Origin of the sequence: Acinetobacter sp. DSM 11652 (genome assembly GCF_900109815.1) — a bacterium.
Classification (GTDB): domain Bacteria; phylum Pseudomonadota; class Gammaproteobacteria; order Pseudomonadales; family Moraxellaceae; genus Acinetobacter.
On record NZ_FOBK01000001.1, the window covers coordinates 403,701 to 461,371 of the forward strand.

At 39.3% G+C, this 57,671-nt stretch carries 62 protein-coding genes (2 of these 62 cut by a window edge); 41 read left to right on the plus strand and 21 right to left on the minus strand.

What is annotated here, in order from left to right; all coding sequences use genetic code 11:
- From BMW42_RS01955 to gltS, 7 genes are all read left to right on the plus strand, one after another.
- Nucleotides 1–115, plus strand: partial view of a hypothetical protein gene (locus BMW42_RS01955; protein ID WP_035267099.1) — the 3' end only. 263 nt of this gene lie to the left of the window's left edge; the window shows 115 of its 378 coding nt (coding positions 264–378); its start codon lies beyond the left edge, outside the window; its stop codon occupies nt 113–115.
- 144 nt (nt 116–259) lie between these two features.
- Nucleotides 260–529, plus strand: a complete 270-nt coding sequence (locus BMW42_RS01960; protein ID WP_092766198.1) for a hypothetical protein — start codon at nt 260–262, stop codon at nt 527–529.
- Nucleotides 530–819: 290 nt separating this feature from the next.
- Nucleotides 820–3,459, plus strand: coding sequence for a bifunctional aconitate hydratase 2/2-methylisocitrate dehydratase (locus tag BMW42_RS01965; protein WP_092766199.1), 2,640 nt, complete (start codon nt 820–822; stop codon nt 3,457–3,459).
- Nucleotides 3,460–3,542: 83 nt separating this feature from the next.
- The gene (locus tag BMW42_RS01970; protein WP_143047388.1) at nt 3,543–4,463 is read left to right on the plus strand and encodes a hypothetical protein; all 921 of its coding nucleotides are present in this window, start codon (nt 3,543–3,545) and stop codon (nt 4,461–4,463) included.
- A 70-nt stretch (nt 4,464–4,533) separates the two neighbouring features.
- Complete coding sequence (locus tag BMW42_RS01975) at nt 4,534–4,800, plus strand: hypothetical protein (RefSeq protein ID WP_092766201.1); 267 nt, start codon at nt 4,534–4,536, stop codon at nt 4,798–4,800.
- A gap of 218 nt (nt 4,801–5,018) precedes the next feature.
- A complete protein-coding gene (locus BMW42_RS01980) occupies nt 5,019–5,264 on the plus strand; it encodes a hypothetical protein (protein ID WP_143047389.1) in 246 nt (81 codons plus the stop codon).
- Between the two features lie 122 nt (nt 5,265–5,386).
- Nucleotides 5,387–6,610, plus strand: coding sequence for a sodium/glutamate symporter (gene gltS, locus BMW42_RS01985; RefSeq protein WP_035264641.1), 1,224 nt, complete (start codon nt 5,387–5,389; stop codon nt 6,608–6,610).
- Nucleotides 6,611–6,658: 48 nt separating this feature from the next.
- Here the strand turns inward: gltS and BMW42_RS01990 are convergent, their stop codons facing one another.
- Nucleotides 6,659–7,510 carry an alpha/beta hydrolase family protein gene (locus BMW42_RS01990; RefSeq protein ID WP_092766203.1) on the minus strand — a complete coding sequence of 284 codons (852 nt, stop codon included), beginning with the start codon at nt 7,508–7,510 and terminating at the stop codon, nt 6,659–6,661.
- A 120-nt stretch (nt 7,511–7,630) separates the two neighbouring features.
- Entirely contained in the window at nt 7,631–8,083 is a 453-nt protein-coding gene (locus BMW42_RS01995) for a DUF441 domain-containing protein (protein WP_092766204.1), read from the minus strand.
- A 123-nt stretch (nt 8,084–8,206) separates the two neighbouring features.
- Here BMW42_RS01995 and BMW42_RS02000 point away from each other — a divergent pair, with 123 nt between their 5' ends.
- Complete coding sequence (locus BMW42_RS02000) at nt 8,207–8,935, plus strand: pseudouridine synthase (RefSeq protein WP_092766205.1); 729 nt, start codon at nt 8,207–8,209, stop codon at nt 8,933–8,935.
- Nucleotides 8,936–8,985: 50 nt separating this feature from the next.
- Here BMW42_RS02000 and BMW42_RS02005 read toward each other — a convergent pair whose 3' ends face one another.
- The 3 genes from BMW42_RS02005 to BMW42_RS02015 form a co-directional block, all read right to left on the minus strand.
- The gene (locus BMW42_RS02005) at nt 8,986–9,429 is read right to left on the minus strand and encodes a GNAT family N-acetyltransferase (protein WP_035264628.1); all 444 of its coding nucleotides are present in this window, start codon (nt 9,427–9,429) and stop codon (nt 8,986–8,988) included.
- 121 nt (nt 9,430–9,550) lie between these two features.
- Nucleotides 9,551–9,853 carry a type II toxin-antitoxin system RelB/DinJ family antitoxin gene (locus BMW42_RS02010; protein ID WP_092766206.1) on the minus strand — a complete coding sequence of 101 codons (303 nt, stop codon included), beginning with the start codon at nt 9,851–9,853 and terminating at the stop codon, nt 9,551–9,553.
- Between the two features lie 106 nt (nt 9,854–9,959).
- Entirely contained in the window at nt 9,960–10,883 is a 924-nt protein-coding gene (locus tag BMW42_RS02015; RefSeq protein ID WP_213032599.1) for an RluA family pseudouridine synthase, read from the minus strand.
- 116 nt (nt 10,884–10,999) lie between these two features.
- Here BMW42_RS02015 and tsaE point away from each other — a divergent pair, with 116 nt between their 5' ends.
- From tsaE to hfq, 4 genes are all read left to right on the plus strand, one after another.
- Nucleotides 11,000–11,467 (plus strand): tRNA (adenosine(37)-N6)-threonylcarbamoyltransferase complex ATPase subunit type 1 TsaE, encoded by a 468-nt coding sequence (gene tsaE / locus BMW42_RS02020; protein ID WP_092766269.1) that lies wholly within the window; start codon nt 11,000–11,002, stop codon nt 11,465–11,467.
- A gap of 8 nt (nt 11,468–11,475) precedes the next feature.
- A complete protein-coding gene (gene mutL / locus BMW42_RS02025) occupies nt 11,476–13,428 on the plus strand; it encodes a DNA mismatch repair endonuclease MutL (RefSeq protein WP_092766207.1) in 1,953 nt (650 codons plus the stop codon).
- Between the two features lie 6 nt (nt 13,429–13,434).
- Nucleotides 13,435–14,379, plus strand: a complete 945-nt coding sequence (miaA, locus tag BMW42_RS02030; RefSeq protein WP_092766208.1) for a tRNA (adenosine(37)-N6)-dimethylallyltransferase MiaA — start codon at nt 13,435–13,437, stop codon at nt 14,377–14,379.
- Nucleotides 14,380–14,468: 89 nt separating this feature from the next.
- Entirely contained in the window at nt 14,469–14,963 is a 495-nt protein-coding gene (hfq, locus tag BMW42_RS02035) for an RNA chaperone Hfq (protein WP_092766209.1), read from the plus strand.
- Between the two features lie 99 nt (nt 14,964–15,062).
- Here the strand turns inward: hfq and BMW42_RS02040 are convergent, their stop codons facing one another.
- The gene (locus BMW42_RS02040; RefSeq protein WP_092766210.1) at nt 15,063–16,361 is read right to left on the minus strand and encodes a peptidylprolyl isomerase; all 1,299 of its coding nucleotides are present in this window, start codon (nt 16,359–16,361) and stop codon (nt 15,063–15,065) included.
- On the minus strand, nt 16,361–18,835 hold the full coding sequence (locus BMW42_RS02045) for an LPS-assembly protein LptD (protein ID WP_092766270.1): 2,475 nt from the start codon (nt 18,833–18,835) through the stop codon (nt 16,361–16,363). Before BMW42_RS02045 ends, BMW42_RS02040 begins: the two co-directional genes overlap by 1 nt.
- Nucleotides 18,836–18,963: 128 nt before the next feature.
- On the opposite strand from BMW42_RS02045, the gene BMW42_RS02050 reads away from it, so the two are divergent.
- The 27 genes from BMW42_RS02050 to BMW42_RS02180 all read left to right on the plus strand — a co-directional run bounded on the left by BMW42_RS02050 (nt 18,964) and on the right by BMW42_RS02180 (nt 40,855).
- Nucleotides 18,964–19,980, plus strand: a complete 1,017-nt coding sequence (locus BMW42_RS02050) for an aminoglycoside phosphotransferase family protein (protein ID WP_092766211.1) — start codon at nt 18,964–18,966, stop codon at nt 19,978–19,980.
- Nucleotides 19,977–20,666, plus strand: coding sequence for an N-acetylmuramate alpha-1-phosphate uridylyltransferase MurU (murU, locus tag BMW42_RS02055; protein ID WP_092766212.1), 690 nt, complete (start codon nt 19,977–19,979; stop codon nt 20,664–20,666). Before BMW42_RS02050 ends, murU begins: the two co-directional genes overlap by 4 nt.
- A gap of 85 nt (nt 20,667–20,751) precedes the next feature.
- Nucleotides 20,752–21,384, plus strand: a complete 633-nt coding sequence (gene rsmG / locus BMW42_RS02060) for a 16S rRNA (guanine(527)-N(7))-methyltransferase RsmG (RefSeq protein WP_092766213.1) — start codon at nt 20,752–20,754, stop codon at nt 21,382–21,384.
- A 23-nt stretch (nt 21,385–21,407) separates the two neighbouring features.
- A complete protein-coding gene (locus tag BMW42_RS02065; protein WP_092766214.1) occupies nt 21,408–22,190 on the plus strand; it encodes a ParA family protein in 783 nt (260 codons plus the stop codon).
- Entirely contained in the window at nt 22,187–23,077 is an 891-nt protein-coding gene (locus tag BMW42_RS02070; RefSeq protein WP_092766215.1) for a ParB/RepB/Spo0J family partition protein, read from the plus strand. Before BMW42_RS02065 ends, BMW42_RS02070 begins: the two co-directional genes overlap by 4 nt.
- 233 nt (nt 23,078–23,310) lie before the next feature.
- The gene (gene msbA, locus BMW42_RS02075) at nt 23,311–25,035 is read left to right on the plus strand and encodes a lipid A export permease/ATP-binding protein MsbA (RefSeq protein ID WP_092766216.1); all 1,725 of its coding nucleotides are present in this window, start codon (nt 23,311–23,313) and stop codon (nt 25,033–25,035) included.
- Nucleotides 25,036–25,038: 3 nt separating this feature from the next.
- Nucleotides 25,039–26,049 carry a tetraacyldisaccharide 4'-kinase gene (gene lpxK, locus BMW42_RS02080; RefSeq protein WP_092766217.1) on the plus strand — a complete coding sequence of 337 codons (1,011 nt, stop codon included), beginning with the start codon at nt 25,039–25,041 and terminating at the stop codon, nt 26,047–26,049.
- Between the two features lie 9 nt (nt 26,050–26,058).
- Complete coding sequence (gene kdsB / locus BMW42_RS02085; RefSeq protein WP_092766218.1) at nt 26,059–26,820, plus strand: 3-deoxy-manno-octulosonate cytidylyltransferase; 762 nt, start codon at nt 26,059–26,061, stop codon at nt 26,818–26,820.
- Nucleotides 26,821–26,833: 13 nt separating this feature from the next.
- Nucleotides 26,834–27,811 carry a hypothetical protein gene (locus BMW42_RS02090; protein WP_092766219.1) on the plus strand — a complete coding sequence of 326 codons (978 nt, stop codon included), beginning with the start codon at nt 26,834–26,836 and terminating at the stop codon, nt 27,809–27,811.
- 25 nt (nt 27,812–27,836) lie between these two features.
- The gene (locus BMW42_RS02095; RefSeq protein ID WP_035264581.1) at nt 27,837–28,178 is read left to right on the plus strand and encodes a PilZ domain-containing protein; all 342 of its coding nucleotides are present in this window, start codon (nt 27,837–27,839) and stop codon (nt 28,176–28,178) included.
- Nucleotides 28,179–28,209: 31 nt separating this feature from the next.
- The gene (locus BMW42_RS02100) at nt 28,210–28,983 is read left to right on the plus strand and encodes a TatD family hydrolase (RefSeq protein WP_035264578.1); all 774 of its coding nucleotides are present in this window, start codon (nt 28,210–28,212) and stop codon (nt 28,981–28,983) included.
- Nucleotides 28,984–29,028: 45 nt separating this feature from the next.
- Complete coding sequence (locus BMW42_RS02105) at nt 29,029–29,643, plus strand: TetR/AcrR family transcriptional regulator (protein ID WP_092766220.1); 615 nt, start codon at nt 29,029–29,031, stop codon at nt 29,641–29,643.
- Between the two features lies 1 nt (nt 29,644).
- Nucleotides 29,645–30,205, plus strand: a complete 561-nt coding sequence (locus tag BMW42_RS02110; protein WP_092766221.1) for a pilus assembly FimT family protein — start codon at nt 29,645–29,647, stop codon at nt 30,203–30,205.
- Nucleotides 30,192–30,584: a type II secretion system minor pseudopilin GspI gene (gene gspI, locus BMW42_RS02115; protein ID WP_035264570.1), complete on the plus strand. Its 393-nt coding sequence runs from the start codon at nt 30,192–30,194 to the stop codon at nt 30,582–30,584. Before BMW42_RS02110 ends, gspI begins: the two co-directional genes overlap by 14 nt.
- On the plus strand, nt 30,581–31,228 hold the full coding sequence (gspJ, locus tag BMW42_RS02120; protein ID WP_092766222.1) for a type II secretion system minor pseudopilin GspJ: 648 nt from the start codon (nt 30,581–30,583) through the stop codon (nt 31,226–31,228). Before gspI ends, gspJ begins: the two co-directional genes overlap by 4 nt.
- A 16-nt stretch (nt 31,229–31,244) precedes the next feature.
- On the plus strand, nt 31,245–32,201 hold the full coding sequence (gene gspK / locus BMW42_RS02125; RefSeq protein WP_092766223.1) for a type II secretion system minor pseudopilin GspK: 957 nt from the start codon (nt 31,245–31,247) through the stop codon (nt 32,199–32,201).
- A gap of 162 nt (nt 32,202–32,363) precedes the next feature.
- Nucleotides 32,364–32,960 (plus strand): 6-pyruvoyl trahydropterin synthase family protein, encoded by a 597-nt coding sequence (locus BMW42_RS02130; RefSeq protein ID WP_092766224.1) that lies wholly within the window; start codon nt 32,364–32,366, stop codon nt 32,958–32,960.
- Nucleotides 32,961–32,988: 28 nt separating this feature from the next.
- Nucleotides 32,989–33,702, plus strand: coding sequence for a uracil-DNA glycosylase (gene ung / locus BMW42_RS02135; RefSeq protein ID WP_092766225.1), 714 nt, complete (start codon nt 32,989–32,991; stop codon nt 33,700–33,702).
- On the plus strand, nt 33,699–34,820 hold the full coding sequence (locus BMW42_RS02140; RefSeq protein WP_092766271.1) for an enoyl-CoA hydratase/isomerase family protein: 1,122 nt from the start codon (nt 33,699–33,701) through the stop codon (nt 34,818–34,820). Before ung ends, BMW42_RS02140 begins: the two co-directional genes overlap by 4 nt.
- Nucleotides 34,821–34,822: 2 nt before the next feature.
- A complete protein-coding gene (tadA, locus tag BMW42_RS02145; protein WP_092766226.1) occupies nt 34,823–35,347 on the plus strand; it encodes a tRNA adenosine(34) deaminase TadA in 525 nt (174 codons plus the stop codon).
- Nucleotides 35,348–35,423: 76 nt separating this feature from the next.
- On the plus strand, nt 35,424–35,855 hold the full coding sequence (locus BMW42_RS02150) for an SRPBCC family protein (RefSeq protein ID WP_092766227.1): 432 nt from the start codon (nt 35,424–35,426) through the stop codon (nt 35,853–35,855).
- Nucleotides 35,856–35,873: 18 nt separating this feature from the next.
- Nucleotides 35,874–36,554, plus strand: a complete 681-nt coding sequence (cmk, locus tag BMW42_RS02155; protein WP_092766228.1) for a (d)CMP kinase — start codon at nt 35,874–35,876, stop codon at nt 36,552–36,554.
- Nucleotides 36,555–36,670: 116 nt separating this feature from the next.
- Nucleotides 36,671–38,347, plus strand: coding sequence for a 30S ribosomal protein S1 (gene rpsA, locus BMW42_RS02160; protein ID WP_035264556.1), 1,677 nt, complete (start codon nt 36,671–36,673; stop codon nt 38,345–38,347).
- Nucleotides 38,348–38,509: 162 nt separating this feature from the next.
- Entirely contained in the window at nt 38,510–38,815 is a 306-nt protein-coding gene (locus BMW42_RS02165) for an integration host factor subunit beta (protein ID WP_035264555.1), read from the plus strand.
- Nucleotides 38,816–38,835: 20 nt separating this feature from the next.
- Nucleotides 38,836–39,201, plus strand: a complete 366-nt coding sequence (locus tag BMW42_RS02170) for a lipopolysaccharide assembly protein LapA domain-containing protein (protein WP_035264552.1) — start codon at nt 38,836–38,838, stop codon at nt 39,199–39,201.
- A gap of 139 nt (nt 39,202–39,340) precedes the next feature.
- Entirely contained in the window at nt 39,341–40,039 is a 699-nt protein-coding gene (gene pyrF, locus BMW42_RS02175) for an orotidine-5'-phosphate decarboxylase (RefSeq protein ID WP_171260665.1), read from the plus strand.
- Between the two features lie 309 nt (nt 40,040–40,348).
- Nucleotides 40,349–40,855, plus strand: coding sequence for a hypothetical protein (locus tag BMW42_RS02180; protein WP_092766229.1), 507 nt, complete (start codon nt 40,349–40,351; stop codon nt 40,853–40,855).
- Between the two features lie 216 nt (nt 40,856–41,071).
- Here BMW42_RS02180 and dapC read toward each other — a convergent pair whose 3' ends face one another.
- The 5 genes from dapC to BMW42_RS02205 form a co-directional block, all read right to left on the minus strand.
- Complete coding sequence (gene dapC, locus BMW42_RS02185) at nt 41,072–42,241, minus strand: succinyldiaminopimelate transaminase (protein WP_092766230.1); 1,170 nt, start codon at nt 42,239–42,241, stop codon at nt 41,072–41,074.
- A gap of 31 nt (nt 42,242–42,272) precedes the next feature.
- The gene (glnD, locus tag BMW42_RS02190; protein WP_092766231.1) at nt 42,273–44,939 is read right to left on the minus strand and encodes a [protein-PII] uridylyltransferase; all 2,667 of its coding nucleotides are present in this window, start codon (nt 44,937–44,939) and stop codon (nt 42,273–42,275) included.
- A 23-nt stretch (nt 44,940–44,962) separates the two neighbouring features.
- Complete coding sequence (gene purT / locus BMW42_RS02195) at nt 44,963–46,180, minus strand: formate-dependent phosphoribosylglycinamide formyltransferase (protein WP_171260666.1); 1,218 nt, start codon at nt 46,178–46,180, stop codon at nt 44,963–44,965.
- A gap of 184 nt (nt 46,181–46,364) precedes the next feature.
- Complete coding sequence (gene ygaH / locus BMW42_RS02200; RefSeq protein ID WP_035264532.1) at nt 46,365–46,706, minus strand: L-valine transporter subunit YgaH; 342 nt, start codon at nt 46,704–46,706, stop codon at nt 46,365–46,367.
- Nucleotides 46,703–47,431 (minus strand): AzlC family ABC transporter permease, encoded by a 729-nt coding sequence (locus tag BMW42_RS02205; RefSeq protein WP_092766232.1) that lies wholly within the window; start codon nt 47,429–47,431, stop codon nt 46,703–46,705. Before BMW42_RS02205 ends, ygaH begins: the two co-directional genes overlap by 4 nt.
- Before the next feature lie 125 nt (nt 47,432–47,556).
- On the opposite strand from BMW42_RS02205, the gene BMW42_RS02210 reads away from it, so the two are divergent.
- Complete coding sequence (locus tag BMW42_RS02210; RefSeq protein WP_213032600.1) at nt 47,557–48,039, plus strand: hypothetical protein; 483 nt, start codon at nt 47,557–47,559, stop codon at nt 48,037–48,039.
- Between the two features lie 66 nt (nt 48,040–48,105).
- On the opposite strand, the gene BMW42_RS02215 is transcribed toward BMW42_RS02210, so the two are convergent.
- A complete protein-coding gene (locus BMW42_RS02215; protein ID WP_228143070.1) occupies nt 48,106–48,798 on the minus strand; it encodes a Crp/Fnr family transcriptional regulator in 693 nt (230 codons plus the stop codon).
- 99 nt (nt 48,799–48,897) lie between these two features.
- On the opposite strand from BMW42_RS02215, the gene BMW42_RS02220 reads away from it, so the two are divergent.
- Nucleotides 48,898–49,452: an Mpo1 family 2-hydroxy fatty acid dioxygenase gene (locus BMW42_RS02220; RefSeq protein WP_092766233.1), complete on the plus strand. Its 555-nt coding sequence runs from the start codon at nt 48,898–48,900 to the stop codon at nt 49,450–49,452.
- 60 nt (nt 49,453–49,512) lie between these two features.
- Here BMW42_RS02220 and ychF read toward each other — a convergent pair whose 3' ends face one another.
- From ychF to BMW42_RS02260, 8 genes are all read right to left on the minus strand, one after another.
- Nucleotides 49,513–50,604 carry a redox-regulated ATPase YchF gene (ychF, locus tag BMW42_RS02225; protein WP_092766234.1) on the minus strand — a complete coding sequence of 364 codons (1,092 nt, stop codon included), beginning with the start codon at nt 50,602–50,604 and terminating at the stop codon, nt 49,513–49,515.
- A gap of 123 nt (nt 50,605–50,727) precedes the next feature.
- Entirely contained in the window at nt 50,728–51,387 is a 660-nt protein-coding gene (locus tag BMW42_RS02230; RefSeq protein ID WP_092766235.1) for a methionine ABC transporter permease, read from the minus strand.
- Nucleotides 51,368–52,438 (minus strand): methionine ABC transporter ATP-binding protein, encoded by a 1,071-nt coding sequence (locus BMW42_RS02235; RefSeq protein ID WP_092766236.1) that lies wholly within the window; start codon nt 52,436–52,438, stop codon nt 51,368–51,370. The genes BMW42_RS02230 and BMW42_RS02235 overlap by 20 nt, the downstream gene beginning before the upstream one ends.
- An 11-nt stretch (nt 52,439–52,449) precedes the next feature.
- A complete protein-coding gene (locus BMW42_RS02240) occupies nt 52,450–53,283 on the minus strand; it encodes a MetQ/NlpA family ABC transporter substrate-binding protein (RefSeq protein ID WP_092766237.1) in 834 nt (277 codons plus the stop codon).
- 9 nt (nt 53,284–53,292) lie between these two features.
- Entirely contained in the window at nt 53,293–54,135 is an 843-nt protein-coding gene (locus BMW42_RS02245) for a MetQ/NlpA family ABC transporter substrate-binding protein (protein WP_092766238.1), read from the minus strand.
- A 26-nt stretch (nt 54,136–54,161) separates the two neighbouring features.
- Complete coding sequence (locus tag BMW42_RS02250) at nt 54,162–55,592, minus strand: LLM class flavin-dependent oxidoreductase (protein ID WP_092766239.1); 1,431 nt, start codon at nt 55,590–55,592, stop codon at nt 54,162–54,164.
- Nucleotides 55,592–56,815 carry an SfnB family sulfur acquisition oxidoreductase gene (locus tag BMW42_RS02255; protein ID WP_092766240.1) on the minus strand — a complete coding sequence of 408 codons (1,224 nt, stop codon included), beginning with the start codon at nt 56,813–56,815 and terminating at the stop codon, nt 55,592–55,594. The genes BMW42_RS02250 and BMW42_RS02255 overlap by 1 nt, the downstream gene beginning before the upstream one ends.
- Nucleotides 56,816–56,824: 9 nt before the next feature.
- A protein-coding gene (locus tag BMW42_RS02260) for an SfnB family sulfur acquisition oxidoreductase (RefSeq protein ID WP_092766241.1) crosses the window boundary here: on the minus strand, nt 56,825–57,671 show its 3' portion. Its footprint extends 356 nt past the window's final position; 847 of the gene's 1,203 nt are visible here — the last part of the coding sequence; the start codon falls outside the window, past its right edge — the gene reads right to left on this strand; its stop codon occupies nt 56,825–56,827.

Here is a 57,671-nt window from a genome sequence, read left to right on the forward strand (position 1 = left end):
TCAATTAGAAGTGGATCGTGATGCATTAATGGCTAAATTCAAAAAAGAAGCAACGGATGAGTGTTTAGCCACTCCTTACGATAAAGATAATCTGCCTGACTACAAACAGTTTTAAGGTGCTTCGATAAGATTGATCATAAATAAGAGGGAAGCGTAAGTTTCCCTTTTTTTTTGTCGAAATTAATTACAAATTTTGATTAGCATTAAAATAGAAAAGCTTATATAAAAATAAGATAAATAAAACAAAAGGAGCGGAACAATGGAAGTGGTCGCATACCTGAATAATGCCGATCTTCTGCTTGAAGATGGCAATGGTGTTGCTGTAATTAATGGCAGCCATTACGTCCTAAGTTTAGGGGATCGAGTCTATCTTAAAAATATGATCAATGAACATGCCAAAATTTATCAGGTACACATTAGTTTTGCCTGTGCCGAACACCGCATGCTACATGATGATGAAATTCTGGTCAGATTCGAAGGAACACGAGAAAGTCTGCAACAATATTTAGATCGCACGACTGTCCACTAAGGTTGAATAGTCAAAAAAGGATTTAAAAGGCAACATCTTGTTGCCTTTTATTTATTTCAGATCCGTAAAAGCTTCATGTTAATGTCAGAATTGTTCGATAAAACAACATATTGAACAGTGAGTAATCAGAAGAGAGATCATTTAGTAAGAAAATAATGGTCATCACAAAGAAACACTCTTCTTGCATTAACTTTTAACCGGAATTTTAGTAAAATTTAGCAGTCCATATTATTTGCAGGCTTTATAAGCAGGATATTGCAAGTAATTTTTTAAAGAAGAGGAATAACACCGTGCTAGAAGCTTACCGCCAACACGTTGAAGAACGTGCCGCACTCGGAGTCCCACCGAAGCCACTTGATGACGCTCAAACAGCTGCATTAGTTGAATTATTAAAAAATCCACCAGCTGGCGAAGAAGCATTCTTAGTTGATTTGCTTGAAAACCGTGTTCCAGCAGGTGTTGACCAAGCTGCTTACGTAAAAGCTGCTTTCTTGGCTGCTTTGGCGAAAGGTGAAGCGACTTCTCCATTAGTTTCTAAAGAGCGTGCGGTTTACTTACTAGGTACTATGCTTGGTGGTTACAACGTTGCTCCTTTAGTAGAATTATTAGAAGACGCAGCGCTTGGTGCTTTAGCTGCTGAAGCGCTTAAGAAAACACTTCTTGTTTTCGATGCGTTCCATGACGTTGCTGATAAAGCAAAAGCAGGTAACGAAAACGCGAAAGCTGTTCTTCAATCTTGGGCTGACGCTGAATGGTTCACTAGCCGTAAAGACGTTCCAGAAGAAATCAAACTTACAGTTTTCAAAGTTACTGGCGAAACAAATACAGATGACTTGTCTCCAGCTCAAGACGCTTGGAGCCGTCCAGACATTCCGTTACACGCGAATGCAATGCTTAAAAACGTACGTGATGGTATTAAGCCAGAAGTTTCTGGTGAAGTTGGTCCATTAAGCCAAATCAAAGAATTAATCGCGAAAGGCAACCAAGTTGCTTACGTGGGTGACGTTGTTGGTACAGGTTCTTCTCGTAAATCTGCTACAAACTCTGTGCTTTGGTTCTTCGGTGACGAAATCGCTCACATTCCAAACAAGAAAGAAGGCGGTTACTGCTTAGGTTCTAAGATTGCTCCGATTTTCTTCAACACTATGGAAGACGCTGGTGCGTTACCTGTTGAGATCGACGTTGCTAACATGAACATGGGTGACGAAATCACGTTGAAGATTGACAAAGCGACTGCAAAAGTTACAGCGTTCAAAGATGGCGCTCAAATTGCTGAAGCTGAGTTAAAAACTCCAGTACTTCTAGACGAAGTACGTGCGGGTGGTCGTATTAACTTGATCATTGGTCGTGGCTTGACTACTAAAGCACGTGAAGAATTGGGTCTTCCTGCTTCTGACTTGTTCCGTACTCCAGTTCAACCAGCTGCAACTGGCAAAGGCTTCACGCTTGCTCAGAAGATGGTTGGTCGTGCTTGTGGTCTTCCAGAAGGTCAAGGTGTACTTCCAGGTACTTACTGCGAACCTAAGATGACAACTGTTGGTTCTCAAGATACAACAGGTCCAATGACGCGTGACGAATTGAAAGACTTAGCTTGCTTAGGTTTCTCTGCTGACCTCGTAATGCAATCTTTCTGTCATACTGCTGCGTATCCAAAACCAGTTGACGTTCAAATGCAACACACGCTTCCTGATTTCATCATGAACCGTGGTGGTGTTTCTTTACGTCCAGGTGACGGTATTATCCACTCTTGGTTAAACCGTATGCTTCTTCCAGATACAGTAGGTACTGGTGGTGACTCGCATACTCGTTTCCCAATCGGTATTTCTTTCCCAGCGGGTTCTGGTCTTGTAGCGTTCGCTGCAGCAACTGGTGTTATGCCACTTGATATGCCTGAATCTGTACTCGTGAAGTTCAAAGGTAAAATGCAACCTGGTATCACTTTACGTGACCTAGTACATGCGATTCCTTACTACGCAATTAAAGAAGGTGACTTAACTGTAGAGAAGAAAGGTAAGAAAAACATCTTCTCTGGTCGTATCTTAGAGATCGACTTATCAGAAATGGAAACTGACTTAACTGTTGAACAAGCATTCGAACTTTCTGATGCTTCTGCTGAACGTTCTGCTGCTGGTTGTGCGATCACACTTTCTGAAGAGAAAGTTGCTGAATACCTTCGTTCAAACATCACAATGTTGAAGTGGATGATCTCTGAAGGTTATGGCGATGCTCGTACTATGGCGCGCCGTGTTGAGAACATGGAAAAATGGTTAGCGAACCCATCACTTCTTAAAGCTGATGCTGATGCTGAATACACGAAAGTGTATGAAATCGACCTTGCTGACATCAAAGAACCTATCCTTTGCTGCCCGAACGATCCAGATGATGCAAAACTTCTTTCTGACGTTCAAGGCGACAAAATTGATGAAGTATTCATCGGTTCTTGTATGACGAACATCGGTCACTTCCGGGCAGCTGGTAAACTTTTAGACAAAGTACCTGGTGGTTCTTTATCTACTCGTCTTTGGTTAGCTCCTCCAACTCGTATGGACGAACGCCAATTGATGGAAGAAGGTTTCTACAATACTTATGGTAAAGCTGGCGCGCGTACAGAAATGCCAGGTTGTTCATTATGTATGGGTAACCAAGCACGTGTTGCTCCAAATACAACTGTTGTATCTACTTCTACGCGTAACTTCCCGAACCGTTTAGGTCAAGGTGCAAACGTTTACTTGGCTTCTGCTGAGCTTGCATCTGTTGCTGCGGTGCTTGGTAAGTTGCCAACTCCTGAAGAATACCAACAATATGCTGCTCAAATTGATAGCATGTCTGCGGATATCTACAAGTACTTGAACTTCGATCAAATGAACGACTATACAGACGCTGCTAAAGACGTTGATACGAAGAAAATTGCTGCTGCTCAGTTAACTTAATTTATTGAAAGTTAAAGTAATTTGAGTTAAAAATAAGGGCTGATTTATCAGCCCTTATTTTATATAAATAAAAAGTCAATATTATGAACCCATTAAGTTTATTAATGCTCGAAAATTTTTCTAAGCTCAGTAATTCTTTTATTAATCTGATTAAATTTGGGGCAGGTATAGGTGGTGTAGGATTAGTTTATTATTTATTAAAAATAGGATATCTACCAAGTGAATTTGCACTAGGTGATGGAATACTTTTACTTATGCTATCGACTGTAATAGGTATAATTTTTTGTCTTATTTTCTTATTATTGTGGATGCAAGGTAAGGCTTTTTTTGATCTTATATTTTTAATTTATTCATTTTTACCACATCAAGTAAAAAGTTATATTAAAGAGAAGATAAATATTAAAAATCCTATAATTATTCCTAAAGTTGAAAAAATTAATAATTTTTTTATCTATCCAATCGCCATACTTTTTTTATTAATAGTATATGTTAAAGAGAACTCTTTAGGATTACTGTTTTATGGGTTAGTTAGTATATATTTCTATATATTTTATATATTAATTTACAATGTCTCTTTGGAGTATAACTATCTTGCTAAAATTCTGCATAATGAGTCAAAAATTACAACTGATTATGAATTATTACTAGAAAATCAACGTAGAGAAAAAAAGAATGTATTATCAATTCTTCTGATAGCTTTTTTAATAGTTCCGTTTGTAATGGGTGGTCAATATAATGTAATTGAAAAAATAATCAACTTCTCAATGGAAAAATCAAATGTTAGAGTTATGAAAAGTAGAATTTATGTAAAAAATGAGTTTTCAAATTTGATTTTAAAAAAGAAAAATGTTGATGAAGGATATACAGAAATTGTTAATGTCGATATTTTATTTAGGGGTGGTGGTAAAAATACATTTATTGGTTTTGTGAAAAATGGAAAGTATATAAAAATGGAAATACCTAATGATTCTATTTTAAGCGTTTATCATATCAAAAATAAATAATTTTTTATTCAAGTATGCTTGAAATAAGATCTTTGTTAGATTAGTCGTAATTCTAAAATTGAATCCGTATATGTCCAAACAATCACGCTTCCTCTGTATCGGTGGCTTCCTTAACGGAACTCAAGTCAAAGACCAAGGCGACAGCTTTATTTGTATGACCAATGGAAAGAATGAAACTTATACAAAGATGGTCATTTTCCATCAAGAAGCATGGGATCATGACTACTACGTGTTTGAAGACATCACTGATCAACAAGCAAAAGAGTGGGTGTTTCAAAAATATGGAGAAACCGTCATCTACCGAAAAAGAAAGCCCATGAAAAAGCCCCGTAATTAAAAAATTACGGGGCTAGTCGTACCACTCACGTGATACTCATATAAGGCTCATCTCATACTGCCTGCATTAAAACACATTCACACAGACTCGTCATGCTGAATCGAATATAAATTCAAATCGACTACTGCGAAAATCTTACAAGCACGTAACCATAAATAAAACAGACAGCAACAATCTAGAAAGGTGAAATTAATAGAATAAGCATAAATGAACACAGCATGAATATAATGAAAAGCATACTCACATTAAGTTTAATCAGTCTAACGCTCATTGCATGTTCAAGCGTGGAGATTAAAAATTCTGATTCAGAAGAAGACGCACGTTATCAGAAATATAAAGATGAAACAGTAAACATGTCTGAATACGATAAACAGCGCTATTACAATCAGCATCACTTAGGTGTAGTCGAGCCAAATCGAGTTCGCGAATCAATTCGAGAACAAAGAAGAAAACAGGCGCAATAAACCAACAGGGCAGTACAAATAAATGTACTGCCTATAAATCACTGGAAAATTACATTTCAATAGCTGAATAAAGCATAATTCTTTGTGAAAATTGATTAAAATTAAAACATTAGGGAAATACAATGAATTTTGAAGTTGATGCCTTTGGCACCATCGTGATTGCCGTATTTTTTCTATTTATTGGGCGATACCTTGTCAACCGAGTCCAATTCTTTAAAAACTACAATTTACCTGAACCTGTGATTGGCGGTTTAGTCGCAGCAATTACAGCATTCATCTTATTTAAATTCTTTAATATTAGTGCCACCTTTGATGCGCAAATTCAAAGCATTTTAATGCTGATGTTCTTTACCTCTGTGGGCTTAGGTGCAGATTTTGTTAAATTAAAAGATGGTGGTAAAGCCCTATTTATATTTTTGTTCTGTGTGATCGGATTTGTGATCGTTCAAAATATTGTTGGGGTGAGTTTAGCGACGGTATTAGGTTTAGATCCGCTCATCGGTTTAATTGTAGGTTCAATCACCTTAACGGGTGGTCATGGCACGGCAGGTGCATGGGGCCAAGTGCTTGAAACCCAGCATGGCATTCAAGGTGCTATTGTATTGGGTATGGCAAGTGCGACCTTTGGTCTGATCATTGGTGGTATCGTGGGTGGTCCAGTTGCTAAATTTTTAATTAAACGTCATCAACTGGCTGACAAAATTGACAATGATCAAAACGAATCACAATTGGATGATCAGTTAAAATCTGCACCATTTGAATATCCAAAAAAGACACGATTAATTACTGCAAGTAATGCGGTTTCGACCCTTGGTATGTTTGCACTTTGTATATTCACAGCAAACTTAATGACAGATTTTAGTCAGGGTAAATGGTTTGAGCTTCCAACCTTTGTTTGGGCGTTAGGTTCAGGTGTGATTTTGAGAAATCTGCTTGAGCATGTATTCAAAGTGAATATTTTTGATCGTGCGATTGATGTGTTTGGAAATGCATCGTTATCGCTCTATTTATCTATGGCATTGTTATCATTACAACTGTGGTTATTAGCAGATTTAGCAGGTCCGTTAGTCACGATTCTGATTGTGCAAATGCTGGTATTGATTTTATACACTGCTTTTGTGACATTTAAAGTGATGGGGAGCAACTACGATGCTGCAGTTTTATCAGCAGGTCACTGTGGTTTTGGTATGGGTGCGACGCCAACGGCTATTGCCAATATTCAAGCAGTAACCAATACCTATGGTCCTTCACACAAAGCATTCTTACTCATTCCACTGACAGGTGCTTTTTTCATTGATATTGTAAATGCGATAGTGATCCAGCTTTCGATTGGAATATTGGGATAGAGCAAGTTTAAAAAACCGCCTTTAAGGCGGTTTTTTACTTATGGAGATTTATATATGCAGTTGAGATTCGATCATCGGCCAAATATTTTGATGCGACTGTTTGAACATCATCATGTGTCCGATTGCTTTATGTCCAAGCTCTTTAGGTTTGAGTTCGATCGCTTCAGTAGGTGCATTAGGATATAAACGTAGTAAATCCTGAACATTTGCTTCAGTTGCAATCTCGTCATCACTTGCCCAAATGGCCGTGAAAGGAATTCGTATCTCTTGGTGATAGTCTTGATCTAGAGCAACCGTTTTGCCAATCGCATTAATAACATAGCCTGGTTGACTACAAAATTGAGCCCAGTCACGTGCAACATCTTTTGGTAGATTTTCCCCCATACCAATGGCTTGGGTAGGACCATAACCAAGGGTTATACGTGCGAGAGGAAAAATACCTTTAAACATCACAGGGGCAAGTAGTTTCGTACGACCCTTGAGCCCTTTTACATGCCCAGTCGAACCTGCAATTGCTACGACTTTTGCAACTTTATCATGGTTGGGGGTGATCCCAATGAGTTGTCCACCAGCACTGTGACCGACAAGAATAACTTGCTTGGCATGGGTGAGTTGTAAGAGTTGATCAATTGCAGCGGGAATATCCAACTGCCCCCATTGCACAATACTTGCTTTGGATTGCTTCAATGGGCCATAAAGAGAAGCACCAATACCACTAAAATCAAACACCATTACGGCATAGCCTTGTTGGTTAAGCCATTCGCAAAATCGATGATAAAACTTTTGAGTAATTCCAGTGGCAGGGCACACCAAGACAGGAAGACGCTTTGAATGCTCGGCAGGAAAAAAGGTAGCAGCAAGTTCGTATTGATCCTGACGAATAATTTTAATTTTTTGCATAATTTAAACTGTGCAAGTATCCGTAATCAAAATACTTTACCGCAGTTCTAAAAGATCAAACCAACAAATGATGACTGTTGCGTTTGTGAAATGACTGTTCAGTCGTGAAAGCAACCTGTTTCAAGAAGTGCCAATAATAATGGAAAGTATTCCTGCTGCAATTAAAGGTCCAACAGGGACACCACGTAAAATAGCCACACCTGCTACAGTACCAATCAGAAGTCCAGCGACAATATTTGGCTGATTCGCCATAAGCGTTACGCCACGACCACCTAGCCATGCCACCAATAACCCGATTCCAATCGCTAAAATTGAGTTTAAGCTCAAGAATGACTTGAGGATATCTTTACCCGGAATGGTGCCACTGGCAATTGGCGTAAGTACGCCAATGGTGAGGATAATAATGCCGATATTTAAACCATGCTGTTGAAGCAATGGAAAATACTCGTTTAAAGGGGTGATACGAAAAACAATAAGTACTGCGACTGCAATTGTGACAGCTGTATTTTGACTGAATATTCCACATGCCAATAAAATGATTAGAACGATTAAATTGAGGTCTAATTGAGACATAAAGAATATCCAGTGCTTATCAGGACAGTACTTGAAAGTTATAATAGTTTAACTGATTTAAAGTCTGCATTCAGATGACATACTTTAAATTTCAACGAATATTGTAATTAATGGAAGTGATTCATGGTTCTGGAAAAAATGTTACAGTCTCAAGGCTTTGGATCACGAAAATATTGTCAACAATTGATTAAAAATGGCGCGGTGGTCATTGATGGTACTGTGATCAAGGACCCGAAATATAAATTGAAGCTTCAGGAACTTAGTTTCCACGTGTATAACGAGGAATATACTTATCGTGAAAAAGTTTATATAGCACTCAATAAACCTGTAGGCTATGAATGCTCGCATCAAGCGACGCATCACTTCAGTGTATTTGAATTGATCGATGACATATTGTTGCAAAGGGGAGTGCAAACAGTCGGACGTTTAGATCAAGACACGACTGGTATATTGTTACTTACAGATGATGGACAATTTCTGCAAGCGCTGACTCATCCTAAAAAACATGTTCCTAAAGTTTATCAAATGCATACAGTAGATCCAGTCACTGAGCAGCAAATCATTCAATTGGGTCAAGGTGTAGAGCTTCGCAATGAAACAGGATTGTTTCAAGCAACAGACATTCAACTCATAAGCGAACAACACCTACAATTTACAGTGCATCAAGGCGTTTATCATCAAGTTAAGCGTATGGTTGCTGCTGTGGGAAATCGTGTTGAATCATTGCATCGACTGCAAATTGGACAATTAAAATTAGATCAGCTTGCTGAAGGTGAATATTGCTATCTCACTGAACAGCAAATACTCGCTGCCAAAAATCAAAGTCCTGATGCTCAACTCCTTGAAATTTAAATCATCAATGCTAAAGACTCTATTCTCAAGACGATATGTTATGTAATGCCTTAAGATAGAAAGCAATGATAAGTTTGGAATTCATTGTCTTTGACGAAGCCCATCTTTTCGTAAAGTTGGTGAGATTGAAAGTTACTTCGTTGTGTCTCTAATGAAATTCGACTGGCTTTTTCGGATTGTGCAAACAAAATTGCAGTGTCAATGAGTTGTTTAGCTGAACCTTGTCTTCTATAAATTGGAGTGACATATACATCATCTAAAATGTAGTAGCTTGAACAAGCATGGGACGAAAAACCTAAATAAAGAATCACGAACCCAGTGATTACATCATTTTTGATGTGAATAAAAATAACACTTTGTTGGTTTTCGAATCGCTGTTTTAGAAAATCATAGGATTGTTGAATATTGGATGATGCACCATAAAACTGTCGGTATTCATCAAAAAGTACAGCGAGTTGATTGAGATCTTCTGTTGTGGCTTTCCGTACTATCACTGTTGAGCTCTCCTCAGATCATTATTTTTAATCTTGTTATGATGAAGAGCTAAACATATTTGCGCAGGGCGCTGTAAATTAAATTGTTTAGAAATACGACAAAGTTAACTTATGTCAAAAATTAATCTTTATCGCTTTCACCCAAAAGTGCATTCAATTCTGCAAAAAAATCGTCGTCATCTAAACTCGAAGTTGTAGTATTGGAATCTTGTTGTTCTTGCTTAAGCTTTTTAAGTTTCAACAATTGATCCATGTTGATCGTTTGATTTTCGATTGCAAAAGGAATGGACTTTGTCAGTACAACTTGTTTGAAAAATAAACGCACTGCTTGCGCTGGTGTAATCCCTAATTGCTTAAAAACTGCAAAGGCTTGTTTTTTTTCTTGTGAGTCAAGTCGAACTTGATAAACTTCTGTTTTTCTCATGAATTAAAACCAAACGACTCTAAATTTAAGTGCTTATTTTAATCTAAGTAAATGTAATTTCAATGTCTGAACGTGAAAATTATATAAATTTGTCATTACAATGAATCTACAATGTCAGTGTTTGCGTGCTTTTAAAGTGCATTTCAATATTTAATATCGGATCAATAAATTGAAGCTCATCAGCAAGTAATTGCAACGGAGCACTGAAATCATCCTCAGCTTTATGCACGATTAGCGGATAAAAAGGATCATTTTTGATTGGAATGTTGAGCGCATTGAGGTGAACGCGGAGTTGATGTTGCTTACCGGTCAGTGGTTTCAAAATATATCGTCCCCACTGTGAATTGTGTTCTATCAGGTCAATTTCAGTGACAGAATTGGTGACGCCTTCACATACTTTCATTATATAAAATGGATTTCCCTTTTCCATGCGCAATTCTACTGTTTGTGGAAAGACTAAATCTTTTGAGTAAGGTGCGATGGCTTGATATGTTTTGGATACCTTTCGATCTGCAAAAAGTTGTTGATAGACTCCGCGACTTTCGACTTTTTTTGAAAATAAAACAACACCTGCTGTTTCGCGGTCTAAACGATGAATCGGTGTGAGATGAGGATTATCAGTGAACTGCTTTAATCTCACCAATAAGGTTTCTTGAACATATTGACCTGTCGGACTCATGGTTAAAAAATGAGGTTTATCCACCACGAGCAGATCATCGTTTTCGTATAAAATTTTTTCCTTAAACGGAACATGAATTTCGTTTGCTAAAAAACGATAATAAAAAATATGAGAATTAGGTTGATACGCCGAGTTGATGGAAAGTTTGTTGCCATCTGCATTATAAATAAGACCATCTTGAAAACGTTGTTGCCACTCCAGTGCGTCTATATGAGAAAAGGCTTGAATGAGAAAATCATAAATCGTAATTGGGGAGATTTGTAGATTTGGAAGAAATACTTTGCTGGCTGTTACACCATTGATCATCGGTGGCGTAAAACTTGGGGCACTTTCTGAATTTGATTTTGGCATAACAAGACAACAGAATAAAAAAATGATCAGATGAATGAGTTTTTGAACAAGTCTAGATAGGCACTGTTCAGGAGCATGCTATTATACCTCTTCAACAGATGTCTAATGTGATCCAGATGCAATATTCTTTTCAACTCAACTTAAATGATGAAGCAGATACTCAAAAATTAGCTGCATGTTTAGGGCAGTGTATTGAAAAGGGTGTCATATACCTCATTGGAGATTTGGGTGCGGGTAAAACCACCCTGACGCGTTATTGGCTACAAAATTTAGGTCATCGTGGTGCGGTTAAAAGCCCGACTTATACACTGGTTGAACCCTATAAAATCAATCAGCAGGATGTCTTTCATTTTGATTTGTACCGTTTGAATGATCCTTATGAACTTGAGTTGATGGGTATTCGTGATTATCTGGATATTGCTGATGCGCTATTCTTGTTTGAATGGCCCTCTAAAGGTGGTGACGAAATTCCAAATGCAGATGTTATCTTGAATATTGAGAAAACTGATGATGAATCAGTACGTCATGTCACGATTTCTTCAAATGATGAAGCTTTACTCGCAAAATTAAAGACACAGTTTTAAATAATTCTATGGCGCATGATCTTAGCTTGAATCGAATTCAAACCTTATCTCCTGCATTAGCAAACCAAATTGCTGCGGGAGAGGTAATTGAACGTCCTGCATCAGTGGTGAAGGAACTTCTAGAAAACTCCATTGATGCAGGTGCGACTGAATTAATCATTCGAGTCGAACAAGGCGGTAGTACGCTGATTGAGATTATCGATAATGGCAAAGGAATTCATCCTGAGGATCTGCCGCTTGCGGTCATGCGTCATGCGACCAGTAAAATTCAAACTGCTGAAGATTTACATGCAATTGTGAGCTTAGGTTTTCGCGGAGAAGCCTTGGCTTCCATTGCTGCTGTTTCGCGCTTGACCTTGACCAGTAGTCGTGATGATTCAGGAATTGGTTATCAGGTCGAAGTAAACGGCACGGCCTTTGATCATCAAGAGATTCAAGCTGTTGCTACTCAGCAAGGCACACACATACGTGTACAAGATTTATTTTTTAATGTGCCAGCAAGACGAAAGTTTTTAAAAAAGCCAAATACGGAATTTGGTCACATTGAAGAAATCGTACGGCGCTTAGCCTTAACGCATTTCGATATTCGGATTGTGCTGGAACATAATGGTGCTATTCGTTTAAATTTGCCTGTCGCAGACAGTGGTCAACTCAGATTTCAACGTGTACAGCAGCTTTTAGGTCGACAATTTACGGAAAATGCGTATTGGATCGATGCTGATAGTGTCAATATGCGCTTATCAGGATGGTTAGGTCATCCTTCTGATGCTCGAGCACAAAGTGATTTGCAGTATGTGTACGTGAATGGTCGTATCGTAAAAGATAAAACAATCTCTCATGCTTTGCGAATGGCCTATGATGGCATCTTGCATGGGCATCAACATGCAGCTTATTTGTTGTTCTTAGAAGTTGATCCTGAATTTATTGATGTGAATGTGCATCCGACTAAACATGAAATTCGATTTTTGAATCAACGTGAAGTACACGAATTTGTACGTCATTTTGCCAAAGAAACTTTGTCGCAATTTCAAACTGCGACTGCGGATTTAGCCCAGGCTTTAAAGCTTGATCAAGATGTCATCGCACCATCAGTACAGTTACCACGTTATCAAGAGCAATTTAATCTGCATCAAAATGCTCCAGCATCGCCCCCTATGTCCCAGACGTTGCAGGAATCGAGTCATGAGGGGTATTTAACAGATTTTAGTGTTAAACAGCCTCAGTCAGTTCAATATAGTGCGCCGAGCCAGCCTTATTCAAATTCTAATATCAGTAATGCACTCAAGTCTTATTTGGCACCTTTGAAAGAAACGTCATCTAATTTTGAAGTTCCTCATGATGCTGAGATGGAATCAACATCGTCTAGAGTTGATGAGTTCCCCTTGGGGATTGCAATTGCACAACTTCATGGAATTTATATTCTGGCGCAAAATTCTGAAGGTTTGATCATTGTGGATATGCATGCTGCGCATGAGCGAATCTTGTTGCAGCAAATGAAATCTGCTTGGGATAAACCTAAATTTTGGACATCACAGCAGTTGCTGATTCCAAAAGTGATTTCAATTACACGCATGCAAGCCACGCGTATCGAAGACCTTAAGCCTCAGTTGGCGCGGCTTGGTTTAGAAATTGATCAATATGGCGATGAGCAAGTGATAGTGCGAGGTGTGCCTGCTATTTTGCACAAAGCTGATTTTAATGCATTAATCCCAGAACTTTTGAATGATCTTGATCCCAATGATGAGGCCAGTGCTTTACAACAAAAAAGAGACCATATCTTGGCAGGGATGGCATGTCATGGCGCAGTGCGTGCGCATCGAATGTTAAGTATTTCTGAAATGAATGCACTATTGAGGCAGATGGAACAAACTGAGTTTGCAAGTCAATGTAATCATGGACGACCGACTTGGAGAGCTTTTCCACTTAGTCAATTAGATAAATTATTTGCTCGAGGAGAGTAATTATACATGTCAAATCAAATGCCAGTCATCAACTTAATGGGGCCGACTGCGAGTGGGAAAACTGCTTTGGCATGCGAGCTATATGAGCGCGGTAATTTTGAAATTGTTTCAGTGGATTCTGCGTTAATCTATAAGGACATGGATATCGGTTCGGCAAAGCCATCAAAAGAAGAGCAGGAACGATATCCACATCACTTGATTGATATTATTACACCACTCGAGGTTTATTCGGCAGCTCAATTCGTTGAAGATGCATCGCTGCTGATTGATGAAATACATTCACGCGGCAAGACCCCAATCTTGGTGGGTGGGACGATGTTGTACTACAAAGCACTGTTAGAAGGCTTGGCAACGAATCTCCCTAATGCTGATGAAAAGGTACGTCAACAAATTGAAAATGAAGCCATGGCATTGGGTTGGGAGAACGTCTACGAAGAGTTAAAACGTGTCGATCCTATGGCAGGTGAGAAGTTTAAAGTGAGTGATCGTCAACGCATTATACGCGCGCTAGAGGTCTATCGTCTCACAGGTCGACCTATCACTGAGCTTCAAGCTGAACAGCCTAAAAAACAGCCATATCGTTACAATTTTCATAATTATGCGCTATTACCTGATCGTGTAGAATTACACAAAAGAATTGAACTGCGCCTAAAAATAATGTGGGATATCGGTTTTTTAAATGAGGTGGAGCACCTGATTGAAAAATACGATTTAAACGATAATTTGCCATCGGCGAGATCTGTTGGATATCGCCAAGCTTTAGATTTTCTTAAAAATAGTGATAGAAGTCTCAAATCTAAGCAAGATATGGAAGACAAGTGTTTGTTTGCAACACGACAACTTGCTAAACGTCAATACACTTGGTTACGTTCTTTGCAAGAAGCGCACAGTTTTCAAACTTTTTTGACGATAAAGCAAGCTCAAGAAGACTTGCGAAACTTATATGGATAAAGCAAAATTTACTCACTATCTTTTTTATAAATTTTAATTGAAAAATAAAGATAGTTTTTTTGCGCTGATTTTATTTTTTGGAGTATAACATGTCTAAAGGTCAAACTTTACAAGATCCGTTCTTAAACTCTCTCCGTAAGGAACGTATTCCAGTTTCAATCTTTTTAGTCAACGGTATTAAATTACAAGGTCATATCGAATCATTTGACCAATACGTTGTATTATTAAAAAACACGGTAAGCCAAATGGTTTACAAACACGCTATTTCAACAGTTGTACCTGCACGTAATCCACGTCCTGCTGGTGCTCCTGCAGGCGCTCCTGCTGGTGCTCAAGGCGGCTTCGGTGGTCAACAAGGTGGCTTCGGTGGTCAAGGTGGCTTCGGTGGTCAAGGCGGCTTCGGTGGTCAAGGTGGCTTTGGCGGTCAAGGTGGCTTCGGTGGCGGTCAAGGTTTTGGCAGTCAAGGTGGCTTCGGTGGTCAAGGTGGCTTCGGTGGTCAAGGTGGCTTTGGTGCGACTTCTACACCAAACTTTGATGGCGAAACAAAATTTGATGATGCTCAAGAAGACGAAAACAATCGTTAATTTTTGAGTAATCAAAAAGGCACCTGATGAAGGTGCCTTTTTTATGTGAACAGCCAAAAAATTAAAGCCCCCATAGTGGAGGCTCTTAATTAACAAAAATTAGTTTTGGTTGGGTTGTTTAATTTCAACGTATGTACTTGCGCGAAGCTCTCTTAACCAGCCATCTAACTCTGCATCAAATTGACGGTCACCAAGAATTTGGCGCGCTATGCGTTTTTGCTGTTCCTGAGTCATGTCTTGCTGACGTGCATCAGTAACTTGCAAAATATGCCAACCAAACTGTGTTTCAAAAGGTTCACTGACTTCGCCAATTTTCGCAGTCTGCATTTTTTGATCAAACTCTGGCACCATCATACCTGGTGAAACCCAACCTAAGCTACCACCATCACGTGCAGAACCTGGATCATTAGAATAAGTTGCAGCAAGGACTGCAAAATCATCACCTGCCTTTACACGGCTATAGATACTGTCAATAGTGTGTTTGGCATTTTCAGGGCTTACCACTTCAGAAGTCTTAATCAGAATATGGCGAGTTTGGTATTGTGGCACAATTGTCTTTTTCTCATTTGACTTGCGCTCTAAGAGTTTCAACAAGTGGATGCCATCTCGAGCCTGAATTAAATCAGTAGTATTGCCTGGTGAAACTAAAGCGATACTCGATGCAAGTTCTTCTGGAATATCTGCGATTGAGCGCGAGCCCATATCTGCACCTTCAACTTTAATTGTAGATGTAGAAAATTGTTTCTGTATCGCATCTACATCATTCGAAGCTTGAAGTGCATCTTGAACTTGTTGCGCGACTTGAGTGAGTTGTTGTTGAGAGGCTTCACCAGAAATTCTGAAGTGAATCACGTGAGCTTGAGTACCCACAGCAGCTTGACCTTCCGGTGATTTGAGGAAGTTTTCAACATCTTGGTCGCTGATTTTGATGCGTGACATCACTTGTTGTTGACGTAAGCGCTGAATAGCAAGATCATCAGCGACTTTAGCACGTAGGTTTTCATAAGTGCCCGGAGCCATACGGTCAAGCTTTTGCTGGAAGTCTTCAAGGCTATTACTGTTCGACTGGCGAGCAACATTAAGCACAGCATCATTTAAAGTTTTTTCATCAACTTGAATGCCATAGCGTTTTACTTGTTCAAGTTGTGCATTTTGGATGATGAGTTTATTCAGAGCTTGATTTTCAAGTACCTGAAGTGGTGGTACATCCTGTTTTTGAGCTTTAAGCTGATGTTGTAGCTCAGCGACACCTTGTGCAATGTCACTTTTTAAAATGGCACTTTTGCCAACAATAGCAACGATTTGATCTGATGGGTTTGCATAACTTGACACTGATGCAGAAATAACAAGTGCTACCGCTGAAGCTTTAAAGAGTTGTTTTAAATTTTGCATCTTCATTAATTTGTCCAATTTTGTTTAACTTTATCGAAACCCAAGATTCGATTTTCCAGTAAAGAGCTTAACTTACTGTTTAAGCCACCAAGTCCTTTAAGTGTAAACTCTGCCATTACAGCACGTTTTTGTTTGGTGTCTGGTGCATTAACATCATCTAAGTCATTGTAATAAGAGCGACCATAGACCGAAACACCCCAGCAGCACGACTCATAATTAATACCTAAAAGGTACTCGCGTGCAACACTGTTGTCTAGATCATATTGCATATGACCCATCAAATTCCAATTACCTTTCACAGGTTGTATAAAGGATGCTGTAACTTGGTCATAGTGGTCTTGACGATCTTCAAGTCGCTTACGATTAAAATAACCAAAGTTGTATAGGTTACCTTGATCACCTGTGTAATACACTTGTAGATCACGTTGAGCATTATCTCCGTTAGACATCCACATTGAGTTTGCATTTACAGTAAAGTTCTGTGAAAGCTGGCTGGCAATGCTGATCACAGGACCAGTTTGACGCTCAGTATTAAATGGGTCATTTTGACTATTATTCAAAGTCACCTTACGGTCTTCAAAATAGTAACTTTGTCCGATGCTGGCACGTAAACGTTCTAATCCGATAGTATCAAAGAGGCTGTAACTTACCCCGAGTGATAAGAAGTTATTATCTTCTAGGCGGTCATGACCGTAAAAGCGACGTGGATTAAAGAGTTGATCGTAATTCAGGGACGCTGCGGTTGAGTCAAAGTTTGGTGAACTGTTTTGATTTCTATGTGGTGCATAAGCATAGAATGCACGTGGTGTGATGGTTTGTAAGAATTTTCCATCTTTTTCAAAGATAAGACCAGCATCTAAAGTAAACTCTGGAACTATAACTGCATTGTCTTTGGTATTTTTTCTTTGTTCTTCGGTGATACGATCAATCGTATTTTGATCAAAGAAGGTATTTATAGAGCGAACTGATGCTTGAGGTATAAAGAATGACCATTGATTGCGGAAATTATATCGAGCAGAAAACTCATTATAAAGACGTGTACCACTTGGTTGATAAATGGTGTCCATATTTGAGTTGTCTGAAGCATTTAAGTCATTAATATCTTTTTGGAAATATGCTGTATCGTTATTAAATTCATATTCCAGTCCTTGCGGATTACCAGTGATATAATTGACGAGCAATTGCGGTAGTCGTGCATAGGGGCGATCAACATCATCAACATCAGGGTCTAGCGTCTGGAAGTCTTCAACTTTGAGTTGCGCGCGTAACCCTGGAATTCCATTCGCGTAATTAAGATCCCAAGCGCGGCGTTGGTTTAACTCCGTTCTTGTATTCGGATTGCTGTCTAGATCGGCAAAGAAGTCTTTATCAGAAACATAGTTGTATTCTAAATTGGTCATCCATTGGTCATTGATTTTCCAATTATGCAAGAGGTGTAAATCTTTACGATCTTCATCATCATATTTACGATCTTGTGCTAAATAACCACCCCAAATACGACCTCCACCATATTGTTCAGTCAGATATCTGAACTCACCCTCAGCCATCAATCCACGGCCGCCAATGAAACGTGGAGTTATAGTCGCATCATAATTGGGTGCTAAATTGAGATAAATTGGCGCCTCAAGTTCTAAACCACCATCGTTGGTATAACCAAAACCTGGGTTTAATAAGCCAGTGGTACGACGATCATCAATAGGGAAATTGAAATATGGCACAGCCAGCACTGGTGTGTTTTTAATATATAGTTTAGTGCCTTTGGTCACGCCACGCCCAGTGTCTTGATTTAACTCAATCGAATTGGCTTGAATCTTCCATGTTGGGCTTTGCTCAGGTGGACACGTGCTATAAGTTGCATTCTGAAGGAGTAAAATATTGGGTGAGGTGCGCTCAATATTTTCTGCACGACCATGCCCATGTGTCGCTTCTGAAATATAAAAGCTGTTATTGAGGCGTCCCGTTTGGGTTTTTAAATTGTAGTCAATTTGATCACTTTGAGCCAATAAACCCGCTTGTGCCAACTGTACATTGCCAGAAGCTTTGGCATGGGTTTGAGTGTTGTCAATTTTAATCTTATCTGCACGAACCATACGACCTTGCTGATCGATGATGACATTGCCTTCTAATTCTGAATCACCATTTGGATTGTAATATGCACGATCAGCGGTGATGATCGATGTTGCTTGCTCAGGATCAACTGCTTTAGTATCAGGGCTGATAGGTGTCAACCAAGTTTGAGCACAAAATTTCGAGCTTGGGGAGAACGTGCTACGTTGTTGCGCTTCGGCTGAATTTTTATTGACATAATATTGATCAAAGAAGCGCTGACCAGGGTAGCTTTCTTTAATTGCAGTTTGAAGTGCTTGATTGTCCACCTCAGTTGTACTGTCTTTAGAGTCGGCATAACTTGAGACTGTGCTACCACACAATAAGGTTAAAATAGCAGTCGCCAAAGGGCTGAAAGTAAACTGATGCTTCATTTGCTTCATTTATATCATTAACCAAGTATGCAAATTGCAATTAATTATTGTCGCATCATAGAGAAAAAACGGATTAGTGGCTACACTTAGCACTTTAAATATTCAGCCTGTACTAGAATTTATAGCAAATGAATACACAACGTGAACAATTGATACATACGTGGGTGCAATCTGTACTTCAATCAGAGCAGTTCGAAATAAAATATTTAGCAGGCGATGCCAGTTTCCGTCGCTATGCGCGAATCACCTTGAATAATAAATCATTTATGTTAATGGATGCACCTCCAGAAAAAGAAGATTGTGTACCTTTTGTGACGATTGATGAATTCTTTGATCGTCATGGTGTTCGTGTTCCACATATTGTTGCAAAGGATTTAGAGCAAGGGTTGTTGCTTCTTGAAGATTTTGGGGATGAGCTTTTAGCGAACCATTTAAACAATGACACGGTAGATCAGCATTATTTACAGAGTTTTAAACAACTCATTCAATTACAGTCTATTCATGGTGTGGATCAGTTTCCAGAATATAGTTACGAAAAATTAATCAGTGAAATGGAGTTATTCACAGATTGGTTGCTTCCATCACTAAATATTCGATTAAATGCTGATGAACAAGGTTTGATTAAGCGTACTTTTGCGATATTGGCAAATGCGGCTTTAGCTCAACCACAAGTGATTGTTCATCGAGACTTTCACAGTCGTAATCTCATGTTGTTGAATGATGAACAAGAACAAGGCGTAATTGATTTTCAAGATGCGGTAATCGGTGCGGATACCTACGACTTGATTTCAATTACACGTGATGCATACGTGCAATGGCCTCCAGCACGTGTAAAACAATGGTTTAAAACCTTTTATGAATTATTACCAGATGATTCAAAAATTGATCGTGATTTAGAGCGCTTTATTAAAGATGCTGACTTCATGGCGATTCAACGCCATTTAAAGATTTTAGGTATTTTTGTGCGATTGTTTGAACGTGATGGAAAGTCGGGCTATTTAAAAGACCTGCCTCGTGTCATGTGGTATTTACTCGAAGAGTCGAAGCCTTACGCTGAACTCACTCCATTTATTCAATGGGTTGAAGATAAAGTGCTTCATGCATTTGAAGCCAAGTATGGTCACTATGAGGTAGTAGCTGCATGAAAGCCATGATTTTAGCAGCCGGTCTGGGTAACCGTATGCGTCCCTTGACGCTTTATAAACCAAAGCCACTGTTGGAAGTGGGTGGGAAGCCTTTAATTGTATGGCATATTGAAAAACTAAAGTCGATTGGTGTTAGTGAAATTATTATTAATTCGGCATGGCTAGCAGACAAATTGATCGGTGCTTTAGGCGATGGTTCTCAGTTTGGTGTGAACATTCGCTGGACGCGTGAAGATGAGGGTTTGGAAACAGCTGGTGGAATCATCAATGCTTTGCCCTTGTTGGGTGAAGAACCATTTATCCTCGTCAATGGGGATGTGTGGACTCAGTTTGATTTTGCTCAGTTGCTTGAGCTTGATTTACAAGAAGATCTAGCGCACTTGGTACTTGTACCAAATCCACTACAACATCCTCAAGGTGATTTCACACTATTAGATGGTCGTGCTTATACTTTTGAGCAAGAAAAAGAGGGCGAAAATCTGACTTATAGTGGTATTGCGGTGATTCATCCTCGTTTATTTGAAGGTCTAGAATGGGGCAAGCGTCCTTTAGCACCTTTGCTTAAAGATGCTATGCACAACCACAGAATTTCTGCTGCAAAAATGGCAGAAACGTGGGTGGATGTGGGTACTCCAGAAAGGTTGATGCAGTTGGATCAGCAAATTCGAGAAGGACAATTTAACTAACTGAGTATTCACTAAGCGTTAAATAGTGTTCCACGATGCATAAAACGGTATACTTTGATTAATTTTATTGAGATGTTTACTGTTTATGCATCCTTTTTTTCATGAGTTACAACAAGGTAGTCAAAAACTAGGTTTATCACTCAGTGATGAGGCGTTGAGTTTATTATTAAAATATCAAGATGCGCTTGTATTGTGGAATAAGGCGTACAACTTGACCGCGATTCGTGATCCTAAAGAAATGTTAGTTAAGCATTTATTGGATAGCCTCAGCATCTTGAAAGACTTGCCTCAAGGGCGATTGCTTGATATCGGTACCGGTGGTGGTATGCCGGGGATGATCATCGCGCTATGTCAACCTGAGCGAAGCTGTGTGCTTCTGGATTCGAATGGAAAAAAAATTCGTTTTCTCAAACAGTTTATTGCTGATCTAAAACTAAAAAATGTTGTGGCAGTTCAAACTCGAGTAGAGAATGAAGAGAGTATTAATGAACTGGGTAAATTCGATGTAATTACCAGTCGTGCTTTCGCCTCACTGACAGATTTTATTACTGCTTCTCGTCCTTTTATGCATGAAAACAGTATTATTGCTTCAATGAAAGGTTTAATTCCTGCTGAGGAAATTGAAAACCATAAAGATGAGTTGAGTTGCGAAATTATTGAGCTTCACGTTCCTCGTTTAGATGAACAACGTCATTTATTGCTACTTAAACAAATTTAAAAAATCTAGGGATTGGGGTTACCATGGCTCAAATTATTGCTATTGCGAACCAAAAAGGTGGCGTAGGTAAAACCACGACTGCTGTAAATTTGGCTGCATCATTAGCAGTGCTTAAAAAGCGAGTATTGTTGATTGATATGGACTCTCAAGGCAATGCCACTATGGGTTCAGGTATTCAAAAGAATGATCTCTTATACTCAGTAACTGATGTTTTACTGGGTGAAGTGCCAATTGAAACTGCCATCACTAAAGCTGAAGTTGGATATCGCGTAATTGGCTCCAATCGTGATTTAGCAGGTGTTGAATTAGCCATTGCTGAGCAAGACGGTCGTGAATTTATTCTGCGTGATGCGATCCAACAAATTGAAGATAAGTTTGATTACATCATTGTGGATTGTGCACCAAGCTTAAGTTTGATCACGGTAAATGCATTGGCTGCTGTTAAAAGCGTGATCATTCCAATGCAGTGTGAATATTATGCCTTGGAAGGTTTGGCGGATTTAACACAAACGATTGATCGTATTCAACAAGCGTTAAATCCTGATTTAGAAATCATTGGTGTATTGCGTACCATGTACGATGCTCGAAATGCGCTGACACGTGATGTGTCCGATGAGTTGGAGCAGTATTTTGGTAAAAAATTATACGAAACGGTTATTCCTCGAAATGTGCGTTTAGCGGAAGCGCCAGCACATGGGTTGCCGATTATTTATTTTGAAAAAAGTTCTAAGGGTGCAGTGGCTTATTTGAATCTTGCTGCTGAAATGTTAAAAAAAACCAAAGTGAAAAAAGGAAGTAAAGCATGACCGTGAAGAAAAGAGGCTTAGCAAAGGGTCGTGGCTTAGATGCGTTATTGGGCTCTATTCAAAAAGAAAAATTACAATTAGAAGCACAGTCATTAGATCATGGTCAGCTCAAACAAGTAGATGTCAAACTTCTTAAACGTGGTAATTATCAGCCGCGACGCTTTATTCATGAAGAAGACCTTCAGGAATTAGCATCTTCTATTAAAAAGCATGGCATCATGCAGCCGATTGTCATTCGTCCAATTGAGGATGAAGTACATCAATATGAAATTATTGCAGGGGAGCGCCGTTGGCGAGCAGCTCAAATCGCTGGACTAAATGAAGTTCCTGCAATTGTTCGTGATTTGTCAGATCAAGTTGCAATTGCGTTGGCATTAATTGAAAACATTCAACGCCAAGATTTAAATCCAATTGATCAAGCTATGGCATTGCAGCGTTTTCATGAAGAGTTTGGATTAAGTCACCAAGAAATTGCTGAAACGGTGGGCAAGGCACGTACTACGGTAAGTAATTTATTGCGCTTATTAAGCTTAGCGGATCCGATTAAAGACCATATCCAACAAGGTCAATTAGATATGGGGCATGCGCGTGCAATATTGACTTTGCGTGCAAAAGACCAAATTGAAATTGCAAAAATTGTCATTGAAAAAAACCTTTCTGTTCGTCAAACAGAACAGTTAGTGCGTGATTTTAATGCACCAAAACAGGATAAGCCAAAACCATCAATTTCAGCTGATTTAGAGCAACTGACTCAGCGTCTTTCTGAACGTTTCAGTGCAGATGTTAAAATTGATCACAATAAGCAAGGTAAAGGTAAGCTTGTGATTCATTACCATTCACTTGATGAGTTAGATGGTATTCTAAATATCTGTTTAGATGAAAAATAATTAATTTAAAAGCAGTAAATGTGATTTATTTAGATGAGTTTGAGATTTAAGTCATTTAGGTCTCAATATTCCAATTGAGCTAAGGTTTACTTTGATCATTCCATACAATCAGGTCATTGATTTTAGAGTGGGGCAGACTTTAGCATTCGATGTTCGAATTATGTATGATTAAATTGCATACGTGCTGAATCTGTTTAGGTGTTTAAGGATACCGTACCAATTAGAGGTTGTGAGTGAAGCAAGATTTTAAAGTTTATATGCGTTTGTTGAGTTACTTAAAACAGTACTGGACGATTGCATTGATTGTTGTATTTGGTTTTGTGCTGAATGCCGCGACTGAAGTTTCTGTTGCGAAATTATTAGAGCATATTATCAATGCCATTCAAGAACAGGATCGAAGTTTCACGAACTTATTCCCATTTTTGGTTGTGGTTTTGATGTTTGTACGAGGAGTGGGGCTATTTCTAGGTGGATACTACACTTCGGTGATTTCTCGAAATCTAATTTTTAATATTCGCCAAGAAGTTTTTGCTAAATTAATGCGATTACCGTCGCAATATTATTTAGATAACACTAGTGGTCATATTACTGCCAAAATTATGTACAACGTTGAACAGCTGACTGCTGCCTCAACGGAGTCATTAAGAACCTTATTACAACAAGGTTTGATCACCATTGCGCTGTTAGGATATTTGTTCTATTCCAACTGGCGCTTGACTTTATGTATTTTGATTTTTGCGCCTTTAATCGGTTTTTTGATTAGAAAAGCTGCTAAACGTATGCGTAAGCTGTCTACTCAAGTGCAAGATACGATGGGTGATGTAAACCATGTAGTGCAAGAAACCGTGAATGGTAATTTAGTTGTTAAAGGGTTTGGTGGACAGGCATACGAGCAAACTCGTTTTAAAGAAACCTCACTCGAAAACTTGCGTCGTGGTTTAAAAATGGTTGCAGTACAACAATTAAATAGTCCTGTTGTACAACTTATTATGGCGATCGCTTTAAGTATTGTGATTTGGATTGCTTTAAGACCTGAGATATTACAGGATACTTCAGCGGGTCAGTTTGTTGCGTATATTACTGCAGCCGGTATGTTGAGTAAGCCGATTAAAGCTTTAACCGATATCAATGAAAAATTACAGCGAGGAATGGCTGCAGCACATTCAGTATTTGAATTATTGGATATGCCTGAAGAAAAAAATGAAGGGCAGTTAAAACCACAACTCAGAGGCAATATTGAATTTAATCAGGCAAATTTAACATATAGCGATGGTTTCCATGCCATCCATGATTTCAATTTAAATGTTAAAGCTGGGCAGACTGTAGCGTTGGTGGGGCGTTCGGGGGCTGGTAAGTCTTCTTTAGTTAACTTATTGGTTCGTTTTCAAGAATTAAGTTCAGGGTCAATCAAATTTGACGGCCATGATATTCAAGATATTGAAGTTACAGCGTTACGCTCACAAGTTGCTATGGTCAATCAGCAAGTCGTGCTGTTTAACCGAACTGTTCGTGAGAATATTGCTTATGGACAGTTACAAGATGCTTCGGAAGAGCAGATTATTGCTGCTGCGAAAGCTGCTTATGCCCATGACTTTATTATGGCACTGCCTCAAGGCTATGACACACCATTAGGTGCTCAAGGTTTAAATTTATCTGGTGGACAAAGACAGCGTATTGCAATTGCTCGCGCAATCTTAAAAAATGCTCCGATTTTAATTCTTGATGAAGCGACAAGCGCATTAGACAATGAGTCTGAATACTTCATTCAACGTGCTTTTGATGCAGCGATGCAGGATCGGACAACGATTGTCATTGCACATCGATTATCAACGATTGAGAATGCAGATCTTATTGTGGTAATGGATAAAGGTCGAATATTAGAGCAGGGAACACATCAGGAATTACTCGATTTGCGTGGTGCATACTTCCAACTGCATCAACGTAATTTTGAGGAATAAGTTATGTCTATTGCGCAGGTCATTCAAAACGCTTGGAATAAGCAATCCAAGTGGTTGATTGTATTGCGACCCCTGTCATTGCTTTATCGATTAGGATTTTCCCTGAACAAAGCCTTGTATCAACGTGGTATAAAACCTATTTATACTGCACCAGTTCCTGTCATGGTCATTGGCAATATAACGGTAGGTGGTAGTGGTAAAACACCGTTATTAATTCAATTGGTTAAATATCTTCAACAAAAAAATATTCGAGTTGGAGTAATTAGTCGAGGCTATGGTGGTAAAGGTCCTTTTCCTGCAAGCGTGAATCTGGATTCTGAGCCAAATGAAGTGGGTGATGAGCCCTGTTTAATTGTGCAATCTACTGGCGTGCCGATGGTCGTAGGTGGGCAACGACAGAAAAGCATAGAGTTGCTTCTCTCTAAGCATCAACTTGATTTGATCATTAGTGATGATGGTTTGCAACATTGGGCACTTGATCGTCAATTAGAATGGATTGTGCTGGATAACAATCGTGGTTTGGGTAATCAGAAACTGTTGCCAGAAGGTTTTTTGCGTGAGCCAGTAGCACGGTTATGCAGTGGTACAGTAATTGAGCATGCTGAACAACCAAGTTCAGATCTGTATATGCAATTACAAGTAGCGGCGCCGTACTTGTTAAATCCAGTCGAAGATCAAGTTGAATATTTTGCCACTGATTTGAATTATTATGCGGTCGTTGGTATTGGGTTCCCGCAACGGTTTTATAAAACCCTTGAAAGTATGGGCTTAAAGCATTTTCAGTGTCATGAATTTCCTGATCATTATGATTATCAGATTGATGATTTACAATTTGAAGATTCAAATCCAATCATCACCACTGAAAAAGATGCTGTGAAACTCCTCCCTTTGTTAAAACAACATCCAGAATTTAGTCGTGAAATTTGGGTGGTTCCTGTTGAAGCAGCTTTATCATCAGCTTGTTATGATTTGCTGGATCACCAGCTTGCAAAACTCGGTATCGTAAACACATAAGGAATATCCATGAAACATATTGTAATACCTGCTCGCTTTGCAAGTTCGCGTTTACCTGGAAAACCACTACTTAAAATACACGGGCGTGAAATGATTTTACGTGTGGTAGATCAGGCGCGAAAAGTGACTGGGTTTGATGATTTATGTGTTGCTACTGATGATCAAAGAATTGTTGATCTTTGTAAGGCAGAACAAATTGATGTTGTGTTAACCAGTGCAGAACACCCTTCTGGAACCGACCGATTGAGTGAAGTCGCACGAATCAAAGGTTGGGCGAGTGAAGATATTATTGTAAATGTGCAAGGTGATGAACCATTATTGCCTGCATCTTTAGTCCAACAGGTTGCTTCTTTGTTAGAGCAAAAGCCTGAATGTTCAATGTCTACTTTGTGTGAAGTGATCAAAGAATTAGAAGAATTTAAGCGCGATAGTATTGTGAAAGTTGTCATGAGTAAATTCAATGAAGCGCTTTATTTTAGTCGTGCAACCATTCCATATGATCGTGATGGATCAAAGCAACAACCACATTTACTACATCCTAAAGCCTACCGACATCTTGGTTTATATGCCTATAGAGTGAAGTTGCTGCAAGAGTATGTGACATGGGATCAGGGTGAGCTTGAGGTTTTAGAAAGCCTTGAGCAACTACGTGTTTTAGAAAATGGTCATCGAATTGCAATTGATTTGGCAGAGGTGAGCTTACCACCAGGTGTGGATACGCAACAAGATTTAGACCGTCTTAATGCAATGCCTATTTCTCATTTCCAATAGTATAGATTACTCAATGACTCAGACTCAGCATGTTTATCCTTGGCAACTTAATGTATGGGGCACACTGACTCAGCGGTATCCTCAAGTTGGTCATGGATTGCTTTTTTATGGCAAAAAAGGCTGTGGTAAAGAAGCTTTTACCCAGCAATTTGTTACTTGGCTGCTATGTTTAGATAAGCAGCCAAATCAACCTTGTGGTCAGTGTTCGAGTTGTTTGTGGCTAAAATCAGATACTCATCCAAATTATGTTTACGTCACGACGGATGAGGACAATAAGAAACAAAACGCTAAAATTAAAATTGAGAAAATTCGTGAATTACAGCCATTCGTGCAACAAACCGTCGATGGTTGGCGGGTTATTGTGATTGAACCGGCGGAAGCGCTCAATATCGCATCGTCAAATGCTTTATTGAAAACACTTGAAGAACCAGGTGAGCGTGTTGTGATTATTCTTTTGGCGGATCATTATTTAAAATTACCAGCCACTATACGAAGTCGCCTACAACATTACGCCTTAGATCGGCTGACTGATGATCAAGCCAATGCATATTTGAATGAGCACTTGAATGCGGAGCAGCAGACTTTGGGCACACTGTTGCTTAACCTGTCGAATGGTATGCCTTTAGCTGCTATTGAGTTGGCCTCAAGTGAATGGTTAACTCTGCGAAGTGAGTTTATAAATGATTGGTATCATTTAGTCAGTCAAAAAAATATGCCAATGCAGTACGCTTCTAAATGGAATAAGCAACTCAACTTTTCCGAGTTGATTGTTATGTTTGAGTACTTATTAGCTGATCTTGTTGCCTATAAAATGGAACAAAATGTAAAAAATAGCGATTTAGATTTTAGTTTGTTAGCTGAGCAATATCAATTAGAGCAATTATTTGATATTTATAGCGATGTGCATCAAGCAAAACAAATGGTTGAGCAGAATGTTCAATCAAATTTAATTGTTGATCAGCTTTTTATAAAATTAATGAATGTTCAATAATCATGTTTGAATACAGGGGATAGAGATGCAGCCAAGTCCGGGCGGTTTATTACAAGTCAATATTAATGATCGCGAAACTCTGCAATCTAGTTATATGCCTTTTGTTGAGGGTGGTGGATTATTTATTCCAACCAAACATCTAGTCAAAATGGGTGAAGAGATTTTTATCTTGGCAACACTTCCTAATCAAACCCAAAAAATACCAATTACGGGTAAGGTGATTTGGATTTCGTATAAGCAATCGGGCATTAAACCACAAGGTTTTGGATTGCAGTTAACTGGAGATAAAGGAGCCTATTACAAAATGGAAGCAGAAAAAATACTCGCTGGAAGTATGTCAACAGCACGCGCAAGCTTTACAATGTAGAATCTGACTTAAAAAATTAAAAGGTGTCCTTGTGTTTGTAGATACACACTGTCATTTAAACATGCTCAATCTTGAACCTTACGAGGGAAATATCGATTTAGCAATTCAGCAAGCGATTGATGCTGGTGTCACAAAAATGATGGGGATATCGGTTGATTTGGATGATCATATTATTCTGTCAGAAATTGCAGCTCGACACGAAGGAGTGGGTTACAGTGTTGGGGTGCATCCATGTGAAGATCCAGCAGTCATGCAGCGTGCTACTGTTGAAACTTTGGTTGAATTGGCGAGTATAGATAAGGTCTGGGCAATTGGTGAAACGGGTCTAGATTATTATCACAGTACTGAATTTGTTAAAGAACAAAAAGAATGTTTTGCACGACATATTCAAGCTTCACAGATGGTGAAAAAGCCAGTGGTCGTACACACACGCTCATCTAAAAAGGATACGATAGATATTATAAGAGCTGAAAAGTCGACACACGGAATTTTGCATTGTTTTACTGAGGATTGGGATACGGCAAAAGCGGTTCTAGATTGCGGTTATTACATTTCATTTTCAGGAATAGTATCGTTTAAAAATGCTCAGGATTTACGTGATGTGGCCAAGCAAGTTCCATTAGATCGACTATTAATTGAGACTGATAGCCCTTATTTAGCACCAATGCCATATAGAGGAAAGTCTAATGAACCAAAGTATGTCCCATATGTAGCCAAAGCATTAAGTGATGTATATGATAAGTCAGTCGAGGAGATTGCCTTTATTACAACGCAAAATTTCGAGAATCTTCTACGAATGCAGTAAAAATTTAATACGGAAAATAGAAAGAAGAGAGTTTATAGAGTGAAGATGGATCGTCAGGCTCAGTTTAGAGCGAGAGAAGCATTAATATTTCAGGTCGCAGAACAACTTCTTTTGGAAAACGGCGAAGCGGGCATGACATTGGATGCATTGGCCGCTGAGTTGGATTTGGCAAAAGGAACACTCTATAAGCACTTCCAAAGTAAAGATGAATTGTACATGTTGCTCATTATTCGTAATGAGCGCATGTTATTAGAAATGGTTCGAGATACTGAAAAAGGATTTCCTGAACATTTAGCTTTTTTTATGTTGCACCATTTGCATTATCCAGAACGTACTGTACTCTTTCATCAAATTGAAGAGCGATTGTCTACAACCGGTCAGGGTATTAATCATTTGTTTAATGAAATGTATCAGATTCGCAAAAGTAGACTCAGAATTATCATTCGTATGACAGAAAATCATCTAGCATCCATTCAAAGTAAGATGAGTTCTCGGGATTATTTAGCATCCATTTGGTCGATTACTCATGGTGGTGCTGCGATATTAAACTCGAGTTTCTATCAACGCTATTTAGGCTGTCGAGATACGTTAAGGGTTGCTTTAATTGATCAAGCGTTGATGATGCCTAAACAGATTAATTTGACAGAATCAGTGGCCTAATATGCAATCTCTAGATCACCGTCAAGGCGGATTTACTTTAATCGAATTGATGGTGGTCACTGTGATCATCAGCATCATGGCGGCATTGGTGGTGATGAATATTGGTGGGATTGATCAACGTAAGGCAATGCAAGCTAGAGAAGCTTTAATATTAGATTTAAAACGTATTCAACGAGAGGCTGTTGATCAATCGTTAGTGGTTGCATTGGTGCCACAATGGAATGGTGATCAGTTTCGCTATACATTTCAAAAATATAATGATTTAACTCGTCCTGAGCAGACGCTTGGATCGAACAATAATCGTCAACCTTCCACTTGGGTTGAAATGCCAGAGTTTTCTGCGAGAGAGCTACCTGCTAAGGTTTCATTTCAGATCGAAAGTAGCGACTATAGTTTTGAAAATGCAACTAATGCAGACTTGATGAATAATAATGCACCGAAATTAATTTGGTTGGGCAATGGCGAGGTTAAACCTGTCACAATTCAAATGTATTATGAACAAAAAGCAATTGGTGATCTTATTCAAATAGATTACTTAGGTAAAATCGATGCGGGTGCTTAAAGGATTTACCTTGATTGAGGTTGTGGTGGCTTTGGCTATTTTTGCTGTAGCAGCAATGTCATTGACGAAGGTGGCTATGCAGTACACACAGGCGACTGCGAATGCAATTTTACGAACAAAAGCACAATTCGTCGCACAAAATGAAGTCGCTGCAATGCAAATTAGTGGTGAATGGTTAGAGGGAACTCAATCGAAGCAAATTACCTCTCAAGGGTTAAGTTGGCAAATTGATAAAAAATCAGAAGCGACTATTAGCCCAGATGTTCAGAAAATAGAAGTGCAAGTGAGTCTATATAACAATGATTTAGGTAAAGTTGAATCTGGTGTCACCACCATGGTGTTTTATAACTATCCTATCAGAGAGCAATCCAACTCATGATCAAGAGTAAACAACAAGGTTTTACCTTGGTAGAGCTTTTGGTTGCCATAGCCATCTTTGCAGTATTGTCTGCTTTAGGATGGAAAATTTTTGATTATTTAAATAAAGTCAAAGATCGCAATGCGGTGCATGAACAGCAACTTCTCAGTTTGCAAGATAGTTATTTACAAATGCAAAGAGATGCTTTGCAAATTGTACCGCTGACTGCAAATATTGCAGGACAAATCCAACCTGCATTTTTACTGGATGATCAGTCTGTACAATTTAGTAAGGCAGGGGTCACAGACCCGCTGAAACAGGGTTTGTCTCCATTTGAGAGAATAGAATATCGTTATAATGCGCAAGATCGAAAAGTTTATCGTTTAAAGTATCCCAATCTGAATGTTCTTCAAACAACCCAACCTTTATCCAGTACGATCCTAGAGAATGTGGATGAGTTTCAAATCACAATTTTGAACCCGAATGAATTGAATTCGTGGCCGGATGCATCAACAATAAGTTCTAATGGTAATGATGCTCAAGATGGTGTTGCTCGACTATTGCCTAAAGGTATGCGAATTAGATTTAAGCAAGAAGATGTTGAATACGAATGGATTTTCAGTTTGCTTAATACTGACTATTTAAAACCGGCATCTAGTCAATAATCATTAGGAAAAATGCATGAAGCAGCAAAAAGGAATCGCCCTGATTACGATTTTAATGTTAGTCGCTTTGGCAACTATCATTGCTGCGACGATTGCCCATCGTCAATATAATACCAGTGAAAATACGGCCTATGTGATTCGTCATAACCAAGCACTGTATTATGCAAAAAGTGCTGAAGCTTTTTTCTCAGAATTATTGGTTCAAGATGCTAAATCCAATTCAAAATCAGATAATCTTCTAGAAACTTGGGCTCAACCGATGCCACCATTTCCAATTGATGGTGGTTATGTTGCAGGGCGAATTATTGATGAAACGGGTAAGTTTAATTTAAACAGTTTGGTCAAAGATGATGGCGTGCCGAATGATAATGCGGTGAATTACTTTAAGGGATTATTAACAAAGCTTGGTTTGCCAGAAGAATTAAATGAAGCAGTAATTGATTGGCAAGATCAAGATGATTTGACGATTGGCGCGATGGGGGCAGAGAGTAATTATTATTTAAGTTTAACGCGTCCTTATTTGCCAGCGAATGGTCCTTTTCATAGCGTGGAAGAGTTGAAGCAAGTGCGAGGATTTGAAGGTGATAAGTTTTTATTGATAAAACCTTATGTTACAGCGATACCTTTAAAAGAAATTAAAATTAATATTAATACAGCACCAGCGATGATTATTGCTGCTATAGACCCAAGTTTGGATGTGCAAAATGTACAGCGTGAGTTGGATCAGAAAAAAGCCAATGGTGAATTTTTTGAGTCCGTAGATCAGCTATGGGAACTCAACACTCTAAGTCAGTCAAGTGAAGAAGCAAGAAGCACAGCAAAAAATAATTTTGATGTTAAATCTGCATTCTATCGAGCAGATATTGAAATCATGCTATCTGATCGAAAGCGATATTTTTCGAGTTATCTGATGCGTGATGAAGATAAGGTTTATGTCTTCTCAAGAAGTTTGGCACTTCTTCAAACCAATTGATTAAATTGCTAAACTATTAATTTAAACAAATTGAATGATAGCTTTTATTTTTTTTTGTTTTTAATACGTTTTGCCAATTGCTTAAAACGTTAAAATTAATGATGAGTTGTGTGAATATGCACTATAATCATTTTAATCCATGATTTTTTATTGCTCTGACATATGTTAATTCGAAAATTATTTAAGTTTGAAAACGCGCATATTGTGCGAAATTGCACATCAGACCGCTGTAAGCGTTCAATTCATGGTCATAGCTATAAAGTCGAATTATTATTGAAAGCCTCAAAGCTAGATCATGGTCAAATGGTCTATGATTTTGGTTTGCTGAAAGGTGTGATCAAAGAACTTTATGATAGTTTTGATCATGCGATTTGTTTTTGGCAAGAAGATTCAGCTGAATATATTCAAGCATGTAAAACTTTTAGTGCGCGTTGGGTTTCATTGCCAGTTTCACCTTCTGCTGAACAATTTTCTCGAATTTTCTTTTATTTGGCAGAACAAGTACTGAAATCAACTATCACGCAAAATGGTGAAGGTGATGTCGAAGTCTATTCAGTGATCGTGCATGAAACTGACACAGGCTATGCGCAAAGTTTTGCTGAAGATATCTTAAATGAACAGATGGGCTTATTGGCGCTTGATCAAATCGTATTCTCAGAACAAATTCAAAATGAATGGTCTGATCCTAAAATGTACGAACAATTGAAACAAGGCTTAACTTTTAAGAACCCAAGTGTAGATTTACAAGTAAAACTTTAAAGCTGTGATTGATTTAGGGATGAACACAATGCAACTCACCGAACAAGAATTAAGTCAACTGAATCAAGTTCGGTTAGAGGATGGTTGGAAGTATGCTTTAGCAGAGTTTTTGCTCAGCGATAAAATGGATCAGCTGAAAGCTTTTCTCAAATCTGAATTACAGGCAAATAAGGTGATATACCCACCTAATTCCCTTATTTTTAATGCGTTCAACACCACACCCTTAGATCGTGTAAAGGTCGTGATTCTCGGTCAAGATCCTTATCACGGTCCAAATCAAGCACATGGATTGAGTTTTTCAGTGCAAAAGGGTGTTGCATTACCGCCGTCTTTGCGTAATATCTATCACGAACTCAGCACTGACCTTGGAATAGCACCTGCCAAGCATGGTGATTTAACCCAATGGGCTGAAGAGGGTGTCTTGTTGCTGAACAGTGTATTGACTGTTGAAGCGGGCCAGCCGACTTCACACCAAAAGAAAGGTTGGGAAGATTTCACTGATGCTGCGATAGATGTTCTAAATGAGCAACGTGATAAGATCGTTTTCATTCTTTGGGGTGCGTACGCGCATAAGAAAGGTCAACGAATTGACCAAAATAAGCATTTGGTCTTAAAAGCAGCACATCCATCACCATTGGCAGCAAACCGAGGTGGTTTTTTTGGGTGTAAAGTTTTTTCAAAAACAAATAATTATCTTAAACAAAATGGCATTGAGCCAATTAAATGGCAGCTGGAAGCATGACAATATCTCCTGAGACGAATCAATATCATCCTGACTTAATTGTTGAAGAAGCACAGAATGGATGGAGAGTGGTTCGATTAAATCGTCCAAAATCTTTACATGCACTTGATGAATCTATTGTGACGGCTTTATTGGCTGTTTTTGAAAAGTTTCATCATGATGATGCCGTTAAAGCGATCTGGTTTGATTCAACAACACCTAAAGCTTTTTGTGCCGGTGGGGATGTGCGCAAACTCCGTCAGTTGGTCATCAATAATGAAGTTGATGCGGCAAATAAATTTTTTGAACAAGAATACGCGCTAGATCTTTTGTTGCATAACTACGCTAAGCCGATAGTCGTTTGGGGTGAAGGTTATGTGATGGGTGGTGGGCTTGGTTTATTTATGGCTGCACCATTCAGACTGGTTACACCTTATTCGCGTCTTGCAATGCCAGAAGTGAATATTGGTTTATATCCAGATGTTGGTGCTAGTCGTTTCTTGGCAGATCGTGGTCCAATTGGTCTATTTACAGGTTTAACTGGATCGATCATGACTGCGGCAGGAGCTTATGGTATCGGTTGGGCGACTCATATTTGTGATGCTCAGCGTGATGTTGTTTTACAAAAGTTGATCAATATCGATTGGGATCATTATCCTGCTGGCGATTTTAGGGCATTAGATGACACTTTAAATAGTTTGCATCGACCAGTTTCTCCAGGGCCACTGCAAATCTCGTTAGATGTGATTCACAGTGTCTGTCGCGGTGCAAACTTTGAAAATGACTACGAAGCAATCATCGGGTTAAGTGATGCACGAAGTGATTGGCTAAGACAAGCCAGTGAAAATCTGGCAAAAGGCTCACCGAGTACGGCTGCGATTACTTGGTTGTTATGGCAATGGGGGCGTCAAGTTCATCCTTGGCAAGAAGTATTTGAACTTGAAACTCAAATTTCTGATTGGAAAATTAGACATCCTGATTTTGTTGAGGGCGTGCGTGCGCGTTTAGTGGATAAAGATTTATCTCCTGAATGGACACCTGCAGAGTCTATGTCCTTAAAAGGAATTTTAGGTGCGCACCCACCAGTTACAAATATCGAGAGCTGGAATATCTTGTTAAAACAGTACGGTATTATCTAATTTTGACTGAAATCCAATTTGATACTGAAGATCTAAAATGGATGCAGCGTGCCTATGAGCAGGCTGCATTCGCAGCTCAATTGGGAGAAATCCCTGTTGGAGCTGTCATTGTGAGTCAGGGAAAAGTGATTGGTGAAGGATATAATCAACCCATCCTGAGTCATGATCCAACTGCTCATGCAGAAGTGGTCGCACTTCGCCAAGCATGTAATCAAATTCAGAACTATCGTCTACCAGAAGATGCAACCCTTTATGTAACCCTTGAGCCATGCACGATGTGTGTGGGGGCTTTAATTCATGCTCGAGTTCACCGTGTTGTATTTGGTACTTTAGAGCCGAAAGCGGGTTCTCTGGTCAGTACGCGACAGTTATTAAATAATCAAGGTTATTACAACCATATATTTGAATTTGAAGGGGGCTGCATGCAATCAGCGTGTGCTCATCAGCTTTCAGAATTTTTTAAATTCAGACGTGAACAAAAAAAACAACAGCGTGTACGACAAAAAATAGAAAATAATCAGGAATGATTGCTATTGTTGATTGTGGAAAAATTGACATAATGTATTGTCAGTATGAAGCGGACTCAATGAAAAGGAATAAAAAATGAATTCAATCCAAGTTAAACAAGAATTTAACCAGCCTATAGATCGTGTATTTGAAGTTTTGTCAAAACATGCGACTTATAATGATGTATTTGCACCGATTCAGGTTGTACGCATTAAAGATGCAGCTGATCCGAGTCGTCCTGATGGGATTGGATCAGTACGAAAAATGGGATTAGGCCCAATAAAGCCAATTCAAGAACAAATTACTGTACTAGAACCAAATAAGCGTATTGAATACAAACTTATCAAGAATCCATTAATCAAACATCATCTCGGAATTATTGAATTTAAAGAGCTTTCATCAGCTAAAACTTTAGTCACATACACGATCGAATTACAGGCAAGAGCACCATTTGTGAGCAAATTAATTCTTGCACAACTCAAACTTGCTATTACACTTGGCTTTAAGAAATTAGCAAAACGCCTCTAAGGCGAAATTGGTAAAGTAATGACAATTCAAATTATCACGATCGATGGACCAAGCGGTTCAGGCAAAGGAACTTTGGCAGCAAAATTGGCACAGCATTACCAGTTTCATTTACTAGATTCTGGCGCTTTGTATCGTTTGTTGGGATTGTCATTACATCAGCTGAATTTAATTGATTCAATTCACAATCCAGAGGTGTTGGTTAAATGCGTAGAAATAGCGACTCATCTCGATATTCAATTTGTTAGTGATCATTTAAAAACAAAAAATTTACTTAACGGGCATGATGTAACGGATGAAATTCGCACTGAAAAAGTCGGTGAGTTTGCATCCAAGGTTGCAGTTGTACCTGAATTAAGACAGGCATTATTCGAAAGACAACGTGCATTTGCTCAAGCACCAGGTCTTGTTGCCGATGGCCGTGATATGGCGACTTCAATCTTCCCAGAAGCCCAAGCAAAAATATATTTGACGGCTTCTGCTGAGTCGCGTGCTGAGCGACGTGTAAAGCAGTTGCAGGCCATGGGGCAAAATGTTAAAATAAGCGACATTTTATCTAATATCCAAGCACGTGATAAGCGTGATATGGAAAGAACCGTTGCGCCGCTTAAGCCGGCTGAAGGGGCTTACATTATCGATAGTTCAGATCTGGACATTGACGCTGTATTTAACCTGATGACCGCATATATTGATGCGCAATAAGATAAATTAATGAATATTAGTGGAAGCATAGCTTGATCAGTTCTATATGGACTATGTCGATACTTAACTAAACCGGCCTTGTCTGATCCAAGACCGCTGACTTTTCTAGGTATATCATGACCGAATCTTTTGCAGCCCTCTTTGAAGCAAGCGAATTAAACCTCAACGTTGAAAAGGGTGCAGTCATCCAAGGTATCGTTGTTAGCATCGATTCTGACTGGGTAACTGTAGATACTGGCCTTAAATCTGAAGGCGTAGTAGCTCGCTCTGAATTCTTAAACGAACAACGTGAACTTGAAGTTAACGTTGGTGACACAGTTGACGTAGTTGTTGAAGCGCTTGACAACGGTATGGGTCAAACAGTTTTATCACGTGAAAAAGCTAAACGTGCTGAAACTTGGACTAAACTTGAAAAAATCTTTGAAGACGGCGAGATCGTTACTGGTGTTATCTCTGGTAAGGTTAAAGGCGGTTTCACTGTTGACATCGGTCCAGTACGTGCGTTCTTACCAGGTTCTTTGGTAGACACTCGTCCTATCCGTGACACGACTCACCTTGAAGGTAAAGAGTTAGAGTTCAAAGTTATCAAACTTGACGCTAAACGTAACAACGTTGTTGTATCACGTCGTGCAGTTATGGAAGCTGAATCTTCAGCTGACCGTGAAGCTCTTCTTTCTCAACTTGAAGAAGGTCAAACAGTTACTGGTACAATCAAAAACCTTACTGACTACGGTGCTTTCGTTGACCTTGGCGGTATTGATGGTCTTCTTCACATCACTGACATGGCTTGGAAACGTATCAAGCATCCATCAGAAGTTGTTGAAGTTGGTCAAGAAGTTACTGTTAAAGTACTTAAATTTGACAAAGAGCGTAACCGTGTATCATTAGGTCTTAAACAACTTGGTGAAGATCCATGGTTAGCGATCATGAACCGTTACCCTAAAGGTTCTATCGTTAAAGCGCGTGTAACTAACTTAACTGATTACGGTTGCTTCGCTGAAATCGCTGAAGGCGTTGAAGGCTTAGTACACGTTTCAGAAATGGACCACACAAACAAAAACATCCACCCATCTAAAGTTGTTCAGATTGGTGATGAAGTTGATGTTATGGTTCTTGAAGTTGATGAAGAGCGTCGTCGTATTTCTCTTGGTATCAAACAAACTCGTGCTAACCCATGGGAAGAGTTTGCTAAGGCTCACGACAAAGGTGAAAAAGTTTCAGGTACAATCAAGTCTATCACTGACTTCGGTATCTTCATCGGTTTACCAGGCGGTATCGATGGTCTAGTTCACTTATCTGACATTTCTTGGAATGAACAAGGCGAAGAAGCGATTCGTCGTTACAAGAAAGGTGACACTGTTGAAGCGGTTATCCTTTCTGTAGACGCTGAAGGCAACCGTATCAGCCTTGGTATCAAGCAAATGAACAGCGATCCGTTCAACGATTTCTTAGCTGCTAACGAACGTGGTGCTCTTGTTAAAGGTACTGTAGTTGCAGTTGATGCTCGTGGCGCAACAATTAAGTTGGCTGACGAAGTTGAAGCTTCTCTTAAAGCTTCAGAAATCAACCGTGACCGCGTTGAAGATGCAACTAAATTCTTAGAAGTTGGTCAAGAAGTTGAAGCTAAGATCATCAATGTTGATCGCAAATCACGCGCAATCAACTTGTCTATCAAAGCGAAAGACGAAGCTGAAGAGAAAGAAGCTGTTGCTAACTTGAAAACCGCTTCTGCAGGTCAAGACAACGGTCCTAAGACAATTGGTGATTTGATCAAAGCTCAAATGAACCACTAAGTCTTTCGTGTTCAATGTATTGTTAATGTAATTTAACTAATACTTTTTACACAAATACTGTAAACGGTAGCGTAGTATTGACTTACTGCGCTACCGTTTTGTATTTAAACAGGTTATTATCTCGCTATGCACAGAGTAGCTTGATAATTAAAGAGGTCGCAGATGACTACTGAAGCACTTAATAAGTCTGACTTAATAGAACGTATTTCTATCAAAAACCCTCATTTGGCTGAGCCATTGGTCGAAGAAGCTGTTAAAATTATGATCGATCAAATGATTGAGTCATTATCAGCTGATAATCGTATTGAAATTCGTGGGTTTGGAAGTTTTGCTTTACATCATCGCGAACCGCGAGTTGGGCGTAATCCTAAAACAGGTAAGTCAGTTGAAGTGGCTGCTAAAGCTGTACCTCATTTCAAACCAGGTAAAGCACTAAGAGATGCTGTAAACGAATCAGCAGGAAAATAATAAATTACTCAGGGGTGGTTATGCGTTACGTATTAGTTGCACTGTTAGTTGTAATCTTCGGATATGCATTGGCATTGGTTCTGCAAAATGGTACAGAACTGACTGTTGATCTTCTATTCACTCAAGTACCGGCAATGAGATTAGGTTTATTGCTTTTGTTGACTTTGGCACTTGGGATCATCGTTGGATTATTACTCGGAGTTCAAGTTTTCCGTGTATTCCAAAATAGTTGGGAAATTAAGCGTCTTCGCAAAGATATTGAATATCTTCGTAAAGAACAAATCCAAAATGCTCAGTTAGCTGCTGCTGAAGCTGCTGCAAATGTACGTCATGAAAAGACAGTACTAGATGTGCATTCAGATCCGCGTAACTCAAATCCGCTGTAATTTATAAATATTTAAAAAACCTCTAAAATTTATTTTAGAGGTTTTTTTTATTGAAAATAAACTGTTGAATTTTAAGCTGAGTTTTTGAAAGTTAATTTTGCAGCTTAAGTTGAACATCTTTATAATGACGCAACTTTAGATGGACGGAAGAACAACCTTGAGTATCATTGTTGCTTTAGATGCAAAAAGCCAATACGACGCATTGAAAATTGCTGAAAATTTGGATCCTAAACTTTGTCGTGTAAAGGTGGGTAAAGAACTTTTTACACATGAAGGTCCGACCGTTGTAAAAGCATTGCATGATCAAGGTTTTGAAGTATTTTTAGATTTAAAATTTCATGATATTCCAAATACGACAGCACAAGCCGTTTGCGCTGCTGCAGATCAAGGGGTATGGATGGTCAATGTTCACGCATCTGGTGGACGAAAAATGATGGAAACTTGTGTAGAAAGATTAAAAGCAGGTAACTATCAAACACAGTTGATTGCAGTCACTGTATTAACTTCAATGGGGCGAGAAGATCTACGTGATCTTGGTTTGGATATCGAGCCTTTTGAACATGTGAAACGTCTAGCGACTTTGACTCAAGAAAGTGGCTTGGACGGTGTTGTATGTTCTGCGCAAGAAGCAAAAATGTTACGCGAAACTCTAGGTCAGAACTTTGCTCTCGTCACTCCGGGAATTCGTCCAGAAGGTTCTGCAGCGGATGATCAAAAACGTATTGTTACACCTAAGCAAGCAATGTTAGATGGTTCTACACACTTGGTGATTGGTCGTCCGATTACTAAATCAGAAAATCCAAATCAGACTTTAAGAGACATTCTGGCTACTTTGTAATTTTCAAATTACAGTCTTGATCTATTTTAAAAAGCCATGAATGTTCATGGCTTTTTTTTGACTAATTTTTAAAATCAATGATGTTTTCAAAGTTAACCTTACATTTTCTTGAGGGAAACTACTGTCCATTAGTTTGGTTTGGGAACATATTTAACAAGGTTTAGAATGATGTTGATACAAGCCTAATAGAAAAAGTTGATACTAAAAAATATGATAAAATCAGAGAGTTGAATGAATCAGGTTTAACGAAACAGGAAATTGCAAAAGCTGTAGCGTTTCCACTGATTATAGAGTTTAAAAGGATAAGATATGGAAGCTTGTAGTTGGGATTGGGGAGCAATTGCTACTTTAATAGGAGCATTAGTAGCTTTATATATTTCATGGCAATGGAGAAAGCAAAAATGTAATGAAGTTATAGCAACTGAATGTAGAGAGGTTATAGGTATATTACTTGCAAACATTGCATCACTTAATCATGCGAAAGATATGTATAACCTTGCTCAAAAGAAGGATTTGTTGATTGAGTTTAAGTCTAGCTACCTAAATATTTTATCTAGGATTTTACTGTTAAACATTACAATTAAGAATACTGATAATACAGCATTACCCTTGATTACATCTTATTTAAAACTATTAGACGATTTTCAAATTGAAATACAAAATACTGAACCTGAGATTCAAGAAATATTTTTAAGAATTTCGAAACAGAAAACTAAAGAACAGAGTTTTAATGATGATGTTGAACAAATTAGATTATGTACAAATCGGTTTGTTGAGCATGTACATCCTTATTCAATATACAAAAAGTTAGTGTAATTCCTAAAAAGTGTAAGGCACACCGCAACTCACACTTGAGAGTGATCCAAACATTATCATGGGCAATCCATTCTTTTTAGTTCTCTCTCCCTTTGGGAGAGAGTTAGAGAGAGGTTTGTTAGAAAATATCATTTTCCGCTCAAACTATGCCTAGAATCATCAATCAAAAAAATAAGCCCTCTAAAAAGAGGGCTTAAAATTAAAGATCATGCACGATTAGAGAATTGATTTTAAGCGTTTAACAACTTCTTTACATTGGTCTAAATCTGCTACGAGAGCAAGACGAACATGGCTTTCACCTGGGTTTCCTTGTTCAGTATCACGAGATAAATAACGACCCGGTAAGACTTTGATATGTGCTTTTTCCATCAGCATTTTGGCAAAAGTTTCATCATTATCGACCTTTAACCAATAATAGAAACCCGCATCAGGCTTTTTCAGTGGTAGCAAATGACCTAATTCTTGTTGGAATAAATCAAATTTAGCACGGTATTGTTTACGGTTTTCTTCAACATGTGCCTCATCATTCCATGCAGCAATCGATGCCAATTGATGTTGTACTGGCATTGCAGCACCGTGGTAAGTGCGGAATTTTAAATAAGGTTTTAATAGACTAGCATCACCTGCAACGAAGCCAGATCGCATACCTGGTAAATTAGAACGCTTAGACAGAGAGTGGAATACGATACAGTTTTTATAGTCATCACGACCTAGTTCAGCACAAACTTCGAGTAATCCTACAGGGGCTTCATCAAACCATAGTTCTGAATAGCATTCATCAGATGCGATGACAAAATTGTATTGATCAGAGAGCGCAATTAATTTTTTGAACTGTTCTTTTGAAAGAACAGCACCTGTCGGATTTCCGGGTGTGCAGACAAAAAGTAAAGCTGTCTTCTCCCATACTTCTGCAGGGACAGTATCGAAGTCACCAAGGTAACCATTTTCTTCAGTACAGTTGATGAAATAAGGTTGAGCGCCAGCGAGTAAAGCTGCACCTTCGTAAATTTGATAAAAGGGATTCGGCATAACTACATAAGGCGCTTCATCACGATTAATCAGCGCTTGTACGAATGAGAAAATTCCTTCACGTGTGCCAGTCACAGGTAAAATATGATCTTCTGTGCTAATAGCATTTAATTTGAAACGGCGTGTGAGCCATTGCGCAATACTTTCACGTAATTCTGGTAAGCCTTTACTGTTTGGGTATGTCGAAAGATGATTGAAGTTATCGACAATAGCTTGTTTTACGAATTCAGGTGCAGGATGTTTTGGCTCACCAATTGACAATGGAATTAACGGAAGATTTGCAGGTTTTACATCCTGAAAAAGTTTATTCAACTTTTCAAATGGATAAGGATGTAATAGGTTTAAACTAGAGTTCATGAAACAGTTACCGTCGGGTTAAATCTAAATTTTAATGATGATTACAGACCTGATTTGAAGCCTCATCTAATGCTGCTTTTAATTGTTCAGCAAAAGCCTGAGCTTCAGTGAAATTCATAGGTTCGCCATTCTTTTTGGTTACAAAGAAAATATCTTCTGCGCGCTCACCCAAGGTGGCGATTTTCGCGGAATGGATATCGAGACCTTGCATCATAAATAAGCCACCGATACGTGCAAGTAATCCAGGCTGATCAAGTGTAGAGATCTCGACCATATTTTGCTGTAGTGCCTCGTTCAACGTAATATCAATTGTGTTTTCAATATCGAAATGACGAAGTTGGCGTGGAATACGGCGTTGCATTAAACCTGGATAATTTTGTGAATCTGTTAATGCGTGCACCAATGATTCTTTTACCGTATTTTCACGTTCTGGATCTGTCACTAATGTGCCAAAACGATCAAGCACCACGTAGGTGTCTAAGCTAAAGGATTTAGTTGCTGTAATAATGCGTGCATCTTGTACATCTAGATTCATACGATCTAGAACTGCAACAGTGGTGGCAAAAAGATTAGGTTGATCTTGAGTGTAAATAAAAATCTGCACAGCATCTTGCGCTGATTTACGGTGCGCGCGCATCATCACCAATGGTGCTGAATTATCACCATGATCTAGGATTGCACGTGTATGCCATGCAACTTCATCGGCAGTTTCTTTGAGGAAGTATTCGTCACCAAGTTCTTGCCAAACTTTTTCAACAGCTTCTAAAGCATAATCATTGACAAGTAATTCACTTGCTGCAAATTTGGTATCTTCGATCAGCATTTGGTAATCGACAGGACGTCCCAAACCACTACGAATAACGTCACGAGCATTGGTATATAACTGACGCATGAGCGATGCTCGCCATGTGTTCCAAAGCTTAGGATTGGTTGCGTTAATGTCAGCCACTGTAAGCGTATACAGATAGTCTAAGTGTTCCATATCACCTAGCTTCTCGGCAAAATCTTTTACAACATCTGGATCAGAAATATCTTTTTTCTGCGCAGTCATCGACATCAATAGATGATTTTGGATTAACCACGCAACAAGATTACACTCACGCTCAGTAAAACCGTGCTTGCTACAGAACTCAATGGCATCAACCGCGCCCAATTCACTATGGTCTCCACCACGACCTTTGGCGATATCATGGAACAAAGCAGCGAGGAATACGATGTCTCGGCGCACCAGACGCTGGAATACCGAACTTACGACAGGAAAATCTTTAGCAAATTCTGGCGCTTTAAAACGATTTAAATTACGTAAGAGTAGGAGCGTATGTGCATCTACAGTATAGATATGGAATAAATCGTATTGCATAAGGCCCATGATTTGCCCAAATGCAGGAATATAGTTGCCGAGTACACCATAACGTTTCATCGCAAGCAATGTTTCATATAAGTTATTTGGTGATCGGATGATCGCCATAAACAAGGCTTGATTAACTGGATTGTCTCTATACGCTTGATCAATGCGTTTTGCAGCTAAAGTAAGCAATCGAAGTGTACGAGCTCGAATACCATCAATATCAGGGCGATTTGCTAGGATATAGAAAATCTCAAGGATGGCTGTAGGCTTCTCTGCAAAAATTTTATGGTGTTGAACTGCGAGTTTACCATCCACCAATTTGAAGTTTTCATTCACTTCTTCAATTTTACGCTCATAGTTGGGTAAGCGAGGAGTGATGACTGATTCATTAAAATAGGCGAGTAGCATTTCATTCAGGGTTGAAACCTGCTGAGCTGCTCGATAGTAGCGTTTCATGAACTGTTCAATTGGATAATTGATATGTTCACCTTCGACTTTGTGGTAACCAAATTTTGCTGCGATATCGCGTTGGTAATCAAACAATAGTCGGTTTTCATCACGCTTAGTTAAGCGGTGTAAATGATGACGAATTTCCCAGAGAAAATTCTCAGCATCTTCGAGAACCCCAAGTTCAAACTCAGAAATGAAACCTAAATGTACAAGATCGTATATACGATTTACTCGGAAATGCCGTTTTGCAATCCAACCAATTTGGTTAATGTCTCGAATGCCGCCCGGTGCATTTTTGATATCAGGTTCTAAATTACTTTCAGTGTTGTTGTGCTGAGCGTAGCGTTTGGCTTGTTCTTCCATCTTGGCATCAAAGAAGGTTTTATCCGTCCAAGTTTGTGAAACAACACGACGAGGCCATTTCGCTAAGTGTTCATTGCCAATAATTAAACGAGACTCAATGAGAGATGTTGCTACAGTTAAGTCATTCATGGCCTGTTCAAAGCACTGTTGAATGGTTCTTACACTTACGCCAGGTTTAAAATTTCCAACATCCCATAGAGAGGAAATAAAAATGGTAATGGCATTTTCTTGTTCTTGTGTAAGATCATCTTCTGAAAGGATCAGAATGTCGACATCAGAGTAGGGCATCATTTCACGACGACCATAACCTCCTACAGCGAACAAGCCCAGATCGGTTTGATCTAACTCAGCATGTTGCCAAAGGAATTTAAGTGCCTCATCAATCAGGTTAGATCGAGTGAGGATGATCTCACGTATCGCCTTACCATTTTCAAACTCATGTTGTAATTGATTTTCAACATCTGAGCGCCATTGATTAATTGCCTTGATGTCGTGATTACTCGAAACATAGTTTGCTAATGGAGACGTATTGATCATGAAATGATGGCCTACCTAATGAATTATTTGTTTTGATTTACAATTACTTTTGAGGTTGCTTCAGTCGCTAATTCGCGTGCAATATCAGTTGTTTCAGCACGTGCAGTTGCGACCCCCATACGGCGACGTTTAAAACCTTCAGGTTTACCAAAAAGACGTAAATCGACATTAGGGTTTTGCATAGCAAGATTTACGCCAGAAAATGACAAATTCGTATCATCAATACCTGCATAGATCACAGCGCTTGCAGCAACACTGTGACGTTGCGTATTTACTGGAAGACCTAAAATCGCACGGGCATGAAGTTCAAATTCACTTTGATATTGAGATGCAAGTGTGACTAATCCAGTGTCATGTGGACGAGGAGAAACTTCACTGAACCAAACTTGATCACCTTTAACGAATAATTCCACACCAAAAATACCGCAACCGCCGAGCGCTACTGTGACTTTATTGGCAATACGTTTTGCTTCATCAAGGGCAGCTGTGCTCATAGGTTGAGGTTGCCAGCTTTCTACATAGTCACCTGCATCTTGACGGTGTCCAATAGGATCGCAGAAGTGCGTTTCGATTTCTCCTGTTTCAGGATTTTTTGCCCGTACTGTGAGTAATGTAATTTCGAAATCAAAATCAATTTGCGATTCTACGATGACAGTACCTTGATTGACACGACCACCTGTTTGAGCATATTCCCAAGCAGCGTCGACTTCATCAAAAGATTTTACGCGTGATTGTCCTTTACCTGATGATGACATCACAGGTTTTACAAAATTTGGATAGCCAATATCATCACATGCTGCACGGAATGATTCCAAACTATTGGCAAAACGATAAGCCGAGGTTGGTAGCCCTAGTTCCTCAGCTGCGAGGCGACGAATTCCTTCACGATTCATGGTGAGATTCACGGCTTTCGCAGAGGGAATAACTACGGCAGTTTTAGCATCTTCGATTTCCACTAAGACTTCAGTGGCAATGGCTTCAATCTCGGGAACAATTAAATGAGGTTGAACTTGTTCAATCAGTTTTTTTAATTCTTTTGGATCCGCCATATTCAATGTGTAGGAGTGATGAGCAACTTGCATGGCAGGTGCATTGTCATAGCGATCTGCCGCATGTACTTCTACACCTAATCGTTGTAATGATATTACCACCTCTTTACCCAACTCACCTGAACCCAATAATAGAACTTTAAACGCCGAAGATTGAAGTGGAGTACCGAGTGTAATAAGCATTTGATTCATCCGTGCTTGATATTATGGACTTTTAGCATATCAGAACTAAAACCTCTTGAGCGCGATGAATACAAGAAAAAGCAAGAAATTATTTTGATATCGTTTAATTTTTTTATTGATAAAAATGCATAAGCCTTATCCGAGGATCAGGCTTATAAATTTAGAATCTGAATGAATATTACGCAAGAAATGTTTAAAGTGGGAAATAGGTATACACCAAACCGTATGTGAGTGCGGCTGTGAGTGTTGCAGGTACAATCTGTTTAAATTTGAAATACAAACCCGAGAGCACAATAAAACCAATTAACATGGCAACGCTCTTATTGGGTGTTTCTAAGAGCGGAGGTAAAGTCGCGACCACGAGCATTGAACTGATTGCTGCAATACCGATTGATCCAAGGGCGATTTTAAGCCAAAGAGCACCGCGTTTCTGGCGACCTTGTTGTAGTCTCTGAATCACAAAAAAAGGACCAAAGCGTGAGGCGAAATTCGCGATGCCGACCAGAATACCGACACAAATAATTTCTAGATTCATGATTGTTCACCTGTGTGCAAAGGATCATGTTGCTTCAGTACATAATGTTTAAACAGACCAGCCAAAATACCGGAGCTTATGCCAATGAATATCGCTGCAGATAAATCGATAAAGTAACAGGCAATAGCAGAAACAATAATGGTGATGGTCACGACAAAGGTATGTTTTTTCTCAAATGCAGCTAGTAAGAAGCTCAAGAAAAGTGCAGGTAATAGAAAGTCGAGCGCTGCCTGCAAAAATTGGGGAAGATGACTGACTTGATCTGCAAATAAGCCCCCGAGAAAAGATCCAAGTGCCCAAGACAACCAGCTAAACAGACTCAGACCTAGCATCCAAGATTCAGACCATTCTTGACGGCGTTGCGACAGTTTAATCATGCCTGATGCAAAGACTTCGTCGGTCAAGCCCCATGACCAAATTGCAGTTTTTTTCAGATTGAGTTTATCTTGAATTAAGTTTTGTAAAGCAGGGCCATATAACAAATGTCGAATATCAAGCGCTATTACAGTTAAGGCTGTCATCCAGATAGAAGTGCCACTGCCGAGTAAGGCAACCACCAAAAATTGACTGGCACCTGCATACATCGAACAGGATAAAAATAATGCTTCCCACGCTGTAAAACCAAATTGAGTTGCAGATACACCAAACGCGAATGAAACAGGCAAATAGGTGAAAATGATGGCTTGACTATCTTTGGCACCTTGCCAAAAACCTGCCGGTGTCATGTGTGGGGAGCTTGATTGGGTCACGATAAACCTAATTGGAGATTGGAACAAAAGGTATAAAACGAGATTGAGTATTCTACCCGAATTTACTAGCATAGTGCCGAATAGTTTATTAGAGCGATGTCATGTTTGCGATTCAATCTCCCTTTAAATTAGCTGCATTGACTACATTCCTCATCTTCACTTTGTCCGGTTGTGGTGGTCAGGCAGAAACTGCCGATGAAAAGGTTGAAATTAAAGAAGCACCGAAGTTGACCAATGATGCAACTGAATATGCAAATCATGCTTGGCAATTGATGAATCAGGTTGATCCTATTCTGTATCAAGCCAATAAAGCGCTTATACCATCACAAGTACGCGAGCCTGTGCGTCAATTGGTATTGGATTGGCGTATTAATGTCAAAATGACCGACTCAGTGACTGAAGGGAAATATGCGCTTTGTCGTAAAGCGCTAACAACCATAGATGCTTGGGCACGTGCAATCGTGGAAAATGAGGGCCAGCTCGCACAGCGTCAAGCCAATTATGAACGCGATAAAGCCCAGTGCAAAACTGCAATTGAGCAACCAGAATTAGGAAACACCAAGGCGTATACAAAATTATTTTAAGTGACCCGAGCCACCCCAATACAAGGATTAATCCAGATTTTCCTGAAGCTCTTCATCTTTAGTCGGTTAAGTTTGATCGGCTAAAGCTTTAAGTTGAGTGAGATTAATCACCTCAATTTTTTTAAATGCAATTTTAATTGCGCCAATTTTTTCTAAATGCTGTAGTTCTTGATTAATGGTCTGTCTTGAGCAGACCAACATTTGTGCCAATTGTTCTTGAGATAGGTTGATGGTGTTTTTTTCAATCTCTTTGAGATTACCGTATCCATTTAAGATAAAGATTAATCTTTGTGCTAAACGTTGAATAAGGGGTTGTGTTTGAATAGAGACCAACTCCATGAAAGCATAACGGAGTTTATGACTCACCAATTGAGCCAGATAAAACCAAAATTTTGGATATTGTTCTAAAATTAGATCAAGTCCTACAAGACTTATTTTGAGGATTTTGGATTTTTTACTGGTAATCGCATGATGAGAGCGGGGTTGTTGATCAATCAACGAAATTTCACCAAACCACATAATAGGATCTGCGATAACTGTCACCGCCTCACGACCTTCTACGTCAATATGTGCTAAACGAACAGCACCATCAATCACGGCATAAATGCCATCAAATTGATCAGCTTTAGAAAATATCAGTTGCTCTTTGCCATATTCAATGAGCTGTGCATGTTCGAGCATCAGCTGTTGTAGTTCATGATCAAACTGGCTAAACCACCAATTATTTTTTAAAAGATAAACGTATTGATTTAAAAGCAAAATTATCCCTTTTATGCTGTTTATTTGTCGTCTAGTCGACAACTTATTGGTTTACATTTATATATATTGAAGGAAATAGTCAGAAAAAGGAATGATAACATGACTCGTTTAGAGAGCTTGCTTGGACAATATGCAGCTTATCACCTAGATCGTAAAAACGTATTTTCGCATTTTATTGGAATTCCCTTGATTGTATTTTCGATCTTGTGTTTTGCAGCCAAAGCGCAATTTACAGTTGCTGGATATTCCATTGATCTTGCAATGTTATTGATCGTCGCATCAGTGATTTATTACTTGAGTTTGGATCTCATTTTTGGTGTGGTAATGGCAGTGCTATTTGCTTTAATTTATCAACCAGCCACACAAGTAGCAGCTTTAGAGACATCCTCTTGGGTATTGGTAAGTGCTGGATTTTTTATTGTGGGATGGATTATTCAATTTATTGGGCACTATTATGAAAAGAAAAAACCAGCTTTTGTGGATGATCTTGTTGGACTCGCTATAGGTCCTTTATTTGTGGTAGCAGAATTTATATTTCTTATTGGTTTACGTAAGAAACTGGAAGAGAAAGTATTGGTTCGAGCTAAACAATTACGCTATGACATGGACCATAAACACGTAAATCACTCGAGTACTTCAACTCAAAATCCATGATCTCAATCTTTTGAATAATCTTTGCAAAAAAAAACAGCCTTTCGGCTGTTTTTTAATAACTTAAACGTTGAAACGGAAATGTAAAACATCACCATCTTGAACGACATAAGTTTTACCTTCAAGACGCCATTTTCCAGCTTCTTTAGCGCCAGCTTCGCCGTTGTATTGAACAAAATCGTCATAGGCAATGCATTCTGCACGAATAAAGCCTTTCTCAAAATCAGTGTGAATCACACCAGCAGCTTGAGGAGCGGTCGCACCAATTTTTACAGTCCAAGCACGGACTTCTTGAACGCCTGCAGTGAAATAAGTCTGTAGGCCAAGTAAGCCATAACCTGCACGAATAACCACGTTAAGACCTGGTTCTTCCATGCCCATCGCTTCTAAGAATTCAGCACGCTCATCATCTTCAAGCAAAGAGATTTCAGCTTCGATTTGGTTGCAAAGCGGAACTACAATAGCATTCTCTTCTGCCGCTAATTTTTTAACAGCATCAAGGTGCGGATTGTTTTCAAAACCATCTTCAGCAACGTTAGCAATATACATTGTTGGTTTAAGGGTTAATAAACCAAAGCCACGAACTAATTTGCGCTCGTCGTCATCAAGATCAGCTGCGCGAGCAGGGCGACCTTCATCAAGTAATGGCTGAATTTTTTCTAGTACAGCTTTTGTTGCAACAGCTTCTTTATCACCACCTTTCGCAGACTTTGCTAAACGTGTAACCGCTTTTGATACTGTTTCTAAATCTGCTAAAGCAAGCTCAGTGTTAATAGTTGCAATGTCATCAAGTGGGTCAATTTTGCCGTTCACGTGAATAACATTTTCGTCTTCAAAACAACGTACTACGTGTGCAATTGCATCAGTTTCACGAATGTTGGCTAAGAATTGGTTCCCTAAACCTTCACCTTTAGAAGCACCAGCAACTAAACCTGCGATGTCTACAAATTCCATTGTGGTTGGAATAACACGTTGAGGTTTAACAATATCAGTTAATTTATCTAAACGTGGATCTGGAACAGGAACGATGCCGGTGTTTGGTTCAATGGTACAGAATGGGAAGTTTTCTGCAGCAATAGCAGCTTTCGTCAATGCATTGAAAAGTGTAGATTTACCAACGTTCGGCAAGCCGACAATACCGCAATTAAAACCCATGAAAAGACTCACACAGTGTTATTTAAAAATTGTCGGTGATTTTACATCAAAGCCATGACAAAGTCAGGTCATGGCTTGGATGTTTCTCGAAAAGACAGATGAGACTCAATTGAATAGTGTGAATTAGATTTTACGTTTGTCCAAACTATGTGCCAATTGATCACCCAAAGCTTGAATCAGCATGACCAATACGACTAATACGATGATCACCGCCAACATAATTTGCATATCGAAGCGTTGGTAGCCATATCGGTAGGCGATGTCACCTAAACCACCCGCACCAATAGCACCCGCAATCGCAGAGGAATTGATCATGGTTACAAGCGTGACAGTAAAACCTGCAACAATACCAGGCAGTGCTTCTGGTAAAAGCACATGCCAAATAATTTGTTTGCGATTACAGCCCATGGCTTGTGCAGCTTCTATGAGTCCATGATCAACTTCTCGTAGACTGACTTCCGCAATACGTGCGAAAAAAGGTGTAGCCGCTATAGTTAAAGGTACAACCGCAGCCCATACCCCATAACTGGTCCCTACAATCAGTCGAGTGAAGGGAATGAGTGCCACCATTAAAATTAAGAAGGGAATAGAGCGCGTAATATTTACCACCCAACCCAAGGCATGATTGATTTTTTTTGATGGATAAATCCCATTTTCTGAGGTATTGACGAGGATTACAGCCATAGGCAATCCAATAAGAAGCGCTAAAAATGCAGAAATACCGACCATTAACAAAGTATCAATGGTACCCGTAATTAAAAGATCAATGAGCTGGTTGTGCATAGCCAAGCACCTCGATTTGTGATGTTTTATGGTGGAATTGCTTATGGAGTGAATGCACATCAACATCTAATTGAGGAATACCTACGATGAGTGAGCCAACCAAATGATGTTGAATGGTGTCTACATGGCTTTGATATAAATGCACAGGCAGTGCAATTTTAGAAAGTACATCATTTAAGTTGGGAGGATTTTTCAAATCAGTTGCATAGCTGATTTTCAAAATAGTATGCGTTAAATGTGCAGCTCGCTCTTGATGTAACTGGAATGGCAAATCAAGCTGTTCCAAATTGAGGAGTTCTTGTGTGATTTTTTGCTGGGGATGAGAGAAGACTGACCAAACTTGCCCTGATTCAACGATTTCACCTTGATCAATAACCACCACTTGATCACAAATTTCACGAATCATCTGCATTTCATGTGTAATGAGAACGATGGTGAGTCCTAATTTTTGATTAATTTCTTTCAGTAAAGATAGAACAACAGATGTGCTTTCTGGATCAAGTGCCGATGTTGCCTCATCGCACAATAGTATTTCAGGTTTACTGACCAATGCGCGGGCAATCCCAACACGTTGTTTTTGCCCACCCGATAATTGTGATGGATAGTGATGATGCTTTTCAGCTAAACCGACTAGATTTAAAACCTCATCCACACGAGTTTGAATCTCAGTAGCAGGCACTTTTGCGATTTTCAATGGAAGCGCGACATTTTCCCAAACTGTTTTGGCAGATAGTAAATTAAAATGTTGAAAAATCATGCCAATACGCTGGCGTAGGGCGATTAACTCATTGTGATTAAGCTGCCCTAGATCATGTTGATGTATATGAATACTACCATCAGAAATAGTTTCTAACCCATTTAAGGTGCGAATCAATGAAGATTTGCCCGCACCACTTTTGCCGATAATGCCGAAAATTTTTCCTTCGGGAATATCCAAATTAATGTTTTTGAGTGCGTGAACTTGTTTTCCTTGTACATCGTAATACTTATTTAAATGACGAATTGTAATATGGGGTACTGCAAATTCAATGTGTGAACCAAAACTCACCATGATCATTCTCCTTATTTCCAGCCTTCAAACCACAAACCTTGTCCAAAGTCTTTGTCTAGAATCTGACGGACTTTTGCAGAGTTTTGGAAGGTTTCAACCACAGTTTTTAATTTGTCATCCTGATCTTGATAATCTCGACGCGTTACAAACAAAATCGCAAATTTTTTATTAATCGGATCTAATAACAGTGCAGAAGTAGGATCAGCAACTTTTGCCATTTTCAAATAATGAGGAAAACCCATAATTAAGTCAGCTTCATTGTAAGCATGCGCGGTTTGCGGGCCTTCAACTTCAATAATCTTGAGTTTTTTAGGATTACTGATAATGTCTCGGGTGCTGGTGAGCTCATTATTAATATCTTTGACTTGAATTAAGCCTGCACGAGCCAGCAAATTTAAACCACGTGCCATGTTAACTGGATCATTCGGTACGACTACTTTCGCTTGATCAGGTATTTCCTGTAGGGATTGATATTTTTTTGAATAAAGTCCGACATGACTGCCTGAACCTTTCGCAAAAGGCACAAGGTCATAGCCTGTTTCACGCACTGCATTCGCTAGAAAAACACTTTGTTGAAAGAAATTAGCGTCAATATCACCATTTTGCACAGCAACATTGGGTGCTTGCCAGTCTGAAAACTCAATCAACTCGAGATTGATTCCTTGTGCTTTTACATCCTCAGCGACACTTTGCAATAATTCAGCATAGGGTGGGCTAATGCCGATTTTAATCACTTTATCATTTGAGTTTTGACTGATATAACGATATCCCACTAAGGCCGCCAGTACTGCGACGATGATGACTGCAATTTTGATGAATTTAGATGATTGAGTTGAAGTAGACATGAACACTCCTTATTTCCAGCCTTTGAACCAGAGTTTTTCACCAATATCCTCATTCAATGCTTGTTTAACTTTGTCTGAGCTTTGATAAATTTGGATAAATTTTTTCAGTTGAGCTGCTTTTTCAGGCTGAGTTTGTTCAAAGTCATCGCGAACAACAAATAAGATGGCATAAAGCGTGTTGTTAATTTCATCCAAAATTAAGGCATCATTCGGATCAATCGTTTGTGCTAAGCGTAGGTACATTGGATAGCTAAATACGAGGTCTGCATCATCTACGGCACGCGCAGTTTGCGGGCCTTCGACTTCAATAAAGTTCAATTTTTTTGGATTGGATTTAATATCTTTTAAGTTGGATAAGTGGTTGTTGGAATCCTTAAGTTGTATTAATCCAGCGTGTTGTAAGAGGAGTAGGGCGCGACCCTGATTCACAGGATCATTTGGCAGTACAACTCGAGCGCCATTTTTAACTTCACTAATCGCTTTATATTTTTTTGAATATAAACCGACATGTGTTCCTGAGCCGATGCCCAAGGGTTTGAGCTTAAAGTTGGTTTCTTTTAACGCATTATTCAAGAAAGGTTGATGCTGAAAATAATTTGCATCAATATCCCCATGATTTAGGGTGATGTTGGGTGTATTCCAATCTGAAAATTCTACCAAACGTACATGAATGCCTTGAGCCTTTGCTTCTTCAATTGCGGCTTGAAGTGGTTTTGCAAATGGTGGGCTAATGCCAATCACAATTTCTTGTTGATCATTTTTTTTCAAAAAGGACCATGCAAATGCTGCAATCACAATAATGGCGATTGCAACGCCGATCCATTTAAGTCGAGAAGACTGAGCTTGTGCCATAGAAAGACCCCTAAATATTAAAAAACTTAAGCAGAATGTTGGTGTATAGAAATTAAATTTGATTGTTGTGTATCTTGGTTTGAACTTGGACATCGGAAATGATGTGCAGGATGTGAATGTGGTAAATGATCTCCCGCATTGAATAGCTTGTGCCTTAAGCTACCCTCAGCATAGGCGGTCTTATAGCGACCACGTTGTTGGAGTTCAGGAATGACATAACGAATAAAATCTTGATGTGACTCTGGAGCGACTGTACGGGCAAGGTTAAAACCATCTAATCCAGAAATATCAATGAATTCGATTAGCTGTTGAGCAACTGTTGCTCCACTGCCAACAAATAAGGGATAACGTCCACCGAGTACATGCTGAGCTTTTAAATCTGCCAAAGTGACTTTGTTTTCCTTAAAGCGCTCATTTACAGAAACGATGCTATTGGTTTTTTTATATAGAATAGCATCCTCATCTTTTAGATGACCTAAGTCTGTTCCGATTGAGCTTGAGAAATGCGCAATGCCAGCTTCAGGACTTGCATATCGAATATATTCCTGTAGTTTTTCTTGCGCTTGTTGATCTGTTTCAGCAGTGACGACAGTGATGCCTGCAAATAATTTAATTGCTGTACCATCACGACCGTGTGAATGGGCTAATTGGCGAATCTTTTGTGTTTGAGACGCAATTTTTTCAGCGGTATCTCCACCAATAAACATGGCTTCTGCATGCCGAGTGGCAAACTGTAGTCCTTTAGGTGATGCTCCCGCTTGATATAGCACAGGTGTACGTTGCACTGAAGGCGAGACTTGGAAGACGCCGTGACTGTTATAGAACTCTCCTTGATGGTGGATCGCATGTACTTTACTCGGATCGGTAAAAATGCGATTGAGCTTATCTTGGATGACAGCATCATTTTCCCAAGAGCCTTCCCAAAATTTGTAGCAGAGTTCTAAAAATTCTTCAGCTTGTTCATAACGTAAATCATGATCTTTCAGTCCTTGCTGACCGACCAATCGCGCTGCGCTATCCAAATAGCCAGTGACGATATTCCATCCCAAACGTCCTTGGGTCAGGTGATCCAGACTCGCGAAGCGACGAGCAAATTGATAAGGCGATTCATAACTTAAGTTCACTGTAATACCGAAACCCAAATGCTGTGTGACGGCTGCCATTGCAGACACCAGCGTGCTTGGATCATGGCTCGGCAGTTGAATCGATTCTTTCAAGGTTAGATCAATGCCATTTTGATAGACATCGTAAACGCCAGTAATATCGGCAATGAATAATCCATCGAAAAGACCTTTCTCTAAAGTTTGAGCGAGTTCTGTCCAATAACTTAATTCATTAAATCGGTAGGATTGATCACGTGGGTGTGTCCAAAGTCCATGATTAATATGACCCACACAATTCATATCAAATGCATTGAACAGGATCTGTTTTTGAGGACTCGATTGAATTTTTGTCATTACAGCGTACCTCGTCTTGGGGGGAATACGCCGTTTAAAACATAATTGGCAATAAAAAAATATTTCCAACGCGCTGGATCATGCAAGGTATGAACGCGTGCATTTCTCCAGTATCGATCAAGATTATCTTTTCGTTGACTTCCACGGCTACCAGCCAGTTCAATCAGTTTTGACGAGACTTTTAGTGCAGTTTCGGTACTGTGTGCACGTGCTTTAGCCACTTGAATAGAAGCATGTGCAACTGAACGTTCTGAAAGGGCGACTTTGGCGTCTTGAACCGCTTGCGCTGCTTGTTTAAGTAGTAACTCAGTCGCCTTGACGTCTGTTGCAATTCGACCAATTTCGTACAGTGTCAAAGGGTCTTGAGTGGCATGTTCAACTTTTGCATCTATCCAAGGGCGTGCTTGACGAACGCGTATTAATGTTTCTTCAAAAGCAGCTCGAGCAATGCCTTTTTCGATTGAGGCATGAATAATTTGTGCAAATGGACCTGAAATGGTGGCAGTTGAATAAGCCAAATCAAAAGGGACTACATCCTCAGGGGCAATCTGTACATTTTCAAATTTAACCGTCCCACTGCCTGTGGTTCGTTGTCCAAATCCACTCCAATCATCTATTAGGCTTAAGCCCTTGCTATGACGTGGAACAAAGACCAGAAACTGGCGCTCTTGTTCATCACTAGCAAGGGTTGGAATACGGTGAGCGAATAGACTGCCAGTGCAATAAAATTTTTCACCATTGAGGACATATCCATTTTCAACTTGTCTTAAAGAGGTATAGCGTTGTGCTGCATTCTTAGTTTTAAACTCAGCCAAGGCATTTCCGAAGCGAGCACCTTGTAAAACTTCAGTAAATAAACGTCTTTTTTGAGCATCAGACCCAGTATTTCTCAAAATTTCAAGTGCATAGAAATGATTTTGTGGAATTTGACCGATAGAGCCATCTACACCACTCATTAATGCGATGATTTTTGTCAGTGTATGAATAGAAACATCGGCACCGCCATATTGTTGAGGTACTGTAATGGCCCATAAGCCAGATTGACTGTAAGCTTCGATTTCTTCATGAGGAAGTTCACGATTTAAATCTCGCTCAGATGCACGGTGTTTAAACTTTTCTGCGAGTTCGTGTGCGACTTTTAATGCTTCTTCATCAGAGCGAATAATATGCGCTGGTCTATAGCTGCCTGATTCTTGGATCTCTAAAGCTTGTAAAGATGACATGATGACTCCTTAAATCCAGGCATGACGTGCAGGAAAAGTATGGTTTAAGTAATACGAACCCAGCGCGTGAATTTTCCAGCGAATGGGATCATGAAGGGTATGTACACGTGCATTTCGCCAGTGTTGATCAAAATTATGAACATTGAGGCTAGCGCGACTTCCTCCGAGCTCAATCAACTTTTCTGAGATATGCAGTGCAGCATCATTGGCATAGACTTTAGCTTCAGCAACTTTGATCGAAGCTTCAGCAATCTGTTCATCAGAGAGTTGTTCAAGCACACTGAGTGAATCTAAATAATCAGCTGCTTCATCGAGCAAAAGAATGGCGGCATCTAACAAAACATTAGCTTTGCCAACTTCTTGTAAGGTGAAATGCTCATTACTGGCACGTTCAACTTGTGCATCCACAATTGGGCGTGCTTTACGGATCGCAAACAACATGTCCTCAAACGCTGCTTCAGCAATACCGACATCGATTGCAACTTGCATCAGCTGTGAAAACGCGCCTCTAAAATTAGGGACGTTCAATAATTTTCTTTCATCAAAAATCAGTAATGGATCAACTTGAACATGCTCTAAAATCACTGTGCCACTTGAAGTGGTACGTTGACCAAATCCATCCCAGTCATTGATCACTTCGACACCAGTGGATTCACGGTTCACTAAAACTAAAACCACGTGACCTTCAGGGTGTATTGCTTTGATGGCTAACCAATGTGCAAATGAACTGCCTGTAGAATAGAATTTTTTTCCTGAAACTCGATATTTCCCATCCTCAAAAACAAGGCGTGTGTCTAAAGTCTTGGTATCTTTGGTATGTCGTTCTGGCCCCCCATTGGCAAGACGCTTACCTTTT

What these genes read in the sequence shown, in the direction of transcription:
- BMW42_RS01960 (WP_092766198.1), top strand. Translation starts at nt 260, where the DNA reads ATGGAAGTGGTCGCATACCTGAATAATGCCGATCTTCTGCTTGAAGAT.
- BMW42_RS01970 (WP_143047388.1), top strand. Translation starts at nt 3,543, where the DNA reads ATGAACCCATTAAGTTTATTAATGCTCGAAAATTTTTCTAAGCTCAGT.
- BMW42_RS01975 (WP_092766201.1), top strand. Translation starts at nt 4,534, where the DNA reads ATGTCCAAACAATCACGCTTCCTCTGTATCGGTGGCTTCCTTAACGGA.
- BMW42_RS01980 (WP_143047389.1), top strand. Translation starts at nt 5,019, where the DNA reads ATGAATATAATGAAAAGCATACTCACATTAAGTTTAATCAGTCTAACG.
- gltS (WP_035264641.1), top strand. Translation starts at nt 5,387, where the DNA reads ATGAATTTTGAAGTTGATGCCTTTGGCACCATCGTGATTGCCGTATTT.
- BMW42_RS01990 (WP_092766203.1), bottom strand. Translation starts at nt 7,510, where the DNA reads ATGCAAAAAATTAAAATTATTCGTCAGGATCAATACGAACTTGCTGCT.
- BMW42_RS01995 (WP_092766204.1), bottom strand. Translation starts at nt 8,083, where the DNA reads ATGTCTCAATTAGACCTCAATTTAATCGTTCTAATCATTTTATTGGCA.
- BMW42_RS02000 (WP_092766205.1), top strand. Translation starts at nt 8,207, where the DNA reads ATGGTTCTGGAAAAAATGTTACAGTCTCAAGGCTTTGGATCACGAAAA.
- BMW42_RS02010 (WP_092766206.1), bottom strand. Translation starts at nt 9,853, where the DNA reads ATGAGAAAAACAGAAGTTTATCAAGTTCGACTTGACTCACAAGAAAAA.
- BMW42_RS02015 (WP_213032599.1), bottom strand. Translation starts at nt 10,883, where the DNA reads ATGCCAAAATCAAATTCAGAAAGTGCCCCAAGTTTTACGCCACCGATG.
- tsaE (WP_092766269.1), top strand. Translation starts at nt 11,000, where the DNA reads ATGCAATATTCTTTTCAACTCAACTTAAATGATGAAGCAGATACTCAA.
- mutL (WP_092766207.1), top strand. Translation starts at nt 11,476, where the DNA reads ATGGCGCATGATCTTAGCTTGAATCGAATTCAAACCTTATCTCCTGCA.
- miaA (WP_092766208.1), top strand. Translation starts at nt 13,435, where the DNA reads ATGTCAAATCAAATGCCAGTCATCAACTTAATGGGGCCGACTGCGAGT.
- hfq (WP_092766209.1), top strand. Translation starts at nt 14,469, where the DNA reads ATGTCTAAAGGTCAAACTTTACAAGATCCGTTCTTAAACTCTCTCCGT.
- BMW42_RS02040 (WP_092766210.1), bottom strand. Translation starts at nt 16,361, where the DNA reads ATGAAGATGCAAAATTTAAAACAACTCTTTAAAGCTTCAGCGGTAGCA.
- BMW42_RS02045 (WP_092766270.1), bottom strand. Translation starts at nt 18,835, where the DNA reads ATGAAGCATCAGTTTACTTTCAGCCCTTTGGCGACTGCTATTTTAACC.
- BMW42_RS02050 (WP_092766211.1), top strand. Translation starts at nt 18,964, where the DNA reads ATGAATACACAACGTGAACAATTGATACATACGTGGGTGCAATCTGTA.
- murU (WP_092766212.1), top strand. Translation starts at nt 19,977, where the DNA reads ATGAAAGCCATGATTTTAGCAGCCGGTCTGGGTAACCGTATGCGTCCC.
- rsmG (WP_092766213.1), top strand. Translation starts at nt 20,752, where the DNA reads ATGCATCCTTTTTTTCATGAGTTACAACAAGGTAGTCAAAAACTAGGT.
- BMW42_RS02065 (WP_092766214.1), top strand. Translation starts at nt 21,408, where the DNA reads ATGGCTCAAATTATTGCTATTGCGAACCAAAAAGGTGGCGTAGGTAAA.
- BMW42_RS02070 (WP_092766215.1), top strand. Translation starts at nt 22,187, where the DNA reads ATGACCGTGAAGAAAAGAGGCTTAGCAAAGGGTCGTGGCTTAGATGCG.
- lpxK (WP_092766217.1), top strand. Translation starts at nt 25,039, where the DNA reads ATGTCTATTGCGCAGGTCATTCAAAACGCTTGGAATAAGCAATCCAAG.
- kdsB (WP_092766218.1), top strand. Translation starts at nt 26,059, where the DNA reads ATGAAACATATTGTAATACCTGCTCGCTTTGCAAGTTCGCGTTTACCT.
- BMW42_RS02090 (WP_092766219.1), top strand. Translation starts at nt 26,834, where the DNA reads ATGACTCAGACTCAGCATGTTTATCCTTGGCAACTTAATGTATGGGGC.
- BMW42_RS02095 (WP_035264581.1), top strand. Translation starts at nt 27,837, where the DNA reads ATGCAGCCAAGTCCGGGCGGTTTATTACAAGTCAATATTAATGATCGC.
- BMW42_RS02105 (WP_092766220.1), top strand. Translation starts at nt 29,029, where the DNA reads ATGGATCGTCAGGCTCAGTTTAGAGCGAGAGAAGCATTAATATTTCAG.
- BMW42_RS02110 (WP_092766221.1), top strand. Translation starts at nt 29,645, where the DNA reads ATGCAATCTCTAGATCACCGTCAAGGCGGATTTACTTTAATCGAATTG.
- gspI (WP_035264570.1), top strand. Translation starts at nt 30,192, where the DNA reads ATGCGGGTGCTTAAAGGATTTACCTTGATTGAGGTTGTGGTGGCTTTG.
- gspJ (WP_092766222.1), top strand. Translation starts at nt 30,581, where the DNA reads ATGATCAAGAGTAAACAACAAGGTTTTACCTTGGTAGAGCTTTTGGTT.
- gspK (WP_092766223.1), top strand. Translation starts at nt 31,245, where the DNA reads ATGAAGCAGCAAAAAGGAATCGCCCTGATTACGATTTTAATGTTAGTC.
- BMW42_RS02130 (WP_092766224.1), top strand. Translation starts at nt 32,364, where the DNA reads ATGTTAATTCGAAAATTATTTAAGTTTGAAAACGCGCATATTGTGCGA.
- ung (WP_092766225.1), top strand. Translation starts at nt 32,989, where the DNA reads ATGCAACTCACCGAACAAGAATTAAGTCAACTGAATCAAGTTCGGTTA.
- BMW42_RS02140 (WP_092766271.1), top strand. Translation starts at nt 33,699, where the DNA reads ATGACAATATCTCCTGAGACGAATCAATATCATCCTGACTTAATTGTT.
- BMW42_RS02150 (WP_092766227.1), top strand. Translation starts at nt 35,424, where the DNA reads ATGAATTCAATCCAAGTTAAACAAGAATTTAACCAGCCTATAGATCGT.
- cmk (WP_092766228.1), top strand. Translation starts at nt 35,874, where the DNA reads ATGACAATTCAAATTATCACGATCGATGGACCAAGCGGTTCAGGCAAA.
- rpsA (WP_035264556.1), top strand. Translation starts at nt 36,671, where the DNA reads ATGACCGAATCTTTTGCAGCCCTCTTTGAAGCAAGCGAATTAAACCTC.
- BMW42_RS02165 (WP_035264555.1), top strand. Translation starts at nt 38,510, where the DNA reads ATGACTACTGAAGCACTTAATAAGTCTGACTTAATAGAACGTATTTCT.
- BMW42_RS02170 (WP_035264552.1), top strand. Translation starts at nt 38,836, where the DNA reads ATGCGTTACGTATTAGTTGCACTGTTAGTTGTAATCTTCGGATATGCA.
- pyrF (WP_171260665.1), top strand. Translation starts at nt 39,341, where the DNA reads ATGGACGGAAGAACAACCTTGAGTATCATTGTTGCTTTAGATGCAAAA.
- BMW42_RS02180 (WP_092766229.1), top strand. Translation starts at nt 40,349, where the DNA reads ATGGAAGCTTGTAGTTGGGATTGGGGAGCAATTGCTACTTTAATAGGA.
- dapC (WP_092766230.1), bottom strand. Translation starts at nt 42,241, where the DNA reads ATGAACTCTAGTTTAAACCTATTACATCCTTATCCATTTGAAAAGTTG.
- glnD (WP_092766231.1), bottom strand. Translation starts at nt 44,939, where the DNA reads ATGATCAATACGTCTCCATTAGCAAACTATGTTTCGAGTAATCACGAC.
- purT (WP_171260666.1), bottom strand. Translation starts at nt 46,180, where the DNA reads ATGAATCAAATGCTTATTACACTCGGTACTCCACTTCAATCTTCGGCG.
- ygaH (WP_035264532.1), bottom strand. Translation starts at nt 46,706, where the DNA reads ATGAATCTAGAAATTATTTGTGTCGGTATTCTGGTCGGCATCGCGAAT.
- BMW42_RS02205 (WP_092766232.1), bottom strand. Translation starts at nt 47,431, where the DNA reads ATGACACCGGCAGGTTTTTGGCAAGGTGCCAAAGATAGTCAAGCCATC.
- BMW42_RS02210 (WP_213032600.1), top strand. Translation starts at nt 47,557, where the DNA reads ATGTTTGCGATTCAATCTCCCTTTAAATTAGCTGCATTGACTACATTC.
- BMW42_RS02220 (WP_092766233.1), top strand. Translation starts at nt 48,898, where the DNA reads ATGACTCGTTTAGAGAGCTTGCTTGGACAATATGCAGCTTATCACCTA.
- ychF (WP_092766234.1), bottom strand. Translation starts at nt 50,604, where the DNA reads ATGGGTTTTAATTGCGGTATTGTCGGCTTGCCGAACGTTGGTAAATCT.
- BMW42_RS02230 (WP_092766235.1), bottom strand. Translation starts at nt 51,387, where the DNA reads ATGCACAACCAGCTCATTGATCTTTTAATTACGGGTACCATTGATACT.
- BMW42_RS02235 (WP_092766236.1), bottom strand. Translation starts at nt 52,438, where the DNA reads ATGGTGAGTTTTGGTTCACACATTGAATTTGCAGTACCCCATATTACA.
- BMW42_RS02240 (WP_092766237.1), bottom strand. Translation starts at nt 53,283, where the DNA reads ATGTCTACTTCAACTCAATCATCTAAATTCATCAAAATTGCAGTCATC.
- BMW42_RS02245 (WP_092766238.1), bottom strand. Translation starts at nt 54,135, where the DNA reads ATGGCACAAGCTCAGTCTTCTCGACTTAAATGGATCGGCGTTGCAATC.
- BMW42_RS02250 (WP_092766239.1), bottom strand. Translation starts at nt 55,592, where the DNA reads ATGACAAAAATTCAATCGAGTCCTCAAAAACAGATCCTGTTCAATGCA.
- BMW42_RS02255 (WP_092766240.1), bottom strand. Translation starts at nt 56,815, where the DNA reads ATGTCATCTTTACAAGCTTTAGAGATCCAAGAATCAGGCAGCTATAGA.